Annotated in this window: 56 protein-coding genes and 1 tRNA gene (2 of these 57 only partly in view); 17 read left to right on the top strand and 40 right to left on the bottom strand. The window is 63.5% G+C overall.

Features of this window, described 5'->3' with window-relative positions:
- The 4 genes from EH199_RS10985 to EH199_RS10970 form a co-directional block, all read left to right on the top strand.
- Positions 1 to 1,933, top strand: the 3' portion of a protein-coding gene (locus EH199_RS10985; protein ID WP_223806615.1) for an FAD-dependent oxidoreductase. 137 nt of this gene lie to the left of the window's left edge; only the last 1,933 of its 2,070 coding nucleotides appear in the window; its start codon lies beyond the left edge, outside the window; it ends in the stop codon at positions 1,931 to 1,933.
- A 22-nt stretch (positions 1,934 to 1,955) separates the two neighbouring features.
- Complete coding sequence (gene pcaF / locus EH199_RS10980; protein ID WP_029995533.1) at positions 1,956 to 3,161, top strand: 3-oxoadipyl-CoA thiolase; 1,206 nt, start codon at positions 1,956 to 1,958, stop codon at positions 3,159 to 3,161.
- Between the two features lie 168 nt (positions 3,162 to 3,329).
- A complete protein-coding gene (locus EH199_RS10975) occupies positions 3,330 to 4,232 on the top strand; it encodes an alpha/beta hydrolase (RefSeq protein WP_029995534.1) in 903 nt (300 codons plus the stop codon).
- A gap of 61 nt (positions 4,233 to 4,293) precedes the next feature.
- Entirely contained in the window at positions 4,294 to 5,937 is a 1,644-nt protein-coding gene (locus EH199_RS10970; protein ID WP_029995535.1) for an NAD(P)/FAD-dependent oxidoreductase, read from the top strand.
- Between the two features lie 330 nt (positions 5,938 to 6,267).
- On the opposite strand, the gene EH199_RS10965 is transcribed toward EH199_RS10970, so the two are convergent.
- Positions 6,268 to 7,638: an IS1380 family transposase gene (locus tag EH199_RS10965; RefSeq protein WP_124809292.1), complete on the bottom strand. Its 1,371-nt coding sequence runs from the start codon at positions 7,636 to 7,638 to the stop codon at positions 6,268 to 6,270.
- Positions 7,639 to 8,067: 429 nt separating this feature from the next.
- Between EH199_RS10965 and EH199_RS10960 the strand changes: the two genes are divergently transcribed.
- The 7 genes from EH199_RS10960 (at position 8,068) to EH199_RS10930 (ending at position 15,854) form a co-directional block, all read left to right on the top strand.
- Complete coding sequence (locus EH199_RS10960; RefSeq protein WP_124809291.1) at positions 8,068 to 10,629, top strand: TonB-dependent receptor; 2,562 nt, start codon at positions 8,068 to 8,070, stop codon at positions 10,627 to 10,629.
- Positions 10,630 to 10,901: 272 nt separating this feature from the next.
- Entirely contained in the window at positions 10,902 to 11,654 is a 753-nt protein-coding gene (locus EH199_RS10955) for an electron transfer flavoprotein subunit beta/FixA family protein (protein WP_124809290.1), read from the top strand.
- Positions 11,655 to 11,754: 100 nt separating this feature from the next.
- Positions 11,755 to 12,687, top strand: coding sequence for an electron transfer flavoprotein subunit alpha/FixB family protein (locus tag EH199_RS10950; protein ID WP_124809289.1), 933 nt, complete (start codon positions 11,755 to 11,757; stop codon positions 12,685 to 12,687).
- Positions 12,688 to 13,118: 431 nt separating this feature from the next.
- Positions 13,119 to 13,871, top strand: coding sequence for a DUF4158 domain-containing protein (locus EH199_RS10945; RefSeq protein ID WP_124809288.1), 753 nt, complete (start codon positions 13,119 to 13,121; stop codon positions 13,869 to 13,871).
- Between the two features lie 187 nt (positions 13,872 to 14,058).
- The gene (locus EH199_RS10940) at positions 14,059 to 14,397 is read left to right on the top strand and encodes a hypothetical protein (protein WP_124809287.1); all 339 of its coding nucleotides are present in this window, start codon (positions 14,059 to 14,061) and stop codon (positions 14,395 to 14,397) included.
- Positions 14,394 to 15,038, top strand: coding sequence for a hypothetical protein (locus EH199_RS10935; RefSeq protein ID WP_124809286.1), 645 nt, complete (start codon positions 14,394 to 14,396; stop codon positions 15,036 to 15,038). Before EH199_RS10940 ends, EH199_RS10935 begins: the two co-directional genes overlap by 4 nt.
- A gap of 9 nt (positions 15,039 to 15,047) precedes the next feature.
- Positions 15,048 to 15,854, top strand: coding sequence for a hypothetical protein (locus tag EH199_RS10930; protein ID WP_124809285.1), 807 nt, complete (start codon positions 15,048 to 15,050; stop codon positions 15,852 to 15,854).
- An 844-nt stretch (positions 15,855 to 16,698) separates the two neighbouring features.
- On the opposite strand, the gene EH199_RS10920 is transcribed toward EH199_RS10930, so the two are convergent.
- A complete protein-coding gene (locus EH199_RS10920) occupies positions 16,699 to 16,917 on the bottom strand; it encodes an AlpA family transcriptional regulator (RefSeq protein WP_124809284.1) in 219 nt (72 codons plus the stop codon).
- On the bottom strand, positions 16,910 to 17,398 hold the full coding sequence (locus EH199_RS10915; protein WP_124809283.1) for a hypothetical protein: 489 nt from the start codon (positions 17,396 to 17,398) through the stop codon (positions 16,910 to 16,912). The genes EH199_RS10920 and EH199_RS10915 overlap by 8 nt, the downstream gene beginning before the upstream one ends.
- A gap of 570 nt (positions 17,399 to 17,968) precedes the next feature.
- On the opposite strand from EH199_RS10915, the gene EH199_RS10910 reads away from it, so the two are divergent.
- The gene (locus EH199_RS10910; RefSeq protein ID WP_124809312.1) at positions 17,969 to 18,559 is read left to right on the top strand and encodes a lytic transglycosylase domain-containing protein; all 591 of its coding nucleotides are present in this window, start codon (positions 17,969 to 17,971) and stop codon (positions 18,557 to 18,559) included.
- 60 nt (positions 18,560 to 18,619) lie between these two features.
- Complete coding sequence (locus tag EH199_RS10905) at positions 18,620 to 19,201, top strand: thermonuclease family protein (RefSeq protein ID WP_223806614.1); 582 nt, start codon at positions 18,620 to 18,622, stop codon at positions 19,199 to 19,201.
- 190 nt (positions 19,202 to 19,391) lie between these two features.
- On the opposite strand, the gene EH199_RS10895 is transcribed toward EH199_RS10905, so the two are convergent.
- The 3 genes from EH199_RS10895 to EH199_RS10885 all read right to left on the bottom strand — a co-directional run bounded on the left by EH199_RS10895 (position 19,392) and on the right by EH199_RS10885 (position 22,001).
- The gene (locus EH199_RS10895) at positions 19,392 to 20,402 is read right to left on the bottom strand and encodes a hypothetical protein (RefSeq protein WP_066700013.1); all 1,011 of its coding nucleotides are present in this window, start codon (positions 20,400 to 20,402) and stop codon (positions 19,392 to 19,394) included.
- Between the two features lie 122 nt (positions 20,403 to 20,524).
- Positions 20,525 to 21,748 carry an integrase arm-type DNA-binding domain-containing protein gene (locus EH199_RS10890; protein ID WP_066700011.1) on the bottom strand — a complete coding sequence of 408 codons (1,224 nt, stop codon included), beginning with the start codon at positions 21,746 to 21,748 and terminating at the stop codon, positions 20,525 to 20,527.
- A 166-nt stretch (positions 21,749 to 21,914) separates the two neighbouring features.
- A tRNA-Leu gene (locus tag EH199_RS10885) sits at positions 21,915 to 22,001 on the bottom strand.
- A gap of 204 nt (positions 22,002 to 22,205) precedes the next feature.
- Here EH199_RS10885 and EH199_RS10880 point away from each other — a divergent pair.
- Positions 22,206 to 23,168, top strand: coding sequence for a complex I NDUFA9 subunit family protein (locus EH199_RS10880; RefSeq protein WP_124809281.1), 963 nt, complete (start codon positions 22,206 to 22,208; stop codon positions 23,166 to 23,168).
- A 31-nt stretch (positions 23,169 to 23,199) separates the two neighbouring features.
- On the opposite strand, the gene EH199_RS10875 is transcribed toward EH199_RS10880, so the two are convergent.
- From EH199_RS10875 to EH199_RS10835, 9 genes are all read right to left on the bottom strand, one after another.
- Entirely contained in the window at positions 23,200 to 23,871 is a 672-nt protein-coding gene (locus EH199_RS10875; protein WP_124809280.1) for a glutathione S-transferase family protein, read from the bottom strand.
- A 158-nt stretch (positions 23,872 to 24,029) separates the two neighbouring features.
- Entirely contained in the window at positions 24,030 to 24,284 is a 255-nt protein-coding gene (locus EH199_RS10870; protein WP_124809279.1) for a hypothetical protein, read from the bottom strand.
- Between the two features lie 16 nt (positions 24,285 to 24,300).
- Positions 24,301 to 24,744, bottom strand: coding sequence for a chemotaxis protein CheW (locus EH199_RS10865; protein WP_124809310.1), 444 nt, complete (start codon positions 24,742 to 24,744; stop codon positions 24,301 to 24,303).
- A gap of 22 nt (positions 24,745 to 24,766) precedes the next feature.
- Positions 24,767 to 25,138, bottom strand: a complete 372-nt coding sequence (locus tag EH199_RS10860; RefSeq protein ID WP_124809278.1) for a response regulator — start codon at positions 25,136 to 25,138, stop codon at positions 24,767 to 24,769.
- 35 nt (positions 25,139 to 25,173) lie between these two features.
- Positions 25,174 to 25,725, bottom strand: coding sequence for a chemotaxis protein CheD (locus EH199_RS10855; RefSeq protein ID WP_124809277.1), 552 nt, complete (start codon positions 25,723 to 25,725; stop codon positions 25,174 to 25,176).
- Between the two features lies 1 nt (position 25,726).
- On the bottom strand, positions 25,727 to 26,773 hold the full coding sequence (cheB, locus tag EH199_RS10850; RefSeq protein WP_124809276.1) for a chemotaxis-specific protein-glutamate methyltransferase CheB: 1,047 nt from the start codon (positions 26,771 to 26,773) through the stop codon (positions 25,727 to 25,729).
- The gene (locus EH199_RS10845) at positions 26,770 to 27,642 is read right to left on the bottom strand and encodes a protein-glutamate O-methyltransferase CheR (protein ID WP_124809275.1); all 873 of its coding nucleotides are present in this window, start codon (positions 27,640 to 27,642) and stop codon (positions 26,770 to 26,772) included. The genes cheB and EH199_RS10845 overlap by 4 nt, the downstream gene beginning before the upstream one ends.
- The gene (locus EH199_RS10840) at positions 27,639 to 29,846 is read right to left on the bottom strand and encodes a chemotaxis protein CheA (RefSeq protein WP_124809274.1); all 2,208 of its coding nucleotides are present in this window, start codon (positions 29,844 to 29,846) and stop codon (positions 27,639 to 27,641) included. The genes EH199_RS10845 and EH199_RS10840 overlap by 4 nt, the downstream gene beginning before the upstream one ends.
- Positions 29,843 to 30,103, bottom strand: a complete 261-nt coding sequence (locus tag EH199_RS10835) for an STAS domain-containing protein (RefSeq protein WP_124809273.1) — start codon at positions 30,101 to 30,103, stop codon at positions 29,843 to 29,845. The genes EH199_RS10840 and EH199_RS10835 overlap by 4 nt, the downstream gene beginning before the upstream one ends.
- Before the next feature lie 227 nt (positions 30,104 to 30,330).
- Between EH199_RS10835 and EH199_RS10830 the strand changes: the two genes are divergently transcribed.
- Positions 30,331 to 31,359 carry a chemotaxis protein CheB gene (locus tag EH199_RS10830; protein WP_124809272.1) on the top strand — a complete coding sequence of 343 codons (1,029 nt, stop codon included), beginning with the start codon at positions 30,331 to 30,333 and terminating at the stop codon, positions 31,357 to 31,359.
- A gap of 205 nt (positions 31,360 to 31,564) precedes the next feature.
- Here the strand turns inward: EH199_RS10830 and fliS are convergent, their stop codons facing one another.
- From fliS to EH199_RS10740, 18 genes are read right to left on the bottom strand one after another with little or no spacing between them, the layout of a single operon-like run.
- Positions 31,565 to 31,945, bottom strand: a complete 381-nt coding sequence (gene fliS, locus EH199_RS10825; RefSeq protein ID WP_124809271.1) for a flagellar export chaperone FliS — start codon at positions 31,943 to 31,945, stop codon at positions 31,565 to 31,567.
- Positions 31,945 to 33,411 (bottom strand): flagellar filament capping protein FliD, encoded by a 1,467-nt coding sequence (fliD, locus tag EH199_RS10820; protein WP_124809270.1) that lies wholly within the window; start codon positions 33,409 to 33,411, stop codon positions 31,945 to 31,947. Before fliD ends, fliS begins: the two co-directional genes overlap by 1 nt.
- Positions 33,412 to 33,456: 45 nt before the next feature.
- A complete protein-coding gene (locus EH199_RS10815) occupies positions 33,457 to 34,596 on the bottom strand; it encodes a flagellar biosynthesis protein FlhB (protein WP_124809269.1) in 1,140 nt (379 codons plus the stop codon).
- Between the two features lie 10 nt (positions 34,597 to 34,606).
- Entirely contained in the window at positions 34,607 to 35,389 is a 783-nt protein-coding gene (gene fliR / locus EH199_RS10810; protein ID WP_124809268.1) for a flagellar biosynthetic protein FliR, read from the bottom strand.
- A 10-nt stretch (positions 35,390 to 35,399) separates the two neighbouring features.
- Positions 35,400 to 35,672, bottom strand: coding sequence for a flagellar biosynthetic protein FliQ (locus EH199_RS10805; RefSeq protein WP_124809267.1), 273 nt, complete (start codon positions 35,670 to 35,672; stop codon positions 35,400 to 35,402).
- 13 nt (positions 35,673 to 35,685) lie between these two features.
- The gene (gene fliP / locus EH199_RS10800; RefSeq protein WP_124809266.1) at positions 35,686 to 36,558 is read right to left on the bottom strand and encodes a flagellar type III secretion system pore protein FliP; all 873 of its coding nucleotides are present in this window, start codon (positions 36,556 to 36,558) and stop codon (positions 35,686 to 35,688) included.
- A gap of 28 nt (positions 36,559 to 36,586) precedes the next feature.
- Positions 36,587 to 36,877 (bottom strand): flagellar biosynthetic protein FliO, encoded by a 291-nt coding sequence (locus EH199_RS10795; RefSeq protein ID WP_124809265.1) that lies wholly within the window; start codon positions 36,875 to 36,877, stop codon positions 36,587 to 36,589.
- Positions 36,877 to 37,164 (bottom strand): flagellar motor switch protein FliN, encoded by a 288-nt coding sequence (fliN, locus tag EH199_RS10790; RefSeq protein WP_124809264.1) that lies wholly within the window; start codon positions 37,162 to 37,164, stop codon positions 36,877 to 36,879. Before fliN ends, EH199_RS10795 begins: the two co-directional genes overlap by 1 nt.
- A gap of 36 nt (positions 37,165 to 37,200) precedes the next feature.
- Complete coding sequence (locus EH199_RS10785; RefSeq protein WP_124809263.1) at positions 37,201 to 38,097, bottom strand: FliM/FliN family flagellar motor switch protein; 897 nt, start codon at positions 38,095 to 38,097, stop codon at positions 37,201 to 37,203.
- A 7-nt stretch (positions 38,098 to 38,104) separates the two neighbouring features.
- On the bottom strand, positions 38,105 to 38,698 hold the full coding sequence (locus EH199_RS10780) for a flagellar basal body-associated FliL family protein (RefSeq protein WP_124809262.1): 594 nt from the start codon (positions 38,696 to 38,698) through the stop codon (positions 38,105 to 38,107).
- A 41-nt stretch (positions 38,699 to 38,739) separates the two neighbouring features.
- On the bottom strand, positions 38,740 to 39,966 hold the full coding sequence (locus EH199_RS10775) for a hypothetical protein (protein ID WP_124809261.1): 1,227 nt from the start codon (positions 39,964 to 39,966) through the stop codon (positions 38,740 to 38,742).
- A gap of 29 nt (positions 39,967 to 39,995) precedes the next feature.
- Entirely contained in the window at positions 39,996 to 40,427 is a 432-nt protein-coding gene (locus EH199_RS10770; protein ID WP_124809260.1) for a hypothetical protein, read from the bottom strand.
- Positions 40,417 to 41,724, bottom strand: coding sequence for a FliI/YscN family ATPase (locus EH199_RS10765; protein WP_370449684.1), 1,308 nt, complete (start codon positions 41,722 to 41,724; stop codon positions 40,417 to 40,419). Before EH199_RS10765 ends, EH199_RS10770 begins: the two co-directional genes overlap by 11 nt.
- Positions 41,725 to 41,780: 56 nt before the next feature.
- Entirely contained in the window at positions 41,781 to 42,422 is a 642-nt protein-coding gene (locus EH199_RS10760; protein WP_124809259.1) for a FliH/SctL family protein, read from the bottom strand.
- A complete protein-coding gene (gene fliG / locus EH199_RS10755; RefSeq protein ID WP_124809258.1) occupies positions 42,415 to 43,425 on the bottom strand; it encodes a flagellar motor switch protein FliG in 1,011 nt (336 codons plus the stop codon). The genes EH199_RS10760 and fliG overlap by 8 nt, the downstream gene beginning before the upstream one ends.
- Positions 43,422 to 45,161, bottom strand: coding sequence for a flagellar basal-body MS-ring/collar protein FliF (gene fliF, locus EH199_RS10750; protein WP_124809257.1), 1,740 nt, complete (start codon positions 45,159 to 45,161; stop codon positions 43,422 to 43,424). The genes fliG and fliF overlap by 4 nt, the downstream gene beginning before the upstream one ends.
- A 3-nt stretch (positions 45,162 to 45,164) precedes the next feature.
- Positions 45,165 to 45,542 (bottom strand): flagellar hook-basal body complex protein FliE, encoded by a 378-nt coding sequence (gene fliE / locus EH199_RS10745; RefSeq protein WP_124809256.1) that lies wholly within the window; start codon positions 45,540 to 45,542, stop codon positions 45,165 to 45,167.
- A complete protein-coding gene (locus EH199_RS10740; RefSeq protein WP_223806612.1) occupies positions 45,539 to 46,747 on the bottom strand; it encodes a sigma-54-dependent Fis family transcriptional regulator in 1,209 nt (402 codons plus the stop codon). Before EH199_RS10740 ends, fliE begins: the two co-directional genes overlap by 4 nt.
- A 361-nt stretch (positions 46,748 to 47,108) precedes the next feature.
- On the opposite strand from EH199_RS10740, the gene EH199_RS10735 reads away from it, so the two are divergent.
- Both EH199_RS10735 and EH199_RS10730 read left to right on the top strand, forming a co-directional pair.
- Positions 47,109 to 47,936 carry a flagellin gene (locus tag EH199_RS10735; RefSeq protein ID WP_124809255.1) on the top strand — a complete coding sequence of 276 codons (828 nt, stop codon included), beginning with the start codon at positions 47,109 to 47,111 and terminating at the stop codon, positions 47,934 to 47,936.
- A 136-nt stretch (positions 47,937 to 48,072) separates the two neighbouring features.
- Positions 48,073 to 49,827, top strand: a complete 1,755-nt coding sequence (locus EH199_RS10730) for a chloride channel protein (protein ID WP_124809254.1) — start codon at positions 48,073 to 48,075, stop codon at positions 49,825 to 49,827.
- 10 nt (positions 49,828 to 49,837) lie between these two features.
- Here EH199_RS10730 and EH199_RS10725 read toward each other — a convergent pair whose 3' ends face one another.
- The 7 genes in view from EH199_RS10725 to EH199_RS10695 are tightly spaced (at most 43 nt apart) and all read right to left on the bottom strand, a layout consistent with a single transcriptional unit that may run on beyond the window.
- Positions 49,838 to 50,677, bottom strand: a complete 840-nt coding sequence (locus tag EH199_RS10725; RefSeq protein WP_124809253.1) for a flagellar motor protein MotB — start codon at positions 50,675 to 50,677, stop codon at positions 49,838 to 49,840.
- A 15-nt stretch (positions 50,678 to 50,692) separates the two neighbouring features.
- Positions 50,693 to 51,556, bottom strand: coding sequence for a flagellar motor stator protein MotA (gene motA, locus EH199_RS10720; RefSeq protein WP_124809252.1), 864 nt, complete (start codon positions 51,554 to 51,556; stop codon positions 50,693 to 50,695).
- 43 nt (positions 51,557 to 51,599) lie between these two features.
- Positions 51,600 to 52,520, bottom strand: coding sequence for a flagellar biosynthesis protein FlgL (locus tag EH199_RS10715; RefSeq protein ID WP_124809251.1), 921 nt, complete (start codon positions 52,518 to 52,520; stop codon positions 51,600 to 51,602).
- A 4-nt stretch (positions 52,521 to 52,524) separates the two neighbouring features.
- Entirely contained in the window at positions 52,525 to 53,865 is a 1,341-nt protein-coding gene (gene flgK / locus EH199_RS10710) for a flagellar hook-associated protein FlgK (RefSeq protein WP_124809250.1), read from the bottom strand.
- Positions 53,866 to 53,871: 6 nt separating this feature from the next.
- A complete protein-coding gene (locus EH199_RS10705) occupies positions 53,872 to 54,189 on the bottom strand; it encodes a rod-binding protein (protein WP_124809249.1) in 318 nt (105 codons plus the stop codon).
- A complete protein-coding gene (locus tag EH199_RS10700; RefSeq protein ID WP_124809248.1) occupies positions 54,186 to 55,295 on the bottom strand; it encodes a flagellar basal body P-ring protein FlgI in 1,110 nt (369 codons plus the stop codon). The genes EH199_RS10705 and EH199_RS10700 overlap by 4 nt, the downstream gene beginning before the upstream one ends.
- Before the next feature lie 20 nt (positions 55,296 to 55,315).
- On the bottom strand, positions 55,316 to 55,915 hold the 3' portion of the coding sequence (locus EH199_RS10695; RefSeq protein WP_190287228.1) for a flagellar basal body L-ring protein FlgH. It continues 90 nt past the right edge of the window; only the last 600 of its 690 coding nucleotides appear in the window; its start codon lies off the right edge, out of view — the gene reads right to left on this strand; the stop codon is at positions 55,316 to 55,318.

Here is a 55,915-nt window from a genome sequence, read left to right as displayed (position 1 = left end):
CGATCCCGAGCGAATTGTCATAACCGGGGCAGGCAAGGCGTTCGTGGCCGGGGCCGATGCCCGGGAATTTGGCGATGCTCCGATAGAGCCGCATTTGAACGACGTGCTGCGGGAGATCGCGCAACTCTCCGTGCCGACCATCGCTGCGATCAATGGGAGCGCGCTTGGCGGAGGCCTCGAGATTGCGCTGGCCTGCCGGTGCAGGGTTGCCGCACCTTCGGCCCGGCTGGGCCTGCCCGAAGTGACGCTCGGGGTAGTGCCGGGCGCTGGTGGAACGCAGCGTCTGCCCCGTATTGTGGGCATCCCCCACGCGCTCGACATGATTGTGCACGGAAGGCTGCTGTCGGCACGGGAGGCGCATGATATCGGACTTGTCGATAGTGTTGCATCCGATCCCGTCGCCGCCGCTCTCGGCATGGACCGGAATCAACTCGATACCATGCTGGTCGCCGACCGGCGTCCCGCGCCAGCGGCACATCCAGATGCGGTGTCGGCCATTGCCAGGGATGCTGCCCGCCGCGCCCGAGGGCAGAAGGCCCCCGAGCGCGCGCTGGAACTGGTGGCCGGGAGTACCGACTGGGACCTTGATGTCGGGATGAATCGCGAGCGGGAGGCCTTCCTCGAACTTCGCGGATCCGATCAGGCCAAGGCATTGCGCCACATCTTCTTCGCCGAGCGCGCCGCTTCAACCCGGTCATGTTACCCAAGACCAGACCGTCCGATCGAACGGGCGATTGTCGTAGGCGGGGGGAATATGGGCGCGAGCATAGCCTACGCCCTTGCCCGAGCCTCAATCACGGTGACCTTGGTCGAGATGGATGCCCAGCGGGCAGCAGATGCCCGGCGGCGATTCTCGGGGCTGGTCGAACAAGGCACAAAGAAGGGGGTCCTGACCGAGAAAGAGGCTAACAGTATCAGCAGTTTGACGAACGTGGTGGTGGGGCTCGAAAATCTCGGGGCGGCTGACATCGCCATCGAAGCCGTGTTCGAGAATTTCGCTGTCAAAAAGGCTATCTTTGCAGCCCTTGGTGACAATCTGCCGCCTTCGACAATTCTCGCAACGAATACCTCGTACCTGGATGTCGATCTTCTGGCGGAAAGTGTTCCCGAGCCCGCGCGCTTCCTGGGATTGCACTTCTTCAGTCCTGCGCACGTGATGAAACTGCTCGAGATCGTGCGTGGTGGCAGAACGGCTCCGGAAACTCTTGGCGTGGGCATCGCGCTCGCCAGGATGCTAGGCAAAGTGCCGGTCGTGGCCGGTGTGTGCGATGGCTTCATCGGAAACCGGATACTGACCCGATATCGCCAAACGGCGGACATCCTTCTTGCCGAGGGCGCAACACCGTCGAGCATCGATGCGGCAATGCGGGGATTCGGCATGGCCATGGGCCCCTATGAAGCCCAGGACATGTCGGGTCTCGATATTGCATATGCCAATCGCCAGCGACAACGCCTGGACGGCCGCGCCGACGCAAGAATGCTTCCCATACTCGAGTGCCTGGTCGAAGAGCATGGTAGACTTGGCCGTAAATCGATGGCTGGCTGGTATGATTACGATGACGCGGGTCGGCTCCGGCCGTCCGCCTTGGTCGAAGACCTCATCGTGGCGATCTCGGCGAAAGAAGGCTTTGCCCGTCGGACTTTGAGTGAGGCGCAGATTGTCGATCGAATTATCACGTCCATGATCGTCGAAGCCTGCCTTATTCTTGAAGAAGGAATCGCCGCCTCGACACAGGACATCGATCTGGTCTTGGTTCATGGCTACGGATTCCCTCGCTGGCGAGGGGGACTGATGTATCACGCGGACACATTGACTCCGGCTTGCGTGGTTGCAAGGATCACCGAGTTTTCGTCCGCCGACCCTCTGGGCTGGAGAGTCCCTTCACTGATCACGAACCTGGTTCGCGACGCCAGGTCGTTCGCGGATGCCTGAACTTGAAGATAGGTCTGAAGACATGGCTGATGTGTTCATCTGCGATTTCATCCGCACGCCGATCGGCCGCCACGGCGGGGCCCTTGCCAGGGTACGCGCCGACGATCTGGCCGCTGTTCCGATCAGATCCCTGATCGAGCGAAATCGGTCGATCGACCTGGTCGAGATCGATGAGGTCCTGCTTGGCTGCGCAAATCAGGCAGGCGAGGACAACCGAAACGTGGCCCGCATGGCTGCCCTGCTCGCGGGCCTACCCGAGGAAGTTCCCGGCCTGACCCTGAATCGCCTTTGCGCCTCAGGTCTTGAGGCGGTTATCACTGGTGCCCGGTCGATACGGTGCGGTGAACTCCAGCTTGTGATCGCTGGCGGCGTGGAGAGCATGAGTCGAGCCCCGTTTGTTCAGCTAAAAGCCGAAACCGCGTTCTCACGCGCTGTCGCCATGGAGGATACGACCATTGGATGGCGATTCGTCAATCCGGCGATGCAGACGAGCTATGGCGTCGACTCGATGCCCGAGACCGCCGAAAACGTCGCGATGGAGTATTCGATCGGGCGGACCGATCAGGATGCCTTTGCCCTGCGGTCGCAGGCCAAGGCTGCCAGAGCAGGCAGCAACGGACGATTGGCGCGGGAAATCGTGGCGGTCAGCGCCCCAGTGAAGCGGGGGCAAGCCGCGATAATTGACGCTGACGAGCATCCGAAACCGAACACGACCATAGATGACCTCGCTCGACTACGACCAATCGTGCGTACCGACGGGACCGTCACGGCAGGAAACGCATCCGGGGTGAACGATGGTGCCGCAGCATTGCTGCTGGCGTCGAAGGAAGCTGTTCGTCGATATGGGCTGACACCCCTTGCCCGAGTGGTGACCGCTGCGGCAGCTGGGGTTCCTCCCCGGATCATGGGTATCGGTCCGGTTCCGGCGATCAGAAAGATACTCGCTCGGCAATCGCTGACGATGGGCGACATCGGCGTGATCGAACTGAACGAAGCCTTTGCCAGCCAGGCGCTGGCCTGCACGCGGTCGTTGGGTCTGGATGATGAAGATCATCGCGTAAATCCCAACGGCGGAGCGATCGCGCTCGGTCATCCGCTGGGCATGTCCGGGGCACGGATTACGGGCAGCGCAGCGATTGAACTTGCTCAAGGGACCGGGCGCTACGCCATTGTGTCTATGTGCGTGGGCGTCGGACAAGGAAGCGCGCTGCTGCTGGAGCGGGTCTAGGAGACCTGCCTCTGGGTGGCCGCAAAAAACGACAACGGAACGCGCAGTAAAATTCAAGACCTGAAGCCAAGCACGACATAGCTTCTCCACTGGATCAGCTCTCGGCCGCCCGAAGTTTCGGACAACGATCGATTGGGGCGTTCAAAAAAAGATGGATGGAGAGGCCAAATGGCGGACAATCGGGAAGCAGATTTCCTGCGCGAATTGTACGAGGATTGGAGCAGCCGGATGGCCGCCAATCCCGCAATGTCGATTGCCGATTTGCGCAGTATGTTCGACGAGTGGGGCAAACCAGCACGTGAACCCGAGGGCGTAAGCTACAAATCAGATGAAGTCGGCGGAGTCCCGGGAATATGGGCATTTCCGCAAGACGCCGATTCCGCGCGCGTCATTCTCTACACCCACGGCGGAGGTTTCGCCGTGGGATCGGCAGATAGTCATCGCAAGCTCGCAGGGCATCTTGCCAGCGCTCTGGGCGTAACTGCGTTCATTCCCGATTACCGGCGGTCCCCCGAATTTCCGTTCCCTGCCCAGATCGAAGACGGGATCGCCGCATATCTCGGTTTGATCGAAAGAGGTTTCCACCCTGGATTCATAACGACTGCGGGGGACAGTGCGGGCGGCAATCTCGCCATTGCCATTGCGTTTCGGCTCCGTGAGCTGGGCCGGCAACTTCCGGGCAGCATCATAGCTTTTTCTCCCTGGCTGGACATGGCGCTGCGTGGCGCGACACTCGAAGCCAACGCGGCGACGGACGCTCTTGTCGGGCGCCAGATACTCGAGGGCATGATCTCGATGTTTCTTGGCGGCACTGCGGACCCGCTGGATCCGCTGGCCAATCCACTCGAGAATGACTTTCAGGGCTTCCCGCCGCTTTATATCAATGCCGGTGGAGCCGAGGCATTGCTGAGCGATGCCGAGTCGTTGAGCGAAAAAGCTCGCAACGCAGGCGTTTCCGTCACCCTCTCGGTCGTCCCCGGAATGCAGCATGTCTTTCCGGCCCTTGCCGGGCGCGCGCATGAGGCGGACGACGAATTGCTCAGGATCTCAGCGTGGTATCGCGCACTTTGACCGCCGGAAAAACGCATCTTGCAACAATGGTTTGCGCGGAAATCCCGCGCTGGAGGTAAATATGATCAGAAATGTGACCGCGACAAAGACCCCTGGCGCGGACTTTGACGCAATTGTGATCGGCGGAGGCTTCGGAGGGCTCTATGCGGTCCACAAGCTGCGTAATGACCAGGGTCTCCACGTAAAGGCCTATGACAATGCGAGCGATGTCGGAGGGACCTGGTACTGGAATCGTTACCCGGGAGCGCTCTCGGATACCGAGAGCTTCTGCTATCGCTTCTCATTCGACAAGGAACTCCTTGATCAAGGCAGCTGGCAGACCCGCTATCTCACTCAGCCCGAGATTTTGGAATATCTCAACAATGTCGCTGACCGCTTCGACTTGCGCAGCAGCTATCAGTTCAACACCAAGATAGTATCGACCCGTTTCGACGAAGCGACTGGGCTATGGCATGTAGTAACGGACAAGGGTGAGACGGCATCGGCCAAGTATCTCATTACCGGCCTGGGACTTCTTTCGGCGATCAACAAGCCGACGTTCTGTGGCATCGACGACTATGCCGGTGACATTTACCATACAGGCGCGTGGCCTGAAGGGGTCGATCTCAGCGGAAAGCGTGTCGGCATAATCGGGACGGGCTCAACCGGAATTCAGGTGATCATTGCCCTGGCGCCCCAGGTAAAGCACCTGACCGTATTCCAACGATCTGCCCAATACGTCGTTCCGATCGGAAACTGGCCCGAAGACACTGAGACGATCGATACCTACAAGGCCAACTATGACGAAATCTGGAAGCAGATAAAGAGTTCGAATGTCGCCTTCGGTTTTGTCGAGAGCACCGTTGCGGGAATCGACGTCCCCGAGGCCGAGCGGGAGTGCGTATTCGAGGAAGCGTGGCAGCGCGGTGGTGGATTCCGCTTCATGTTCGAGACCTTCAACGATGTCGCGATCAGCGATGAGGTTAACACCTCGGCGGCAAACTTCATCAAGCGGAAAATTGCCAAGATCGTGAAGGATCCAGAAATCGCCCGGAAACTGACGCCCGGCGATATCTATGCCAAGCGCCCGCTGTGCGCGACGGATTATTACGGTGTTTACAACCGGAAAAACGTATCGCTGGCAGACGTCAAGGACGATCCGATCGCAGAATTCACGACAAGAGGCATCCGCTTGGCCAGTGGGATCGAACACGAACTTGACGCGGTGATTTTCGCTACAGGTTTCGATGCGGTCGATGGAAACTATACGAAGATCGATATTCGGGGACGCGGTGGCGTCACCATCCGGGACAAGTGGGCCGATGGCCCTCTGGGTTACCTCGGGATGATGGAAGCCGACTTTCCGAACATGTTCATGATCCTGGGCCCCAACGGTCCATTCACAAACCTTCCTCCCAGTCTCGAAAGCCAGGTGGAATGGATTTCCGACACGATTGCAACCATGGAAGCTGACGGCCGCTCCACTATCGAGCCGACGCAGGAAGCCGAAGATGCCTGGGTGGAAACCTGCCGGACAATTGCCAACATGACACTGTTCCCTAAGGCGGAATCGTGGATTTTCGGGGCGAACATTCCTGGCAAGAAAAACGCAGTGATGTTTTATCTCGGTGGTCTCGGCAATTACCGTTCAGAACTTCAATCGGTACGGAATTCGGGCTACGAATCGATGATATTCGATCGTCAGACTGCAACCACCGCGCTTTGATGACCATCGAAATTCGTTCGCGTCTGAACGACCGGACTGTTGCATTCCCCATCCCCCGCAAGGCCGTGACAGGTTCGGTCGTGCGGGGGACACGCTGCTTGTGGCCCGTCGATCGAGGGGTTGTCAGCAATCAAGGCTCGATTTCGCGGCATCGCCTCTAGCCCGGCTTATTCATGAGCCCGCTGCACTGGGGTGTTTAGGGTTTGGTGGGTCGGTTGCCGCGTGATCTGGGCGAGCGCCGGCGCCGGCGTTTTTCCCCGCAGCAGGAGCGATGGGCTTTTCGAGGTTGATGGACGAGGGCTCGGGCTTTCATCGGCACTGCCGCACTGGCTATGTCGGTGCTGGCCGGAGAATGGTGGCGATGGCTTTGAACACGCCGGCGTCCGGGCAGGCTGACGCGAAGGCGAGATGGATACGCGAGGAGGTTTCGATGACGCGGGCAGCGACCTTGAGCAGCCGCAGGCGTAGCGTTGCGAACTCGGCTGTGGCGAGCGCGGCTGTCTTGGGGATTTCCTGTTGGATGCGCCACATCAGCCAGTAGACAGCGGTGTGGAGGATGAGGCGCATCTGGTTGGCGTTGGCGGATCGGCACGAGGTGCGATCGCTAGCGAGTTGAGCCTTGTGGCGCTTGATCAGCCTTTCGGTCTGGCCGCGCGCGCAGTAGAGCGTGTCATAGATATGCTCGGCTGAGCCTTCGGTCAGTGAGGTGACGACATAGCGGATGTCCATGCCCAGCGTGCTGGCCTCGATCCGGGCGACGACGCGGCGCTGGCACTTCCAACTCTTCGCGCCGTAGTGCGTTTCGGCATAGTTGCGCAGGACCGGATACTGGGCCGTGGCCCGCTTGACCGCGCAGGCATCGACGATGGCAACGATGACCGTATCAGCACGCAGCGCGGCATTGGTCGGCAAGCCGAACACGTAATCGACGCGGTGGGCCTCGCAGAAGGCCTTGACTTCGGGGCGGCCATAATGCCCGTCGCCGCAGAAGGTGATGTGCGTTTCCGGCCAGTACCGGCGGATATGACGCACCAGGCGCCGGATGTGGCCGGCAACTTCGGCGCCCGACGGCGTCTTGCCGGTGCGCAGCAGAATCGCGACCGGACGACCGGTCGCGGTGTCGTACACATGGATCGGCAGGAAGCAGCGCTCACCGTGATGCCCGTTCCAGAAGGACAACTGCTGATAGCCGTGCACGACATCGCAGGTATCATCGAGGTCCAGCGTCACCGCCGCCGGTGGAGCCGGATAGCTGGCGCAGTAGACGCCGATCATCTCAGCCATCATCCTGGCCAGCTCACGTGTGGTCGGAGCATTCTCCCAGCGGCTCATCGTCGGTTGGCTGGCAAGCCCCGCGCCCGATCCCGGCAACTTGCCCAGCGCCAGGCGGAAGCCCGGATCGTCGCGCAGGGCGTCGAGATCATCGGCATCTTCATAGCCGCACGCGATCGCGAACACCCGGGCACGTAGGATGTCATCGAGGCGATGGATCACCCGCGTCGGGTCACGCGGGTCGGCGATGCAACTCGCAAGCCGCCGGCAGAGCCCCATCGCGCGCTCGGCCTGCGCAAGCAGCAGAACGCCGCCGTCCGAGGTTAGTCGGCCACCATCAAACGCGGCTGTGATCTTCTTCCCGCCGACCGCTGGGAATCGGAATGAGGTTGAGATAACGTCTTTCATGGCGGGTGTGGCCTGTGGCATTTTCTGCCCTGCAGCAGGGTCGGCGTAGACACCCAGTTCCTAATTCAGATCAGAGGCTTATGCCACTCCCGCCAACCCTTCAGGCCCCCGCCGGTGAATAAGACGGGCTAGCCACCCATCGGGCGCAACCGGAAGGGTGTCCCCCCATTGGGCTTGTTCCCCGTCGGATCGTGGCCCCTTCCGGCTCGACAAGAAGCGTGCCTTCTGCGCCGGCAGCCTTGATGCTTCTTGAGCGGAATGCAGGGTGATTGGGGCAAGCCTTCTTGGTGCACCCTCGCAGGATTGTTCAATCCTTGTTCGCAAGGATCTCCAAGACTCATGCGCCTCTTCGGCTTTACCCCCAACGGGAAACCAAGTCTGCATCTGGACACCTATGCGCAACTGTAACGGCGCGCACAGCCGAGCTTGGTAAGCAAGGGAGAGGGCAAAATGAATTTGAAAACAATATCGCGTCTCATGTGTGGCTGTACGTGGGCCTTGGCGCTGATCCCTGGGAATGTGAGCGCACAGGCTGTTGCGAGCAGTAATGATGCCCAGGCTGAACAGACTTCATCCGGAAGCGAAGTCGAGGAAATCATTGTTACCGCACGGCAGCAGAACGAATCCTTGAAGAATGTCCCGGCGTCGGTGGCCGTGCTGTCCGCAGACACGATCGAAAACACCAAGGCACGCGTCGCGGTCGATTTCGTGAACCTGACATCGGGTGTCACCATTCAAACCGCGACGACCGATCCATCCGACGTGTCGATCAACATCAGAGGCCTGAACAGCCCCCGCGATGCGGAGAACAACATTGCCTTGGTGGTCGATGGCGTGCTCAAGACGAGTATCGCCTCGACCAACGAGCCCCAGGGTGCGCTTGCACAGGTGGAAATCCTCAAGGGTCCGCAAGGCGCGATCTACGGGCGCAATGCGTCGGCCGGTGCAATCGTGATCACCACCAAAAAGCCTACGCCGGAATTGTCCGGGCAGATCAAGGGGCGTGTCGCGAACGACAATACGTACCTCATGTCCGGACTGTTGAGCGGCCCCATCACCGACAGTGTCGGGTTCGTACTTAACGGTGAGTGGACCAAGTCGGACGGCTATTATCGCAACACGTTTGTCGGATCGGATTTGCATCAGAGCGTCTATGGTTATCGCGGCAATCCGGCATCGGTAGACAGCTACAACAAGCTGAACCTCTTCGGGCGAATCCTGCTGGCACCTTCGGACGATACCGAAATCGACCTGAAGGCCAACTATGGCAGGAGCCACGGCGGCGCACTGAGCTTCAATGCGGTTTTCCAGATTCCTACGCTCGCCCAGGCGTTCAACGATCCGATATTCAACGCAAAGGTCAGCGATCACAAGTTCATCTTTACCGATGACACCGAGGCCAAGCACTGGCAGCGGACTTATGGCGCATCGATGAGGCTGCGACAGAATTTCGACTTCGGTTCGCTGATCGGTGTTGTCGCATATAACAACAACAAGAACGAATACATTGCCGGTGGGACCAGCGGCGCGTTCGGCTTCTTCAACAATGAACCGACCTGCCTCCGCAGCCGTGCGGCCACCGCAGGGGTTGTCAACCAGGCACCGTTCACGAAATACAATGCGGCATTCGGCTTTGCGATGCCCTATTCGCCTTCCACTTGCGACGGCATCCAGGGCAATCGCCGTACGCAGACAGACGTAATTTCCGAAATCCGGCTCATGGGTGGGGAAGGCTCTTCCTTCAACTGGCAGCTGGGTGGAAGCTACATCTTCATCGACAGGCGGGTTTGTGTGAACCTGACGCTTGACACGGGACTTGGCGGGACGCGTCAGTGCTTTACGATGGACCCCCGCTTCCCGACCGAAAACCTGACAGATGACAACTATCGGACCAATGTTTATGCCGCATTTGCGGCCGGAGACTGGGACGCTACCGACAAGCTGCGCCTCGGTGTCGCGCTACGCTATGATATCGAAGCGCGTGACCGTATCAACAATGTTCCGGTAAATGCTCGCACGCGCTGGGTTGGCAATCCGCGTACCGGGTATCCGATTGGAACCGCGACGACTCCCTCGAACTATTTCCTCAACCCCGGCCTTGATCCGGCATACAACCCATCTGGGGTGATCGCGCCGATTTCTTCAACCTTCAAGCAACTCCAGCCGAAGATAACGATCACCTACAAGCCGAACAATGATCTCACGATCTTCGGGAACTGGGGCATCGGCTTCAAGGCTGGCGGCTTCAATCCGGCAGGCACCGAGGCGATCATCAACGGCTACTTCAATCCACCACCGCCCGTGGGCATCAGCGCGGGAATCTCGGTTCCGGACCTGATCAAGAAGGAAACCAACAGCGCGTTTGAGATTGGGGTGAAGGGACGTCCGTTCAACGGCCTCAACTTCGAGGTGGCAAGCTTCCTGACCAACGTCAAGAATATGCAGTTCTTTGAATTCTTCGTGGGTGATTTCGGCTTGCTGCGCAGCACCTCGAACATCGACAAGGTGAAAATCTACGGAATAGAAGGATCGATTGACTACAGGATCTCCCCAATTTTCAAGATGTTTGTCAACGGGAATTATACAAAGAGCGAAATCAAGAAGAATTCCGGCCGCCCTTATACGGTAGGAAACAAATCTCCTGCGACGCCTGACTTTTCGATCAACGGGGGCGTTCAGATGAACGCCCCCGTCACGGATCTTGTCAATCTTGTCGGCCGTGTCGACTTCAGGGTTGTCGGTCCGACGCCATTTCACACGGTTCAGCGAAATACCACACCCACGATCTTCGGCTTACCGGCTACTTACGACAATTCCACACGCGATACTTTCGCGACGGTCAACGCAAGGCTGGGCGTCGATGTCGGCAGTTTTTCGATTTCGGCATTTTCTACCAACCTTTTCAACAAGCACTACGTTGAAGACGTTGTGATCGCGCCGGAATTCGGGGGCGACTTTATCGCAGGCGGCGCGCTGCGCCGGTTCGGCGTGGATCTCTCCTATAAGTTCTGAGGCGTGGTTCAGGCATTTTTTCGTAAGTAAAGTTCCACCCTTACCGAGGTAGCTACGGCGTCTTCATCAACCTACGGCTTCTTTGAACTGCGATTTTCTGAACCAGATAATTGCCAGTATCATTTGCCAACAATGTCGATGCCGATAGCTCCTCGGTCTTTTTATTACTATTGAGGAAATTCATCGGCGAACTTGGGTTCCGCTGTCTCCCATTCCTTTGAACGAACCCATCCGTGGTCGATAGACATCCTTGCCGTCGGAGATGTTTGCCCATGCAAGCCCTGGTCTGCGTGAAGCGCGTGATCGACTACAACGTGAAGCCTCGGGTGAAGGCGGATGGCACGGGGGTTGATCTTGCGAACGTGAAGATGAGCATGAACCCGTTTGACGAGATCGCGGTCGAGGAAGCGATACGCCTGAAGGAGAAGGGCGTGGTGACCGAGATCGTGGCGGTGTCGGTGGGCGTTGCGAAATCGCAGGAGACGCTGCGCACGGCGCTGGCGATGGGCGCGGACCGGGCGATCCTGGTGCAGGTCGATGACGGCGTCGAGGTCGAGCCGCTGGCGGTGGCCAAGATCATCAAGGGGATTGCCGACGAGGAAGCCCCCGGCCTGATCATCACGGGCAAGCAGGCGATCGACGATGACAGCAACCAGGTCGGCCAGATGGTCGCCGCGCTGCTCGGCCGCCCGCAGGGGACCTTCGCCAACGAGGTCTCGGTCGAGGGCGATGCCGTGGTGGTCAAGCGCGAGATCGACGGCGGTCTGCAGACGGTGAAGCTGGCTCTGCCCGCCGTGGTCACCACCGACCTGCGTTTGAACGAGCCGCGCTATGCCTCGCTGCCCAACATCATGAAGGCCAAGTCCAAGCCGCTCGCGAACAAGACGCCTGCCGACTACGGCGTCGACATCGCACCGCGCCTCAGGACGCTCAAGGTCACCGAACCGCCGGTGCGCAGCGCCGGGATCAAGGTGCCCGACGTCGATGCGCTGGTTGCCAAGCTCAAGGAATTGGGCGTAGCCTGAACACTCACCACCTCCTTTCGGCTCGAGCGAAGTCGAGCCACGCTCGCAGTGTCTCGACTTCGCTCGACACGAACGGGGTTGGGTTGAAAGGAATGATACGATGACCAAGGTTCTCGTTCTGGTCGAACACGACAACGCCAGCGTCAAGGACGCCACGCTCGCCGCCGTCACCGCTGCGGGCCAGCTTGGCGAAGTGACCGCGCTGGTCGCCGGCGCCAACTGCGATGGTGCCGCACAGGCCGCCGCGCAGATCGCGGGCGTGGCCAAGGTGCTCAAGGCCGACGACGCCAGCCTCGACAATGCGCTGGCGGAGAACGTCGCCCCGCTCGTCGCAGGCCTGATGGCGGATTACGACGCCTTCGTTGCGCCTGCCACCACCACGGGCAAGAACGTCGCGCCGCGCGTCGCAGCATTGCTCGATGTCATGCAGATCTCGGACATCCTCTCGGTCGAGGGGCCCAGGACCTTCACCCGCCCGATCTACGCCGGCAACGCCATCGCCACGGTCGAGTCCAGCGACGCCAAGCTCGTCATCACCGTGCGCGGCACCGCCTTTGCCAAGGCCGCCACCAGCGGGGGCAATGCCAGCGTCGAGACCGTCAGCGCCACCGCCGACAGCGGCCTCAGCAGCTTCGTCAGCGCCGAGATCGCCAAGAGCGAGCGCCCCGAACTGACCAGCGCCAAGATCATCGTCTCGGGCGGCCGCGCGCTGAAGGATGCGGCCACCTTCGAACAGATCATCACCCCGCTCGCCGACAAGCTCGGCGCTGGCATCGGCGCGAGCCGCGCGGCGGTCGATGCAGGCTACGTGCCCAACGACTACCAGGTCGGCCAGACCGGCAAGATCGTGGCCCCCGAAGTCTACATCGCCGTCGGCATCTCGGGCGCGATCCAGCACTTGGCCGGCATGAAGGACTCCAAGACCATCATCGCCATCAACAAGGACGAGGACGCCCCGATCTTCCAAGTCGCCGACATCGGCCTCGTGGGCGACCTGTTCACCCTGGTCCCGGAACTGACGGGCAAGCTTTGACGCTCCTGCAGAACCGGAAAAGCTGTGAGCAACCTGTCGAGGCAGTCGGTGGCGTCAGCGAACTGGTCGAAGCGACCGATCGGTTCCGGACCGGATTGAGGCAGGCACAGACTCATTCTTAGTAATTGCCAGCGATTACCGCGCGTTCACCGCCGGCTGACCTGCACCCGGAATCTTGGACCGTTCGGAGCTGGAAAATTCCAGTTATGAACGGAGGTCCAGGATACGGAGTGTGTGATGAAGAGATCAAATTTTTCGGAGGCGCAAATATGGGTTCTCGTAGCCATTGTGCAAAAAGTGCCACTAAGCAAGTTGCGGAAATATAAGATTTAACATCGATAGAAATCAGTAAGCCATTGATATTTATTGGCCGCCAGATTTTACGACCTTTTGCCTGCGGTGTGTAGGCTCATCCTAAGGAGGATCGAGTCGTGGGCGCACCACTTCGACAATATCTTGGTGGGGACCGGTTTCCAGACGACTTGACCGATTCTGAAATTGCGCATTTCTTCTCGTTCGCCGAGGATGAGCGGCGAACTGTCAACCGCCGACGTCGTCCATTGTACAGGTTGGGCGTGGCGCTGCAGATCGGTTTCCTGCGGCTCGCCGGAACGCCGCTCAATTCCGTTGAGATGATTCCAACGCGTGTGCTGGCTCATTTGGGCGCTGAACTCGAAATTGCGCCGCCGCACCTGGCTTCGATCCGTGCGCTGTATCGTCGACGGCGCACCCTTTTTGAGCACCAGGAGGTGGCCAAGCGGGCTCTGGGTTTGCGCGACCTCACCGAACATGGCGAACGCGCGCTAAACGGCCATCTGCGACGCGAGGCCGGCGACAAATTCCTGGCGGACGACTTAGAACGAGCTGCGCGTGCATGGATCGCTGACCATCGCTATATCCAACTTCCCTCGCGGCGACTGAGGAGTTCGGCAATAGCCGCCCGGCGCCACCATGATGCGGGGCTGTTGGCCGGCGTCATGACCGCAGTCGGAGCGGAGCAGACGAAGGCCTGGCTGCCGGGACTGTCGGAGACGATAACAACCGGCAAAACGCGGCTCGAATGGCTTCGAGACGGCCCATCCTCTCGTAAGACCAAAGGCCTCGCCGACCATATCGCGAAGATCGATTTCTTGAAAAGCTTGGTGCCGACAAGCTGGACCTCGGCTTGTCGACCGGAATGCTGAAAGCTCAGGCGCGATCGATGTTGTACCGCAAGCCCGCGACGCTCAGGCGGATGCGCGGTGAGCGCAAAATTCTCGAACTGGCGTGCTTCCTGCGACTGCAACTTTTGCGTCTCACCGACGATGGTTTGGGGATGATTGATTACCGGATCGCCGATCTTTGGCGACAAGCCCGGAGGCTCCAGGGTCGGTGTCAGACCGCCTCCTTGCCGGTGAGGCGCTGGACATTCTCGGCGAGGTGGCCGGGAAGAAAGATGCCATCCGGCCGGACGCATTCATCCAAAAGTTCCTCGACTTGATGGACCGTGCGCTGGCTGGGTCGCCTATCGCACGCACCGGCGTTGAATTATCTCCATATCGTCTGCGTGTCAGTTTTGCCGATGCTTCACGACGCGGGGATATCGACTTTTCGTTCAACAGCAAGTCGACCTGGACGGCCGCGCAGGAAGTTGGCGGTCCGGGCCGCACCAAAGGGCTTTACGAGGATGTGCAGAGGCTGATGTCAGCGGATGCAGCGACCAACCCATGACATCCGACACAATCTTTAAACTGCGAAAGCAGGGGCGTTCATCCGAGGCATTGGATGTGGCCAGACAAAATTACGAAGCGAATGCTCGCGATGTCTGGTTTCTGCGCGCATACGCCTGGGTGCTCTATGACCAGATGAAGGATGTGGTGGGGCGCTACGAGACAGGTCATTTGTCCGCCACTGAATTGAACAACCAATTCACGCCATCCATGCGGGAATTTGTCAAGTTCGCAGACCTTCTGCGACGCGATACCGCCTTTTCCCAGATGCTGCGTCTGGCGGGCAAGGTTTCGAAGGACTGGCGCGAGTTTCTCGGATTTGCGCGTTGGGCCGGGACAGATGATTTTTCCGATGATGATCGGCAGCCGTTCGTCAATGACAAAGGCAAAACAATCGACAGCCTGGAACAGCGCTTCCGACGTGCGATCTGCAGAGAAGCTGCAGCACGTCTTGCCGATGGTCAATCGTCTTCCGAGTTGATTGACTGGGGATTGGGCATTCTCGACAAATCATTAGTCGAAAATCCCAGCGATCAGTGGCTAAATTACTACCAGAGCAAAGCTCACCTGGCTCGCGGAGAAGATGAACTTGCGATCAAGCGCTTGGCACCGGTCTTACGGCGCCAGTCCCGCGCCGCTTAGACCTGGGCCTTGCTCGGCGAGATACTCGAGAAGTCACGGCCCGACGATGCGTTGATCTGTTTTGTGTACGCCACTCAACTCGCAAGAGAAGAGCAAGAGGTGGCGAAAATTCGCATCCATCTCGCCCATCGACTTGCGTTGGCAAAGCGCTACGCCGAAGCTGCCCGCCAAACATCGCTTGCGCTTAAATACCGCGAACAGTCAGGGTACAAGATCCCCCAGGAACTGCAGCAGTCAGCAAGCAGCGAGTGGTTTTCGCGCATCAATGGCGATGGCAGCATGCAAGATTTGCCCGATGCGAGTTCGGCGGCAACGGCACTTCTTCGCAGTTTGGATCGCAAGAGCCTTACCTATGTCCAAGGGGTCGTTGATCACGTTAACAAGGACAAGGCGCTCAGCTATATTGCCACGGGCGTAAATTCGGGAATTGCGCTGAAACACGCCAGGTTCCCCCAGATTGCCGACCTCGTAGCAGGGACAACTTTGGAAGTGGGGCGCGCAGAACCCGACGGTCCACCGTTGGACTGGCGGTCCTCACAAGCTGTCGAATTGCCGGGCTTGTGCGAAACAATGTCGGGGCGATTGGAGCGTCACGAAGGCAAGTCCTTCGCCTTCATCCGCACTCCCCGGGATGACATTTTCGTACCGCCTGATTTGGCAGTGATTTTCGCTACAGGGCAAAAATACGACGTTTCTTGCCTTGCGGTTAGACGCGCGGAAAAGACCGGCAAGACCGGCAAGACCGGCAAGACCGGCAAGATCGGTTGGCGTGCCGTGCGGGTCTCATCCGGCCCGAATGAAGCGTCAGTATTATAACGTTTTTTGTGAGCGATCGCACTGATGGCATGCTCAGGCATTGGTGAAAGCGCGAACTCGAGCCTGCAGGTCAACCTTGGCCTGCGAAATCGTGGCGGTGTTGGTCTTGGCTGAGCAGCGCTCTGCTGCTTTGTCGCCCAAGAAGTAGGCAATTCTCTCGGCATTGGCCCCGCTGGGATGCGGCGACCGACCAAGATGCGCCGTTCGTCGAGTAGGCCTTGAGCCGCCAAGGCCTGCATCGCCGTAGCAACTTTTGGACCAAGGGGCACGAGGATAGCGTCAGGCAAGGCGCGCAGTTCCTGACCAGTGTAAGCTTCCAACCAATGACGCAGAGTTGGTGTCTTCACCATATCGGGCGTGCCAGACCAATTCTGTCCGTCGACGAAAACCGGATAGCGAAGAGCCGAGGTAAAGTGGACCAGGTCATTCCGTTCGGACCATAGCGCGGCCGCGGAGGGCAGTCCCAGCCATTTCGCAAGGCCGATGGCGTCGAGCATGCGGATGAGGTTGGTCCGCATGGGTTCGCCCGAGAAGCTGGCAAAAGTCTTGGCGGCAGCCGCCGCCTCTTCGATTGGTCGACCTTGCACCAATGCAGTTCGCGCAGCGCGCAGTGCATTGGTGGCCTGAAACCGGCCCGGTATCATACCAATGATAACGACGCGGGCCGACGGGTTGATGTGATCGAAAGGAGCGTAAATCATCTCTACATGGCGCGCGCCGATGCGTTCGCCAGCCATCTGCAATTTTGGATCAGATTGCGGATGGTTGATTTCGGCATCGCTGAGCTGGGCGAGCACCGGAGCGAATTCCTTGAATATCGTCAGTGACATGGGGGCCTTCAGAATCAGATTTCGCGTTTATTGCAGATCCAATCGTCGATGTCCTCTTGCGCCCACGCGACGGCATATCCACCCAGCTGAACCGGTTTCGGGAACTTCCCTTCAGCCATCCACCGGTAGATCGTGGATCGGCCGAGACCGACGCGATGTTGGACCTCCTTTAGCCGGATGAGACGGGTGATTCGGCGTTGCTCAGTTGAAGCCAATGGTTCTGTTTCAGCCATGACGCCCTCCGAAGCCCGTACCGCCTTCACCCAGCAGTGCATCCTTGCGTTCGAGCTCGTCGATGTGGTCGGAAAGAAGCCTCGCCACCCGGTGGGCTGTTCCCTTGGCCCAACGGGGCTTCACGTCATGGACCTGGTTGCCAAGGACGCGCTCGAGCGCGGAGGGAAGTTCGCCGACCAGTTCCTCGAAGAATTGGGCGATGTCGGTCTGAAGCCACCGGGTTGCCTGGTCGCCGCCGGCCCCCAAGAACAGCAGCAGGTGAGCGTGCGGCGCCATGCCGGATGAGGCGAGGATGCGCAGCGCTTCGCCAAGGCTCGGGCTTCGTTCGCCGCACAGCGTCCGGCGTAGCGCGTCTTTATGAAGGTCTGCCTCACGCGCGATTTCGCAGCGGTTGCGACCGCTCCGTTCGACCGCCGTGTGCAGAAGGTGCGCGAGGTCGCGCCGGGTCTGGCTTTCACCAAGTACGCCCATGTCGATCATTGCTGTTTCTCCTCTGGCTTGAATGATCGACTCACCGGCTATCGGAAGAGGAAGGCTGTAGGAAAACGAAAAGAACATAAAAGGAACATTGAGGAAGGCGCGAATCAGTCGCGCTCAGCGATTCGCGCAGAGACCGACCGCTTCGGCGCAGACTCCGGCCCGGTTCGCGCGATCTTCGGCCAGATCGGCGCTCAAAGAGATCAAGGCAGCGCGATTCCCGGCTCACACACCGGTGGATGTCGCTTTTTGCTTAGTCGGCAGGCCCCAGACGACGGTCGCGATTTCCTACAGGGGCATCGAGGGACCACGAAGAACAGACAGCGAACGGGCCGACCGCTTGCTGCTCCTTCAATCCTCGAAAGGCCTTGCCTCATGAATACCCCTCTCCAGCTTCCCCGGCGCACCCAGCTCAAGGACTACATCCTGCCCGCGCTGGTGGCGCTTGCCGGTGCCGGCGCGGCCTATGCCGGCGCCGACACCACCTTCGATCCCGCGCTCGTCAAGTTCACCTACACCCCCTTGTTCACCATACGTTCCATTTCGATTCGAGGCAATGCGATGAGATGGAAGATGAGCAGATTTGGAATGATCGGGATGCTCCTGGCGGCCGTTCCAGCGGTGCAAGTCTCGGCCCAGCTGGACGCGCCATCCTTTGCGATTTTCGAGCATCGACCAACAGCTGCAATGCCTGAGGCTGTCGAGCCGGCCCTTCCGACTCCGGGCCAGATGAATGTGGGGCCGAGCAAGGCGGCCTTTGAGCCCACCTTTCGCGAGATGATCTATTCGGCAAACGTCCGAGAGGCAGAGCTTCGCTACGCCATTCCCCCGGGCCTATTACAGGCGCTGATCTGGACCGAATCACGGTTCAATCCGATGGCGATCAGCCCTGCCGGCGCGGCGGGGCTGGCACAGTTGATGCCGGGTACGGCTCGCTACCTCGGCGTCACGAACCGGCATGATCCTGTCTCGAGCATTGATGGAGGGGCACGCTACCTACGCGAGATGCTGGACAAGTTCGGGCAGATCCATCTCGCCCTCGCCGCCTACAATGCAGGGCCTGGAGCGGTTTTGCGTGCTGGCGGTATTCCCCGAAACAGCGAGACGCCTGGCTATGTCCGCAGCGTGCTTGAACGATGGCAAGCAATTGGCTCGCGCATATGAAAGGTGTTCGTCTAGGGTTAAAAGAAGAAGCGATTGCTTGAGTGGGGAAGGCCGAGTTTGATGGCTCGAAAGGAAGATCGAGGCACGAAGGATGATAATGTCGTTCGCTTCGATTTCCGGGACAAGCTGAAGAAGCAGCGCGACAAGCGTCGGCGCAAGGAGTGGATGTTGGGATTAGGCGCGTTTTCGATCGTATTTGTTGGCGGGATGCTGGCATTGAATTGGCCGATGTCCGTTCTGACCTCGATCGCATCCTCAGAACTTGCACCTAAGCTTTCGCTGATGGCCGGAAGCACCTCTCCGCGCTTCGATTTGTGCGGAATCACGCGCCACACTTGCGTCGTTGATGGCGACACCTTCTGGCTCGAGGGTGAAAAGATCAGGATTGCAGACATCGATACCCCCGAGATCAGCGAACCCAAGTGTGACGCTGAATACCAGCTTGGGATGAAAGCGACTTACCGGCTTCGCGACCTACTGAACGAAGGCGCTTTCCAGGTCCGGCCGATCGGAAATCGCGATGAAGACCGATTTGGGCGCAAGCTGCGGGTTGTCGTTCGGGGCGGCCGATCACTTGGAGATCAGCTCGTTAGCGAAGGCCTTGCTCGCACCTGGACGGGACAACGCGAACCTTGGTGTTGAACCGTGACCAGGAACTCTGGGCCGTGGCTTTGTGGGTCGAGAAGAACCACGGTGATCAAGGCGCGACCTACATTTCGGGTCAGGTCGAGCGCCTTACGTCTGTAAACGATGACGGTGGTGTCGCCATGTGGCGCGAAGTGGCTGATCGCTTCGAGCGGTTGAGGAGCACCCCGGACGCAGGCCAGGCAAGCTAATCAGAGGGCGCGACGTCCGCTGCCATTCCTACGCTAAGCTTTTCGACGAGCTGCAGCGCCTTTCGTACAACTGACTCCCGGATGACCAAGCGCTGTCCTTCACGGTAGGTCGGGTCTCCGCTCCGTGAAATATAGTCTACATCCACAATGCCTTCGCGGTGCGCCAAGAGATGCCGCTGCTGAAAGATGCGTGTCAGTTCGGTGAGTTCCGAGGTGCTCAGGTGATCGTCAAAGCCCTTTCCGAAGGCCGTTCGCCATAACTGGCTTCCTTCAGGGAGATTCTGGAACGCGTTTCGTCGGACTCTGATTGGATCTGGCTGATGCTGGTAAAGTGCTTCTGCAAAACGCTGGAAAGCCATGACGACGTTTTGAAGGCCTGCTTCGGTGAGCAGGCGAATGGTATTCTCTGACGCATCGGCATCAGAGATCCCGCTCCGGATTGCCGGGATCGCGTCAAGCGAAGCGCGGATTGTTTCGAGCGACTGCCGAAATACTCGTTCGGCGCTGTTGTGTCCGCACGAGGGGCAAAAGAACGCAGAACCGATCACTGCGAAGCGGCAAGAGCATTCCTCGCAAGTCAGCTTGAGTCGCATCGGCTCCGCTGCAGACGCGGGTAGGACAACTTCACGAAAGCCACGATCGACCTTCATTTTCATGGTGATGAAGCTGCCTTTGCGCTGGCGCCGATTGAAGGCGTCAGCATCACGGCGCATCGCCTGGTTGATTTTGCCTTTTACCTGCGCGAGGGCCTGCTCCTGAATTTTCTCGATTTGCTCGGTTGTCCACCATTTCTGAGCATCGGCCGCGTGTCCGCAAAAAGGGCAGAACACCACTTCATCGCGCACGATTTCACGCCAATCTTGATCATGGACCTTGAATTCGAACATGCAGTCGTCGTGAGGACACTCGCGGTCGATGTATCCGTCTTCGTCGACTGCGATATCCGGCGTGACGGTAATCTTCTGCCCGTCCAACTGACGAATGATACGGGATAGCTCATCGAACATGCGGCCCTCCGCGGAATGCAGGGGAAGACTATCGTGTTTTTGTTTTGTTCGCCAGCGTGAGGAATTCGAAACCCACCACAATATCGCTTGCCAGTTTGGAACCGAGCTCCGTCAAACTGAGCTTATCCCTTGGCGAACGCCACATTTATGACCTTACCGCCCTCCCGGATCGTATCGAGGTAGTCGCTCCACCACTGTGCCATGCGGACACGTTCATCCCAGTGCTTGCCACGGTGATAGACGCCGCGAACGGCGTTGCTGTCACCATGAGCCAATCCTCGTTCGATCGCGTCCGGATTCCAGAGGCCGCTCTCGTTCAGCATGGTAGAAGCGGTTGCCCGCAGACCATGAGCGGTGACCTCGTCCTTTGTGAAGCCCATTCGGCGAAAGGCGGCATTCAAGGTGTTCTCACTCATCGGGCGAACAGAAGCACGGGCGGAGGGGAACACATAGCCCTCGGTACCGACCATCTCGGCAAGTTCCTTGAGATACCCGACCACCTGCGTGGACAACGGCACGGCATGAGGACGGCGCGCCTTCATCTTGCCCTCCGGGATGCGCCAGACGCCTTCTTCCAGGTCGATCTCCTTCCAATCGGCATGCCGCAGCTCGCCAGGGCGTACAAAGACATGAGGTGCGATGAGCAGGGCATACCGGGTGATGAAGTTGCCAGTGTAGTCCTGGATCGCACGCAGCAGCCCGCCAAGGTCCTTCGGCTCAAGGATCGCGGCATAGTGCTTTGCCTTGGGCGTGATCAGCGCCCCGCGGAGCATGGTCGTAGGGTCGCCTTTGCAGCGCGTCGTGGCAACCCCATAGCGAAATACACGGCTCGCAAAGGATCGGGTCTTCTTGGCGGTTTCGTGCTTGCCCTTCGCTTCGAGGCGCTTGAGGGGAGCCAGCACCTCGAATGGCTCGATCTCGTCAATCGGACGACTGCCGATGGCATCTGTCAGCTGGTCGAGGAAGAAGTTCGCCTTGATGATCGTCGCATCCGCCCGGCCGTTCTGCACCATCATCTCATCGATGTACTCGCGTGCCACCGCCTCGAATGTCTGGGCGGAAAGGAATTCCGAACGGATCTTCTGCTTGCGCTTCTCCATCGCCGGGTCACCGCCCGACGCGACTTTGACGCGAGCCTCGTAGGCGGCTTGGCGCGCGTCCTTGAGATTGATTTCGGGATAGGAGCCGATCGAGAGCTTCTTCTCCACGGTGCCGATTCGATAGCGAAATCGCCAGAGTCTGCCGCCCGATGGAGAGACCTCGATGTACAATCCGCGATCATCGGCGACCTTGTACGGTTTGTCCTTTGGCTTGAGCGCGCGAAGCCGAGTTTCGGTCAGAGGCATGTGCGGGCCTTTTCCCAATGTGGTTTTTGCAAAAGCCCGCAAAAGGCCCGCAAAAATGTGCGGAACCCCCGAGAAAAGGCGGGACGATCCGGCACGATCCAAGGGCCAATTCCCTTGGATTTCTGCGGGTTTAATACACTTTTTGGGATGTTCCGAGAAGAACAAATGGTGCCCAGAAGAGGACTCGAACCTCCACGCCCTTTCGAGCGCCGCCACCTGAAGACGGTGCGTCTACCAATTCCGCCATCTGGGCACGGAGGTGATGGGCCAGAACGCTCATCGCCGGGTAGGAGCGCGCCGATACGGGATGGATTCGCGGGTGTCAACCGCGACGTGTCGAATGGTGCCGACTCTTTTTCTAGGCCATTGAATTTGGCCATTGCAGCGTGCAAAGGCTTTCGCACGCGCGGCGGGCAATCCGGTCCGCGCACGGCTATTTTCTGGCGGGTTGACGGATATGGGCAAGGGCAGGACGCGCGATCTTGAAGGCAGGCTGGTCACGTTGATCGGCGGCAGCGGCTTTTTCGGCACGCATCTGGCGCAGGAACTGCTGGCACGCGGCGCGCGCCTGCGGATCTGCAGCCGGCATCCGGAAAAGGCGTTTCATCTCAAGCCGCTGGGCAATCTTGGCCAGGTGCAGTTCCTGCGCGTGGATGTGAACAAGCCTGATGCGGTCGCCGCCGCCGTCTTTGGTGCGGACGCGGTCGTGAACCTGGTCGGGGCCTTCAAGGGCGATCTCGACGCGATTCAAGGCGAGGGCGCCGGGCGCATCGCCGCCGCGGCGGCGCAGGCCGGGGCGGGCGCGTTCGTGCATATCTCGGCGCTGGGCGCCGACGCCGGGTCGCCCGTGGCCTACGCGCGGACCAAGGCCGAAGGCGAGGCGGCGGTGCGCGCCGCGTTCCCCGGCGCAACGATCCTGCGCCCGTCGGTGCTGTTTGGCGACGATGACCAGTTCGTCACCATGTTCGGGCGGATCATCGCGGCGTTCCCGGTGGTGCCGGTATTCGGTCCGGATGCGCGGTTGCAGCCGCTGAGCGTGGACGACGCGGCCGAAGCGGTCGGCAACGCGTTGGCGCATCCTGAAGCCCATGCGGGCAAGGTCTATGAACTGGCGGGGCCCGAAGTGATCACGATGGGCGATCTCAACCGCCGGATCGCCCGGGCAGAAGCGCGCGAGCGCACGTTCATCGATCTGCCCGATGGCGTGTCCGGCCTGATCGCGGCTTTCGGCTGGCTGCCCGGCGCACCGCTGACGCGGGATCAGTGGTTGCTGCTCAAGGCGGGTAGTGCCGCGACGGGAACGTTGCCGGGCATCCGCGACTTGGGCGTGCATCCGCGACCGCTGGCGCTGTTCCTGGAGCGGTGGATGGTTCGCTTCCGCAAGCAGGGCCGTTTCGGTTCCAAGCCCCGCGCGGCCTGATTCCGGCCAAGGCAGCGCGTGAACGCCGGGGTCAGGCGTTCACGTCGCCATAGTGCGAGGGCGGCTGGATCACGTCCATGCGTTCGGACAGGAGCGGACGGAAGCTGGGCCGGCTCTTGAACACCGAATACCAGCCGCGCGCCTGTTCGTGCTGTGACCAGTCGATGCCGCCGAGGTAGTCCGCCACCGAAATCTGCGCGGCGGCGGCAAGGTCGGCGAGGCTCATCGTTGCGCCGGCCAGCCAGGGACGGTTGTCGATCAGGTAGTCGATATAGTCGAGATGGGCGTTGGCCAGCCGCATCGCTTCACGCAGCAGGCGGCTGTCCGGCGGCTGGCGGTAGATCAGCCGCTTGCGCATCCGTTCTTCCATCAGCGGGTGCGTTACGTCGGCGAAGAAATTTTCGTCGAATAGCGCCACCAGCCGGCGTATTTCGGCGCGGTTGGCGGCGGTGCCGTTGATCATCGGCGTCTTGTCGACCGTTTCCTCGAAGTATTCGCAGATCGCCCGGCTGTCGACCAGCGTGATCTCGCGCTCCGGATTGTGCAGCACCGGCGTGCGGCCGGCCGGGTTCATGCGCGTGAATTCGTCGCGCTGTTCCCACGGATTTTCGCGCCACAGTTCATAGCCGACACCCTTTTCGCTAAGCAGCAGGCGAACCTTGCGGCTGAACGGGCAAAGGGGAAACTGATAGAGTTGCCACATGGGGACATTCCATGGCGCAGGGCCACGGGCGAAGTCCAGCCGCCATCGGCGGGGTTCCCCACAATTTCGCATCCGCCTGGGGAAGGCAGACGGGCGGCAGACGGTCGGAGCGGGCGGACGCGTCGGCGCGCGCTGCCCGCTCCGGGCAGGTCGAGATGCTATCCGAACAGGCGCAATCTTTCCCGCAGCGCGTCGATGGCGATCTTCTCGATACTGGCGGCCGGGCAATCGGCCGTCAGCAGCGAGGCGAGCGAACGCTGTTTCTGGCCGATCATGTCGATCGCCTGCAGGGTGGTCATGTGGCGGACGACGATATCGGGATCGAGGCAGAGCGACGCGCCGAGCGCTTCGACTTCCTGCGACAGTTCCTCAAGGACGATGGCGATCTGCCGGTGGGTTGCCTCCTGGTTCATCGATATCCTCCATGCGTCAGGCGGCTTCGGCGAGCTGGGCTTCGTTGCTCAGCGCGGCGAGGTTGAGAACCATGACCATGCGTTCGTCGATGGCGGCAAGCCCTTCGAGGAACGGAATGACCGTGTCGTGGCCGGTGCTGGGCGGGGGCGGCTGCAACGCCTCTTCCGGCACGGTGACGATGTCGCTGACGGCATCCACGATCCATCCGCCGATCTGGGCATCCATCTGGGTGACGATGATCGCGTGGCGGGGGGTGGGTTCGGTCGGGTTCCAGCCGAGGCGGGCGGCAAGATCGACCACGGGCAGCACGGTGCCGCGCAGGTTGACCACGCCCGCGACATAGGAAGGCACGCGGGGCAGGCGCGTGGTGGGTGACCAGGCGCGGATCTCGCGGATGGACATGATGTCCAGCCCGAAAACCTGGCCTTCGACTTCGAAAGTGATCAGTTCGCGGATCATCGGCTTGTCTCCCGTCCAGCCATCAGTGGGTGACACGGCGCACCGCCGCGACGAGCTTGGCCGGATCGAACGGCTTCACGATCCACCCGGTCGCGCCGGCGGCGCGGGCGCGCGCCTTCTTCTCGTCCGAACTTTCGGTGGTGAGCACCAGGATCGGGCGATCGCGGTGCCGTTCGCCTTCGCGCAGGCGTTCGATCAGGCCGAAGCCGTCGAGGCGGGGCATGTTGATGTCGGTGATGACGACATCGACTTCGTTGCTTTCCGGCCAATCGAGCGCGGCCATGCCGTCTTCGGCCTGCGCCACGTCGAAGCCGTTCGAGGCAAGGGCGTGGTTGAGCAGGGCACGCATGCTCGGGCTGTCGTCGACGGTCAGGATTCGGGTGGATTTGGTCATGTCGTGGTTCGCTTTCGAGTAAGAGGGGTTTCCTGTCAGAACAGTTCGACGTCGCCCGACGCCTTTTGCGGGCGGGTGGTGGGTTGAACGGGCGGGGCAAGGCGTTCCTCCACCAAGCGGCAGCGGACCTGCCCCGATGCCGGCCGGAAATCGACGCGGCGCGCCTGCGTGCCGCCCAGGTCCTCGCGCATCAGCACGATGCCTTCGCGGGTCAGGAAACCACGGGCGAACTCCGCATTGATCGAACCGATCTTCATCATCGTCCGGTTCACGTTCGCGCCGCCGTAAAGATGCGCCTTCAGCCGGTGCTTCCGCGCGCCCCGGGCCAGCATCTCGTTGACCAGCACTTCCATCAGATAGACGCCGTAGTGAACGTCGATCGCCGCGGACGGGTTCGCACTGGGCGGCTCGGCCAGCAGGAAGTGGTTCATGCCGCCCACGCGCACCTCCGGATCATAGAGGCAGGTGGACACGCAACTGCCCAGGACGGTGGTGAATTCCTCGTCCACGCTGTCGCTGGCGAAGGCCTGACCCTGCATGACCGTTCGCCGCTGCGGATGGGAAACAACAAGAGGTCGATGGTACATGTCAGGCAACCTTGCTGAAAGTATGCCGGGCGATCTGGTCGATCGGCGCGACGATGCTGGCGGCGCCCAGCGCGATGGCGGCCCGGGGCATCCCGAAGACCGCGCAGGTTGCTTCATCCTGCGCGATCGTCAGCGCGCCGGCGCGGGCCATGGAGAGCAGGCCCTTGGCGCCGTCGGCCCCCATGCCGGTCAGCAGGATGCCGATCGCGTCCTTGCCCACCACGTCCGCCGCCGACTGAAACAGGGCGTCCACGCTGGGCCGGTGGCCGGAGATGCGATCGCCCCCGCGCAGTTTGGTGCGCAGGATTTGCGGGCCGCCGATCAGAAGGTGGCGGTCGTTGTCCGGCGGGAAATAGATGTGGCCCGGCCGGAGTGGAAGATCGGGCTGCGCCAGCACCACGTTCGCGGCGCAGGTTTCGTCCAGCGTGCGCGCCACCGCGGCGGTGAACCGCTCGTTGATGTGCTGGACCACCAGCGTGGGCGGGCAATCGGCCGGAAACTCCGAAAGCAACGTGTGCAGGGCTTCCACGCCCCCGGTGGACGAGCCGATGACAATGACCTTGGGCGGCCCCTTTCGGTCCGCCGGAGGCGGGGGAGGGGGCGCGGCGGTGATCGGCGCGGCCGGCGCGGCGTCGTTCGCGAAGCGCACTTTCGCGGCATCGCGCACCAGGCGCGCCAGCTTTCCGCCATCGTCGAGCGGCAGCGTGCCCGAAATCTGGCTCTTGGCGTAACACTCCACCGCGCCCAGCGTGAGCGCGCGGGCGGTGGTTTCGTTGCCCTGCTGGGTCGCACCCGAGACGATGATGACGGGCGTGGGGCGCAGCTTCATGATCTTCTCGAGGAAATCCAGGCCGTTCATGCCGGGCATTTCCACGTCGAGCGTGACCACGTCGGGGTCCAGCTCGCGGATCATCTGGCGGCCTTCGGCGGCGTTCGCGGCAGACGCGACCACCTCGATGTCGCCCTCCCTGGACAGGCGGGTGTGGAGGATAGCGCGCATGGTCGGAGAATCCTCGACGACGACCACGCGGATCGGGCGTTGGCTCATCGTCTGTCTCCCTTGCGATAGATCGTGGGCCCAACGCTGGTAAGGTGTTCCAGCGCCGGCCCGGTCACGCGCTCGCTGTGGCCGATGTAGAGATGCCCGCCCGGCGCCAGCTGCTGTGCGAAGCGGGCCACCAGCCGTTCCTTGGTGGGCGTGTCGAAATAGATCATGACGTTCCGGCAGAAGATGACGTCAAACTCCCCGCGCATGGGCCAGGGGCCTTGCAGGTTGAGCGAGCGGAAACGGACGAGGGCCTGCATTTCCGGCGCGATCGTGGCATCTGTGCCGTCGATCCGGCACCAGGCTTCGCGCAGGCGTTCGGGCACCGGCTTCAGGTCCTCCGCGCGGTAGCGGGCGGCACTGGCCTTGTGCAGCGCGTGGACCGCGATGTCGCTGGACAGCATCCGCACGTCGCGCTGGGCGATCGCCAGCCCGGCGTTCCGTTCGGGGCCGAGCAGGGTCATCAGCAGCGACCACGTTTCCTCGCCGCTGGAGCAGCCGGCGGACCAGATGCGCAGCTTGCCGCCGCGTTCCAGCCGCTTCACGAAGTCCGGCCGCAATTCCTGCGCAAAATGCTCGAAATGATGCGCTTCGCGATAGAAGAACGTGTGGTTCGTGGTGAGGGCGCAGATCGCGCGCGACCGTTCCTCGTTGTCCTCGCGGATGCGCATGACATAGGAGCCGAACGTGGCGCAGCCGGAATCCCGCACCAGGGGGGCCAGGCGCGAATAGACGAGCATGGCCTTGCCCGGCGGCAGGACGAGCCCGGCCTCGCGGTGTGCGATCTCGCTGATGGCGGTGAAATCGTCGTTGTCGTAGATGCCCGGGCTGATCCCGGGCATCGATGGCTCGAACGCGGCGGCGATGTTCATGCGGCCTCCTGCGCCTGCGTCGGCGTCTGCGCGGCGGAGGCGGACAGGCTGCGCGCGACCAGGCCGTCCACGTCGATGATCAGCGCCACGCGCCCGTCGCCGAGGATCGTCGCCCCGGCCACGCCTTCGACGGACCGGTAATGCGTGTCGAGGCTCTTGATCACGACCTGCCGCTGATCGCGGATGGCATCGACCAGCAGCGCCGCGCGGCCCGCGCCTTCGGTTTCCACCACGATCAGCACGCCGTGGTCGGGCGCTTCGGTGGCGCCCACCGCGCCCACGGACGCGTGCAGCGAAATGATCGGGATGAACCGTCCGCGCACGTTGATCATCGCGCGCTGCGTGCCCAAGCCCTTCACCTGCTCGATGTCGGGACGCAGGCTTTCGACCACGTTGGCCAGCGGAATGACCAGCGTCTGGTCGCCCACGTTGACGACCATGCCATCGGAAATGGCCAGTGTCAGCGGCATCGTCAGGATGAACGCCGTGCCCTTGCCGGGTTCGGATTCGATGGTGATGCGGCCGCCCAGATCCTTCACGTTCTGGCGCACCACGTCCATGCCCACGCCGCGGCCGGAGATGTTGGAAACGGTCTGCGCCGTCGAAAAGCCCGGCGCGAAGATCAGCTGGTCGATTTCTTCCTTCGACAGCTGGACATCGGCGGGCACGAGGCCCTTCTCGATCGCCTTGGCCAGCACGCGTTCCCGATCGATGCCGCGTCCGTCGTCCGCAATGCGGATCACGATGCGGCTGGAACGGTGTTCGGCGGAAAGCGTCAGCGTGCCTTCCGGGGATTTCCCGGCGGCCACGCGCTGGTCGGCTTCCTCGATGCCATGGTCCACCGCGTTGCGGATCAGGTGCGTGAGCGGTTCGCCCTGCCGCTCGATCACGGTCTTGTCCAGTTCCGTGCTTTCGCTCGACACGTCCAGCCGCACATGCTTGCCGGTGGACTGGGTCAGTTCGCGCAGGATGCGCGGGACACGGCTGAACACCGAACCGATCGGCTGCGCGCGGATGGACATCGCGCTTTCCTGAATGTCGCGCGTCAGGCTCTCGAGGATGGTCAGCTCCTCGGTCGCGGCCACGCCTTCGCTGACCAGGCGTTGCGCCATCATCGCCTGCGCGATCACCAGTTCCCCGACCGCGTCGATCAGGCGGTCCAGCTTGCCCAGTTCGATGCGGATCGTCTGGTTGGCCGCCGCAGCAGCAGCCGGCGCTGCCGGCGGCGCGGCGGAAGGCGTCTGGCGCGGTGGTTCCCGTACCGCCGCCGAAGCCGGGGCAGGGGCAGGGGTAGGGGCAGGGGGCGCGACGTTGCCGGGCTTCGGCTCGGGCAACTGCACCGGCGGCATGGCAAGGCCCCGCCCGATCACGAGATCGCATTCGTCACCGATGAAATCGAAGATGTCGCGAACGGCGGTTTCGATAACGTCGGCGGGAAAGCTGAAATGCCAGCCGAGATAGCCGGTTTCCGGATCGATCTTGTCGAGCGGCGGGACTGCCGAGATATCGCACAGCTCGCAGCGACCACCCAGTTCGATGGCTTCGCGCAGCATCAGCACCGGTTCGCTGCCGTTGCGCATCGCGCCGGCATGAGGCCGGACGCGCATTTCCCAGCGCTCCTCGGCATCATCGTTCTCGCTGTCAGCTTCGGGCGACGATCCGCCCATTGCCCCGGCGAGATCGTCGAGCATAGCGTCGAGATCGGTGTCGAGATCCGCATCGGGGGCGTCCTGCGCCTCCGGAGCGGGTTCGGGTGCCGGCTTCGCCTTGGCGCTCTTGGCCGGTTTGGTCTTCGGTTGGGGAGCCGGAGCGGCCGTGCCGCCGGCGTTGGCGGCTTGCGCCGCCGTCAGCTCGGCCAGCAAGGCGGTATCTTCCGGCGTCTCGCCGGCGCCCTGCGCGGCGGCCACATGATCGCTCAGCGTATCGAGCGCGCGCAGCAGCAGCTCGATCAGCGGTTCGGTCAGCGGCACGGTGCCATCGCGCACATCCGAAAGCAGCGTCTCGAACGTGTGCGTGAACGCCTGGAGCGCGATGAAGCCGAACGCGCCCGCGCCACCCTTGATCGAATGGACGCCACGGAACACCGCGTTGACGGTATCGTCATCCTGCGTGCCCGCGTGGCAGGCGGCCAGCCCGGTTTCGGCCGCGGCCAGCGATTCCTCGCATTCCGCGAAGAAGATCGCCTGGATTTCCTCGCTGGTCATGCCGCGTCTCCATCGAACAGGTCGGCTTGCAGGCCCGCCAGGCGGGCGATGTCCTGCAGGACGGGCGAGGGGAGAATGGTTGCTCCGCCTTGCGAACGGCGCGCGCTGACCAGCAATTGCAACATGGCCTGCCCGATCTGCGTGCATTCGCGCGCGTCTATGTGCAGCGGGCCTGAACCAAGCGATGCGATCATCGAGGGCAGCACCGCTTCGGCGGCGGCCCGATCGCAGCGCGATGGCAGGGTGATGGTCGGCATCGTGACGGTTCCTTCGCGTGGCGTGCATCCGATCCCGGCGGGCTGGCGGCCCGGCCGTTTTCGCTGGGATGCTTCTTAACCATCGAGGCGCAAAGGCTGCCTTGAGGGGAACCTAGGTTGAGATACCTATCCCCGCGGATGCAATTTGCTTGGTGATAAAGCGTTAAGCCTGTTTGCCGTGAAGGGGTGCCGCCTGGGCACGCCTGCAGGCGAAGGTTTGCAAGCAGATGCACGAAGCGAGAGTTCTTGTCGTTGACGATTCAGCCGCGATGCGCGCGCTGTTTTCGGATATTCTGGACCAGGCGAAGAACGTCCGGGTCGTGGGCGCGGCGGCCAATGCTGCTGAGGCGCGCGACCAGATCGACGCGCTGCGCCCGAACGTGATCACGCTCGACGTCGAAATGCCGGGCATGAGCGGAATCGAGTTCCTTGAAGAAATCATGGAGCACAATCCGCTGCCGGTGGTCATGCTGTCGAGCCTGACGCAGGCGGGCACCGAAACCTCGCTCAAGGCGTTCGAGCTGGGCGCGGTGGAGTGCTTTCCCAAGCCGCTGCGCGCCACGCCGGAACAGTTCAACAAGTCGGTCGGCAAGCTGGGCAAGATTGTGCTGGCGGCCGCCAACAGCAACGTGCGCGATCGCAAGACCGTGCGGGACCAGAAGCAGGTCGATGCCCAGTTCGAATGGAACGGCCGCATCGTGGCGTGCAGTGCCTCGATGGGCGGGATCGACGCGCTCACGACGCTCCTTTCCGATTTCCCGTCCAATTGCCCGCCGACCATCGTCGCCCTCCAGGCGGAGCCGGCCCTCGTCGAAACGTTCATCAAACGGCTGAACACCGACCTGAAGTGCGCGGTGAAGGCGGCGAAGGACGGCGCGGCGCTCAGCCAGGGCACGATCCACATCGCCGCCGATCCCGAATGCCATGTCGTGGTGGAACCGGGTACGCCGCCGCGCATCCGCCTGATCGCGCGCGAACCGATCGAGGGCGCGCGACCTTCCGCCAATCTGCTCTACGGCTCGATCGCGCGTGGCGCGGTTCCCGCAGTGGGCGCGGTGCTGACCGGCATGGGCAGCGATGGCGCGAAGGGACTGAAGCTGTTGCGCGAAGCCGGCTGCGATACCTTCGCGCAGGACCGCAAGACCGCGCTGGTCGCCGAAGCGCCGACGGTCGCCATCGAACTCGATGCCGCCTCGCGCGAGGTGGCGCTGGATGAACTCGCGGCCGCCATGATCGGCTGTTGCAATATTGGTTGAGGCCGGCAGCGGGCGGTGTTGACCCGATGCCGGCACGGCGATCGATCCGGACCGTGCGTCCCATAGCCTTCGGGGACAAGGGGCGGGGCCGGTGCGGGGGATCGTGACCGGCGGACAGATGTGTCCGCGACCGGTCCGGATCGATCAATCCGTCCGCAATCCATGATGAGAGCCTGATCGCAAGCGCGACGAACGGCGGCGGCGTTCAGCCGCGCGCCGCTTGCAGCATGGCCTGACGGATCTCGAGGAAATCCGCGCGGATTGTGGTCAGCCGTTCCGCGTCGAAGTTCACGGCGGAATCAAGCACCGAGCGGCGCGCGGCCTGGTAGAGCTGGATGAGCGCGGGGCCGGTAGGGTTGGCGGTATCCACCCCCATTTCCAGCGCCAGAAGCGAGGACACGGCGCGCGTGAGCGCCGCGCTTTTCGCGGCATTGTCGCCGCGCCCCGCCGCATAGATCGCGCGCGATAGCGAGCCGGTGAACTGTTCCAGGCACAGGTCCACCAGTTGTCGCGGATCGGCGCCGAACACGCGGGCGTCGAAATCGACCCGGCGATAGGCTTCGCTGGGATCCCGGAGATACCGCATCAGCCACTGGAGCTCTTGGAGTTCCAGGCCGAGATCTGCGCCTGCAGGAAGGACAGCGTCGATTTCGACGCGCTAAGCCGCGTGTCGAGCGAGGCGAAGCGGCTGACCATCTGCTGGCGCAGCGTTTCCTGTTGGGCGGCAAGATCGCTCTTGTCGCTCGCGGCCTTGGTCTGCGCCGCCGTCAGGCGGTTGACGGTCCCGGTCAGCGAACTGGGGTCCACTGCCGAGGTGAGGTTGCGCGAAATCTTGTCGAACGAGGCGTAGACGCCATACAGGCCGTTGGTGAACATGGCCGCGGATTCGGAAGGGTAGTTCGCCAGCGTGGCGGACAGGCGGTTCGAATCCAGCGTGAACGTGCCGTCGCGCTGGATCACCAGCCCGAGATCGGACAGCGTCTTGGGTGCGCCGGCGGCGGCGTTGGGCATGATCACCGTGCTGCCAAGCGTCGTCAGCGTGTTCTGCAGCGATCGCGCGCCGGGATCGTTGTTCAACGCACCCGAGTTGGGATCCGTGTCGTTCTTCAGTTCGCCCGCGACCGAGTTCAGCGCGTCGACGAGATCGGACATCGCCGTCGAAATGGCGCTGGTGGGGTCGGAAAAGCCGATGGTCGTGGGCGAGCCGGCATTGGTGCCGGTCAGCTTGAGCGTCAGGCCCGGCGCGGCGTCGGTGATGGTGTTGGACGTGCTCGTGCGCTGCACGCCGTCCAGCTTGAACACCGCGTCGGTCGCGGTGGTGGTCAAGCGCGAAAGATCGCCGGAAGGGGACCAGGCCAAGTTCGACAGGCCCGGATCGGAGGCGTTTTCAGATGCTTCGAGGACGAAGCCGTTGGCCGCGCCATCCTTGCCCTTGAGCACGAGCTGCGCGCCGTTGGAGCCGTTTGCGACATAGGCGGTGACGCCTGCGCTCGAAGCGTTGATCGCCTTTGCCACATCGCTGAGGGTGGCGCCCGCCGGAACGGTGATGTCAACCGCGCTGTGGCTCGTATCCTCGGTGAAGGAGGAGCCGGACACGGTGCCGAACTTCAGCGTCAGCGTGCCCGAACCTACAGTCGAGGTCGACGCGGCATAGACCGGCGAGCTGAGCGTCTGGCTCTTGGCGACCGAAGTCACTTCCAGCGAATAGGTGCCGCTGCCCGAAAGGGTTCCCTTCGTGACGGAGGCCACGCTCGCATTGGTGATGGTCGGCGTCACGGCAAGGTCGCCCGTGCGCACGCGCGTGCCGAGCGACGTGGCCAGCGAGGAGATCATGCTTTTCAGCGTGGACGCGGCCGAGATCTGCGTCGTCAGCTTGTCGTACTTGGTGCTGAGCTGGTCGATCCGGCTCGCGTACTGGGCCGACGAAAGCTGCTCCGCCAGCGACGCCATGTTGATGCCGCTGCCACCGCCGAGGGCCGACAGCAATGTCGACGTGACCGACGAGGATGATGTCGACGAGGTCGTGCTCGAAGTGGATGAGGTCGTAGCCATGACGAAAAGAACGGTCCCTGGGCCGGTGAGTTAAGGGGTGGCGGATCAATGCATTGTCTGGCGTTCCGGTCGGCCGTCCGCATCGAAGCGCACCTCGATCGGCACTTCCACTTGCGGGGTGGGCGGTGTCTCTCCACGCTTCAGGGAGAGGACGAACGCCAGAACCGAAGCGACCGCGACGTACAGCTCCTCGCGGATCACCTGGTTTTCGCGCGTGGTGAAGTACACGGCACGGGCGAGCGCGGGGTATTCCAGCGTCGGCACGTTCAGTTCCGCGGCCAGTTCGCGCATCGCCAGCGCCTTTTCGCCACGGCCCTTGGCCAGCACGATCGGCGCGGAGGCCTTGTCCGGATCGTAGGCCAGCGCGACCGAGAAGTGGGTCGGGTTGGTGATCACGAACTGGGCCTCGCGCATCGCCTTCTGCACGCCGCCCATGGCAAGCTGGCGCTGCTTGTTGCGGATCGCGCCCTTCTTTTCGGGCGAACCTTCGGCTTCCTTGCTTTCGTCACGCATGTCCTGGTGGCTCATGCGCAGCCGCATGAAGCGGCGTGCCCACTGGACCGGGAAGTCGATCATCGCGATCACGACCAGCCCGCCGGCGAGCATGAACAGCAGCGAGAGCAGCGAATCCCAGGCATAGGCAAGCTGCATCCGCACTTCGCCTCCGCCCAGGCCAACCAGCCCGGAAATCCGCCCGCGCATCCACAAGTAGGCGATGCTGCCGAGCAGAACGAGCTTGGCCAGGCCCTTGCCCAGTTCGATCCAGCCCTGCAGGCCGAGCATCCGCTTCAGGCCCGAAAGCGGGTTGATCCGCGATGCCTTGGGGGCAAGGTTGCTGCCCACCCAGCGCCCGTCGCTGAGGCCGATCTGCGATCCGAGCGATGCGGCCATGATCAGGCCGCCGAGGACCAGCACCGGCGGCAGCAGCGCGACGATGGCCGGCACGATCATCTGATCGGGCGAGAAATCTTCCAGCGTGCCGCGATCCCAGCTGAAGCCGGCGCGGGCGGTGGCGCCCAGTTCGGTCAGCACCCAGGGGCCGGCGAACTTCAGCCAGGCGGCGCCCACGAGCACGGCGATCGCCGTAGTGACTTCGCGGGAGCGCAATACGTCGCCGCGTTTGGCGGCGTCCCGTTTGCGCTTCTCACTTGGGGCGAATGTCTTTTCGCCATTTTCCTCGGCCACCGTGGCGCTCCTACTTGGCGATCATGGCGCCGGCCTGCGTGACAGCGGCGGCGGAAAGGTCTTCCAGCCGGTCGGTCAGCAGCGGCATCGCGGCGATCAGGGCGACGAGCCCGGCCAGGATGCCGGCGGGCAGGCCCAGCGAGAACAGGTTGAGGCTGGGGGCAGAGCGGCTGATCACGCCGGTCATCACCTGCACCAGCAGCAGCAGCAGCGTGACCGGCAGGGCGATCGAAAGCGCGGTGGCGAACATCACCGAACCGAAGCCCATGATGATTTCGAACCGGCCGGGCGCGAACCAGGCGCTGCCGGGCGGGAATGCACGGTAGCTTTCCACGATCAGCGCGATCCAGTTGAGATGCGCGCCAAGGCCCAGGAACAGCACGGTCAGCACCACAGCGAAATACTGGCCGAGCGCGGGCGAATGCGCACCGCTGGAAGGGTCGGCGGCAGTGGCGATGCTCATGCCCATGCTGGCGCCGATCACTTCGGCGGCGATCGTGGGCGCGGCGAAGGAAAGCTGGAGCACGAAGCCGAGCGACAGGCCGATCATGATCTCGTTGAGCGTGGCCATCAGCCCGGCCAGCGACAGCAGGGCGGGGGGCGGGGCGACGGGCGACCAGGCGCAGATCATGATGGCCAGCGACGCCGAAAGCACGACGCGCAGCTGATAGGGGACGGCCATCGCGCCGAACAGCGGGGCGGCGAGCATGGCTGCGCCGATCCGTGTCATCACGAACAGCATCCGCCAGAACTCGTGTTCCAGTCCGCCGAAGCCGAAGTTGAGCTGGATCATCGCGCGGCGCTCAGTTCCCGGTGGCCGCGATCTGGGCGAAGATGTCCTTCATGAAATCGCCGATCAGGCCCATCATCGCGCCGCCCAGCAGCACGAGAACCAGGGCGATGATCGCCAGCTTGGGCACGAAGGTCAGCGTCTGTTCGTTCACCGAGGTCGCCGCCTGGATGACGCCGACGACAAGACCGACGGCCAGCGAGGCGAGCAGGACCGGGGCGGCAACCAGCGCGGTCACCCACAGCATCCGGTCGGCAAGGGCAAGGAGGGCGGAAGTATCGTCCATGGCGCGTCTCCTCCTAGCCGAAGCTGGCCGCAAGGCTGCCCATCAGCAGTGCCCACCCGTCCACAAGAACGAACAGCAACAGCTTGAATGGCAAAGAGATTACCGTGGGCGACATCATCATCATGCCCAGGCTCATCAGCACCGATGAAACCACCAGGTCGATCACCAGGAAGGGCAGGAACAGCATGAAGCCGATCTGGAAGGCGGTCTTCAACTCGCTGGTCACGAAGGCCGGCAGCAGGATCGAGAAGGGCACGTCGGCGGCGTTGGTGAACTTGGGCGCGTGGGCCATGTCGGCGAACATCGACAGATCGTGCTCGCGCGTCTGCCGGATCATGAAGGCGTGGAATTCCTTGCCGCTCGCGCTGATCGCCTGCTCGGCGTTGATCGTGCCGGCGGCATAGGGCTGGATCGCATTGGCGTTCACCTTGTCCAGCGTCGGCGCCATGACGAACAGCGACAGGAACAGCGAAAGGCCGATCAGCACTTGGTTCGGCGGCGACTGCTGAAGCCCCAGCGCCTGCCGCAGGATCGCCAGCACCACGAGAATGCGGGTGAAGCTGGTCATCATCAGGACCAGCGAAGGCAGGATCGTGAGCAGCCCCATGATGAGCAGGAGCTGCAGCGATAGCGAAAGACTGCCACCCTGCTGGTTGCCGGCCATCTGGCCGAAGGCGCGGTCGAGCGCGCCCGAAACGGCCGAAGGCGACGGGGTCGCGGCAGCCGGGGCCGAAGCGGGCGCGGCCTGCGCGGCGATGGTGGAAGCGGGGGCGGCGGATGCGGGCGCCACGGCTTGCGCATGGGCGGCCGGCACGCTGCCGAAAATCAGGGAAATGGCCAGGAACGCGCTGAACAGGGCGGATGCCATGGGGCCGAAGATACGCATGCGAAGAAGATCCTGCGGGTAGGCGGTGTCAGGCCGTGGTGTCGATCAGCGGCTCGTGCGAGGCGCTGCGCGCCGGCGCTTCCGCCAGGGCAACAAGCCCGTTCTTCGAGGCCGAGACGAGGATTTCGCGACCGTGGAATTCCAGCACGGCAAGCCGCAGGGTGGGCGAGAGCATCTGCGTTTCGATGATCTTCACCGAACGCGTGCCCTGTCCCTGCCCGAACTTGCCTTCCATCCGCTTGGCGAACTTCAGGCTGGCCCAGGCCAGGCCGCCGATCAGCGGCAGCAGGATCAGCAGCTTGAGAATATACCAGAACATCAGGCGGCCTCGCCCTTTCCGGTGAAGGCGACAGGCGTTGCGTCGCCTGCCAGCTCGACGATGCGAAGGCCGAAGCGATCGCCCTGCGCCACGACTTCGCCGCGCGCGATGAGCTTGCCGTTGACCATGACGTCGAGCAGTTCGTCGGTCTGGCGGTCAAGCATGATGACGCTTTCCTCGCTCAGGCCGAGAACGTCCTTCAACTTCATTTCGGTGCGACCGAGTTCCACGGTCAGGCGGACGTCCACGTCCTTCAGAAGATCAAAGCTGCGGGGAATAAAGCTCATGGGGTGCCTCGTTCGAATGCGTGTGGTCTGGCAAAATCAGGAAGGATTGGTGATCTGGATGGCGACCCGGTCATCGACCGAGCCAAGCGTTCCGTGCGCGATCGTTCGTTTGCCGACACGGACCGGAATGTTGCGGGCGATCGGCAAGGACAGGATTTGTCCCACTTCCAGCGATGATATCGTGGAAAGCGGCAGTGCCACATCGACCAGCAGCGCGCTGACCGGCAGCGGCATGTCCGCGAACGGTTGCGACAACGGATCGGCCGGGCCAACGCGGGTGCGCGCGATCGGCGGCTTCTCGCCATGCCCGAACAGGTGCGCCAGCGTGGTCAGCGGGAAAGCGATCCGCATGGTCCACGGTGCAAGGCCTTCCTCCGTCACGGACACGGTCAGCACGGCCAGTTGCGTCGCCGCCGGGAAGGGGTGGAGCTGACGCAGGCTGCTGTCGCGGCGGATCGGCTGGACGGCGTCCGCCGAATTCGATCCCAGCGCGGCGGCCAGCCCGATGCCGATCTGGCGTTCCAGCCGGTCGATCATCAGTTCCGCCGAGAGGGGGAATTCGCGGGGAAGCACCTCCGGCACCTGGCCGCGGCCGCCAAACGCGCGGTCCACCAGGCTGAGCACCGCTTCCGCCTCGATCGTGCAGAGCAGCGGAGCAGCCTGGGAACCGGCTGCCATCAGGCTGTTCGCCGCCAGCGATTCAACCGTCGTGACGAATTCCTTGAAGTTGCAGCTCGTCGGTTCGGCAACCGCCACCTGCGGTCCCTCGTTGCCCAGCAGCGGTGCAAGCGCGACGCGGAGCGAGCGGGCGAACCGTTCCGTGGCGCGGGAAAGCGCCGGGATCAGTTCCGCCGGTCCGGGACCGGGGCGCAGCAACGCTTCGCTGTGCTGGGCCAGCGGGCGTTCGGCAATAAAGGCGCGTTCTGGCTTCATGGTTGCCTTACTGGACGATGAAAGTCTTGAAATAGACCGCGTCGACTCCGCCGAAACCTTCGGCCGAAGTCAGCACCTTGTTGATCGTGGCGGTCAGCCGCTTCTGCAGGCGATCCTTGCCTTCGGCAGTGTGGATGTCTGCTTCGGGCGTGTCGGCCAGATCGGCGAGGATCGCGGATCGGAGCGCCAGTTCATGCTTCTTGAGCCACAGCATCACGCGATAGTCGCGGCGCGTGGAAGCAGCGATGCTGGTCTGCACAAGCGCGTCGGAATCCCTGAGGTTCGACGTGAAATCCTCGGCGAAGCTGAAGTAAAGCGTGCGGTATTCGCTGCCGCCGTCACCCTCGGCGCCTTCGGCCGCCGCGCCCTCACCTTCGCCTTCCTTGGCCACGGGCGCGAAGGGATCCTTGGCGCCCTTGCGGATCAGCTTGGGCGTGTTGTCTTCCTTCTTGGCTTCGTGCGAGCCGCCGATGATCCCGGCCGCGACAAGACCGTAAGCCCCGCCACCGCCGACGGCGATCAGGCCAACGGCCATGCCGATCTTCATCATCATGCCACCGCCCTTCTTCGGCTTGGCTTCCTTGTCCTTCTTATCGCTCATGCGAGGTCCTTCGATCGGTATTCGTGGAATGGTGGGGCGCGTCAGGCGTAGATGCCGTCAGCGTTGGGATCGGTTGTGGTTTCCTGACCGCCGACGCGCGGCGCGGCGGTCCGGGGAAGCGTATCGGCGATCGGCGCGCGACCCTGGCGGCCCTGCGCGTTCGCGCCGTCGGCCGAGGTCTGCGTCTGGCCGCCGGCGTGGCGCTGCTGCGCTTCCGATCGCGGCGCGTTGGCGTCGGCGTTGGTGGAGCCGGCGTCTGCGCGGCTGGCGGCGGCCACGGCAGGGGCAAAGGCCGGGTCGGCGCTGCTCATCGCAACGGAGAGGCCATTGTGTTCCTGGCGGAACTGCAGCGAAACCTTGCCGAATTCGGCGTGGGCGAGCGAGACGCCGACCGTGCCAATGCCGGCTTCTTCCTTCGCGCGGGCGATCGTTTCCACCAGCGTGGCGAAGTTGACGGGCTGTGCCGCCGAAGCGCCGTTGGCTGGCGCGGCGCCCTGGGGCTGCGCGGCGTTGACCGGCGCGCTCTGAACGGCGGCAAGCGAGTAGCCGTCGGTCGGCAGGGCATCGCTCTCTACCTTGGTGGCGGAGACGGCGGCGGCAAGCGTGGCGGACTGTGCCTTGTGGGAGGTTTCGGAAGGCGCCATCGCCTGCGCCAGCATGTCCGCCGTCTGCGGCGCTGCGGCGTGGGCGGCGGCCTGAGCCTTGTCGCCGGTGGTCGCCGCCGGTGCCGCGCCTTGCGGTTCGAGCGTGAGCTTGGCGGTCGCGACGTCTTCGGGAATGCCCAGGGCACCGGCGATCTGCGCGCCAGCGGCCTTGGCCGTTTGCGCGATGGCGACGGGCAGGGCGGGAGCGGTTGCGGCCGCGCTTCCGTCAGCGGTGGCTTCGGAAGCGCCAGCGGCGTTTCCGTTCGGCTGCGTTTGCCGCAGAAGGCTGGCGATCAGCGAGGGATCGATGCTTGCCGCTGCCTTGGCCTCGGCATCCTTGCGGTCCTCGTCCTTTTCGGATGCGTCATCGTCATCGTTGCCGGATGCCTTGCCGGCAACCGGCAAGGTTTTGCCGCTTGCCGGCAAATCGTCTGCCGGCTTTGCAGTATCGCGTGCGGTGGACGCGGTACGATCATCGTTCGCATTGCGAGCGGCGGACGCCCGGCGTTGATCCAGAACGGCCTGAAATGCCGGACTGCCTGCATTCTCGTCGCTCGCGGACAGTGCGGCATCGCTGCCTGCATGCGCGGCCGTCGCAGAATTGAAGGCGGCAATTTCGAACATCGCGGACTCCCTGGTGGTTCCGCGATCTTCTATTCAAGGTTCGTGCCAAATGCCTTTTTTGCCGTCAATGCCACGGTGTTTGCCGCCGTTTTGCGGGCAATGAGCTGGGATTGGGCCTCGACCCTGTCCTCCACCGCGGCCCGCCTGCGTTCGGCTTCAGCGGCTTCGCGCGCCTTGGCATCGGCGATGGCGCGCGCCCGTTCCATGTCGGCGCGGGTTCCATTGGTAACCTCGTCCAGCCCGCGCACGAACTGGTGCAGGTGCTGGAGCGCGGCCGCGTCCTGGGCATCGCTGCGCGCGGCATAGTCGAGCGACATGCGCGCGGTGCGTTCGGCCAGCCCCTGCAACTGGGCAAGGGTGCCCTCCGCGAGCCCGGCTTCGACCAGCGCATTCCGTCGCGCGATGTCGCGGATGCGTTCCAGGCGTTGCAGGCGCGCAAGTTTGGCGCGTTCAGCCTTCATGGTCCAGCAGCTTGGTCAACGCGGCGACGCTCGCATCGAGCGGGACGATTTCGGGCGCGGGCTGGCACAGGAACTGCGTCAGCTCGTCATGCATGGCGATGGCGCGATCCAGTTGCGGGTCCGCGCCCGATCGATAGGCTCCCATCAGCACAAGATCGCGATTGGCTTCGTAACTGGCGATCAGCGCACGGAAATCGCGCGCCAGCTTCTGGTGCTGCGGCGCGGTGATGTCGTTCATCACGCGGCTGAGCGAGGCGGCGATGTCGATCGCCGGATATTGCCCGCGCTGCGCGAGATCGCGCGAGAGCACGACGTGACCATCGAGAATCGAGCGGGCGGTATCGACCACCGGATCGTCCTGGTTGTCGCCGTCCGCCAGCACCGTGTAGAGTCCGGTGATCGAACCGCCACTGGCGGCAGAGTTGCCGGCGCGTTCGACCAGCTTGGTGATCGTCGCCAGCGCGGACGGCGGATAGCCGCGCGCCGCGCCGGGTTCACCCAGCAGCAGCGCGATCTCGCGCCCGGCATGGGCCACGCGAGTCAGGCTGTCCATGATGAGCAGGACGCGCTTGCCCTGCGCGCGGAAGTATTCGGCCAGGCTGGTGGCGAGCAACGCCCCGCGAATGCGCAGGTTCGGCGCGTGATCCGCCGGAACGGCCACCACGACACTGCGCGACCGCTTTTCGCCATTCATGTGGCGTTCGACGAAATCGGATACTTCGCGCGCGCGCTCGCCGATCAGGCCGACGATGACGATTTCCGCTTCGGCCCCGTGCGCGACCATGTCGAGCAGGACCGATTTGCCGACGCCGGAACCGGCCATGATGCCGATGCGCTGGCCGACGCCGAACGTGGTGATGGCATTGAGCGCCCGAACGCCGGTATCGAAGGTCTGGCGGACCGGGCTGCGATCCAGCGCGCCGGCGCGGACGCCGCCCGAAGGCCATTCCTTCTGCGCAACGATCGGGGCGCCGCCATCGATCGGCTTGCCTTCGCCATCGACCGCGCGTCCCAGGAAGGCTTCACCCACCGGCAACATGCCGGGGCGGCCTTCGGGCCGCACGCGCGCGCCGGGGCGCAGCAGCACGGGATCGCCGAGCAGCATCATCAGGGTATTGCCGTTGCGAAAGCCGATGACCTCGGCCGCCAGCGAACCGCGTCCGTGCATGATCCGGCACTGCGTGCCGATCGGCACGGATAGTCCGGTCACTTCCAGCATGCCGCCATCACAGGCGGTCAGCAGGCCATAGCGCGCAGGCGCCAGGTCCGGATCCGCCGCGGCGAAGCGGTGGAGCATCGCCAGGGCGGGGTTCATGCGGGAAGGAGGGATGGCGTCCGGCGCGAGCGCGGGATTCAACATGCGCGAAGCGCCTCCTGCAATGCGATGCGCCACTGTTCCGGCCCATCCTCGACGCCGCCTTGCGCGCCTTCCACGCGGATGGAGCCGCGTTCGAGGGCGGGATCGGGTTCGAAGTGCCAGTCTTCGGGCAGGTTATGGGCAACCAGCGCGAGATCCTCGGGATGCAGCCTGATCACGCGCGCGTCCTGCGCGCGCGCGAGCATTCCGGCGGCGATCCGGACCCGTTCGGTCAGCCGATCGGGCGCGATGGCGGCTTCGTCCAGCACGGACTGGCACAAGGCCAGAACCGTTTCGCGCAGCCGTTCATGCAGCAACGCAAGCTGATCGCCATCCATCCGCGTCATCGCCATTTCGATCCGGTGGCGCGTTGCGTCGGCGATCGCGGCTTCTGCTTCGGCGGCGCTGCGTCCCTCGGCGTGGCCCTTGGCATAGCCATCCGCGAAAGCGCGGGTGACCGGATTTTCCGGTTCCGGTTCGGGGACGTGTTCGACAACGGGGGCAGGCGGCGTGTGGGCGCGACGCGCCAGCGGCGATACTTCCATGCGGCCGCCACCAACGAAGCGCTTGTCCGGAGCAAAGCCTACGCGCCGTTCCGTCAATGCGGAAAGCGCAACCGCGCGGGTCGGCTCAGACATAATCGTCGTCGCTCGCGCCGAACACGATCACGCCTTCGGCAGCCAGCCGGCGCGCGGCCGTGACCATGGCCTTCTGCGCCTCGATCACTTCGGCCATCTTCATGCGGCCCCGCTCGTTGATCTCGTCGCGCACGCCATCGGCGGCGCGCGAGGACATGGCGTCGAAGAACACCTCGCGTTGCGTGTCCGGAATGCCCTTCAGCGCGGCGATCAGCGTGTCGCTGTCCACTTCGCGCAGCAGGGAACCCATCGACTTGCTGTCGAGCACGAATAGGTGCTCGAACTTGAACATCTCGTTCTCGATCTGCTTGGCGAGCTGTTTGTCGATCTTGTTGATCTCGGGCATCACCCGCTTTTCGACCGCGCGTGCGGCGGCGTTGATGATGTCGGCCGCTTCGCGCGGCCCGCCCATCGTCATCACCGACTGGCCATGGCATTCGCCGATGCGGCGATTCAGCATCTGTTCGAGCATCGCGATGGCATCCGGCGAAACCGGTCCCAGCGTGGCGATGCGATGCACGACCTGCGGCTGGATGTTGTCCGGTAGCGCGTGCAGCACGGCGGCGGCCACTTCCGGGTCAAGCTGCACCAGCAGCACCGCGATCGCCTGCGGATGTTCGTCGCGGATCAGCGGGGTCAGCACCTGGGGCGTCAGCCAGCGCGCAAGTTCCAGCGGCGAGGTGCGCGGCAGGTCGGCCGGCGTGATGCGCTGCATCAGGCTTTCCGCCTTGATCTCGCCCACGGCGCGGGTCATCAGCGAACGGACCTGGCCGATGCGGTCGTGCGCGGTCAGGCCAAGGCGTTCGGTGCGTTCGACGAAACCGGTGATCGCCTGCGCGATCGCCATCGGGCCGATCTCGCCCAGCGCGCACATCTTCTCGCCCAGCGTCCGCAGCTCTTCGGGTTCCAGCTGGCCAAGGATTTCCGCGGCCTGCTCGTCCTCAAGCAGCATGACCATCACCGCGGCGCGTTCGGCGCCGCTGATGGGAGACAGGTCGCTCATACCGCTTCCTCCGTATTTTCCTTCAACATCTGGCGCAGGGCGGCAACGGCGCTGTCAGGCTTTTCCTTCACCAGCCGCTGGGCGATGCCAACCTGGCGGCTCAGCAGTTCGGTATCGACGACGCCCGTGGAGGCGTCCTGCGCCGGGCGCAGATCGGCCTTGGCGACCAGCGGCTTGGGGGCGGAAACGGCGCCTTCGCCGTCCTCCGCTGCCTCTTCATCGTCGTTTTCAGCCTTGCTGCGCTTCGATGCGGCCGGATCGCGCTTCAGCGCCTTGATCAGCGGGCGCACGCCCAGCAGCAGCACCAGCAGCACCGCGAGCAGGGCAACGGCATTGCGCAGGATCGTGGCGAACCACGGCGTCTCGTAGAACTTGGGCGCTTCGACAACCGCCGGCTTGAAGCTGCGGATGGCAACGGCGACCTGGTCGCCCCGCGTCGGGTCCGCGCCCACAGCGGCGCTGACGAGCTGCTTGATCTGTTCGATATCGGCGGGCTTGGCCTTGGCCATCGCCTCCTGGCTCACGGCCACAGCAACCGACAGGCGCTTGATCTTGCCCGGCGCCACGTTGGACACGGCCACTTCGCGGCCCAGTTCGTAGGTGCGCGTGGACGAGCTTTCGCCATTGGATGGCGGTGCGGCGGGCGTTCCGGGCGTGCCCGGAGTTCCCGGCGCCTGGCCGTTGGCGGCCTGCGCCCCCTGCGCCGGCGTGCCTTGCGGCGCACCCGGCTGGGCGGTGGTCGCGGGTGGCGGCGTGTTCGACAGTACGCCCGGTACCCCGATCGCGCCGGCCGCTCCGGCCGACTGGGAAGCGGACTGCGATTCCGTGCGGACCGCGCCCTGCTTGTCATAGCTTTCGCGGGCCGAGGTCACCTGGTCCATATCGAGATCGACCTGGATCTCGCTCGAAAAGTTGCCGTCGCCCAGCATCGGGGTCAGCAACTGGGAAACCTGCTGGCGGAGCTTGTCCTCCATCCGGCCCTGGATTTCGATGCGGTCGCTATCACCCGCCTTGGCGGCGGACAGCAGGCGGCCGTGCTGGTCGATCACTTTCACGGAATCGACCGACAGGCCCGGCACCGATCCCGCCATGAGGTTGACGATCGCGGAAACCTGGCTGTCGGAAAGCTGGCGGCCACGGGCCAGTTTGACCATGACCGATGCCGAAGGCGCCACGTTGTCGCGCACGAACACCGACTTTTCCGGTTCGGCAAGGTGGACCCGCACGGCTTCCACGCCGTCGATTTCCATCATCGTCAGTTCCAGCTCGCGCTCGCGCGCGGCCTGAAGGCGCTGGCCTTCCAGCGTCCGGCTGGCGCCCATCGGCAGCTTGTCGATCATCTGCTGCCCGGTTTCGGGCGCGGCGATCGCCCCGTCCGAGGCAGCGACCATGCGGGCCTTGTAAAGATCGCTTTCCGGCACGGTGATCGCGCCGGTCGAATTGTCGATCGTGTAGGGGATCGACGCCTTGTCGAGCGCGGCGACCACTTGCGCGCGTTCGTTGTCGGAAAGCTGCGAATAGAGCATCCGCTGCGGGGCAGGGGCCATGGTCATCCACAGCACGCCGGCAAGCCCGGCTGCCGACATGCCGGCAAACCAGGGCAGGGCGCGGCGAACCGACGTCTGGCCCATGAAGGCGCGCAGCCGTGCCGAAGCGCCGCCGAGCGCGGGATCGGTCAGCGGCGTCAGCACCGAAGGAGTACTGCCGCCAGCGACAGCGGGAACAAGGTCACTCATTTATCAGACCCCCATCCGCATGATGTCCTGGTACGCGGACAGCAGGCGGTTGCGAACTTGGAGCGTGGCTTCGAAGGCGACGCCGGCTTCTTGCCGGGCGAGCATGACCTTCGCGACATCGGTCACTTCGCCACGTTCGTAGGCTTCGCTGACCGCTTCCGCCTTGTTCTGCGTGGCGCTGACGCTGTCGAGCGCGGACTTGAGTGCTTCGGTGAAACCGCCGGCCGGACCACTGCTCTGGGTCTCGGCCGCGCCCGACGCGGCTGCATCGGGCTTGTGGATTTGCTGAAGCAGGTTGGAACGATCAATGATCTGCTGACGCAGCGCGATGATCTGCTGCACCCCGGCGGCACTTCCGCCGATTCCGTTGATACCACTCATCGACGACCTCCAGCGACTGCGATGCCGGCTTCACGGAAGCTGGCAAGGCGATAGCGTAGCGTGCGTTCCGAAATGCCGAGCTGGCGTGCCGCGGCCACGCGGCTGCCGCCGCAGGCCTCGAGCGTGGCCAGGATTGCCCGCGCTTCGGAAATCTGAACGATGTTGGAAAGCTTGGCTCCGGACGCGCCCATGTCGTCCGCGACGATTTCGGCGGGCGCGGCCGGTACTGCCGGGTTGATCGGCGTCACCGTGCCCGGCATCGGTGCGGCCTGCGCGCCGTTGCGATCAGTGACCAGGCGGGCAGGGCGATCGAACACGATGTGCTGCGGCAGGATTTCCGGCGCATCGCCTGCAAGAAGCAGCGCACGGCGCACCACGTTTTCCAGTTCGCGGACGTTGCCCGGCCAGGTGTGCTGGGCCAGCAGCGTGATCGCGGCATCGGAAATCCACGGCGTGTTCATGCCGCGCGGAACGTGGCGCAGCATCATCGCGAAGGCGAGCGGCGCGATATCTTCCGGGCGCTCGCACAGCGCGCCCAGCGAGAGCGGGAAAACGTTGAGGCGGTAGTAAAGGTCCGCGCGGAAGCGGCCTTCCTCGACCTCCAGCGGCAGATCCCGGTTGGCGCAGGCGATCACGCGCACGTCAACCTTGACCGGCTGCGTCGCACCCAGCGGCAGCACTTCGCCTTCCTGCAGCGCGCGCAGCAGCTTTGCCTGGAGCGAAATCGGCATCTCCGCGATTTCGTCGAGCAGCAGCGTGCCACCGTCGGCGGCGCGGAAGAAACCTTCGCTGGCCGCGTTGGCACCGGTGAAGGCGCCCTTCTGGTGACCGAACAGCAGCGCTTCCAGCATCGTTTCCGGCATCGCGGCGCAGTTGATGGCGATGAACGGCTTGTCGGCGCGGCGCGAACGATCGTGGATGAAGCGGCTCAACACTTCCTTGCCGGTTCCGGTCGGGCCGTTGATGAGCACGGGAATGTCGCTCGCGGCGATGCGTTCGGCCAGGGCGAGGACGGAGAGGCTTTCTGGATCGGCGGCTACGGGCGTGCCGGCGGGGGCGGCACAGGCAAGCAGCGCGGCGAGCGCGCCTTCCGAAGCTCCATCGACATAGCGCAGCGTGAACTGGCGGCCTCCCGGCGCGCGGATCAGTTCGTTGTGCGGTGCGCGTTCAAGGGCGATCGCGATCTTTCTGGGATCATGCTGCACGCATTCTTCCGATGCGTACACATACGTACCAGCGCTGCTGCCGAAGCTCCCGACAATAGCATCCGCCCGCTGAACCAGTGGCGCGTTAACGCTTCCGGCTTGTTCAGAGACGTTCAATCCGTCCGTATGTTGATCCATGTTAATGGCCCCCGTCTTAACCATATCTGGTGACGGTTTGCCTCTAAATCCTAAATGAACCATTAACCTCAGTGTTCGTACTTAGGCGTTGAGCGTAGTTTTTTGCACGCCGCGCATTTTTTCCCCTTAAAAACCCGATCCCCATGCCGGTCTTTGCCTCGACAGCCGCGTTATCCCCGTGACTCGGCGGTCCTCTCGGGAACGATCCTCACTGGAGACTGACATGACCGTTATCAACACCAACATCAGCGCACTGCGCGCGGCGAACGCTTCGAACTCGGCCAGCCAGATGCTGGGCACTGCCATGCAGCGCCTGTCCACCGGCACCCGCATCAACAGCGCGAAGGACGACGCCGCCGGCCTCGCCATCGCCACCTCGATGACCTCGCAGATCACTGGCATGAACCAGGGCATCCGCAACGCCAACGACGGCATCTCGCTGGCGCAGACGGCTGAAGGCGCGCTGGGCGAAGTCACCAACATGCTGCAGCGTATCCGCGAACTGGCCACCCAGTCGGCTTCGGGCACCTATCAGGACACCACCGACCGCGCTTACATGCAGACGGAAGTCGACCAGCTGACCTCGCAGATCGATCAGGTCGTCACCAACACCAAGTTCAACGGTGTTGCTCTGTTCGACGGTTCGACCGCGACGGTGAAGATCCAGGCCGGCGCCAACGCCAGCGACACGGTTGACCTTTCGATGGCCGACCTGACCACGCTGGCTGCGAGCGGCGGTGCGGCCGGTTCCTATGACGTTTCGACGGCGACGTCGGCCAATGGCCTTCTGTCGACGCTCGACACCGAACTCGAATCGATCTCCAGCGCCCGTTCGACGCTGGGTGCCGGCCAGAACCGCCTCCAGTCGGCGGTCAACAACCTGACCAGCAACGTCACGAACCTGTCGGATGCCCGCTCGCGCATTCAGGACACCGACTACTCGGCGGAAACGACGGCGCTCGCCAAGGCCCAGATCCTGAGCCAGGCTTCGACGGCGATGATCGCCCAGGCCAACCAGAGCCAGCAGAACGTTCTCTCGCTGCTCCGCTAAGCCTGACGCAACCTGACACCTGCCTCCACCAGGTGGCGGCCCGGCGATCGCGAGATCGCCGGGCCTTTGGCGTTTTCAGCGCGGGCATGCGTCATGTCTTCTTGACTCCGCGCGCGCGAGGCGATTGGCCGGAGCCGTGGCTTCGTCTGGCAAATATCTCGTGCGGTCCGCCGCCATCCGGTTCCGCCGCCGCCTGCGCGAAAGCGAGGCGGCCTTTATCGTGCTCGCGCTGCTGGCCGGGCTTGCGGCCGGTATCCTCACCAATGCGCAGCAGTTCCTGGCGCACGGCATCCAGCACTTCTTCTATGGCGTCACGATCAACCGGCTGAGCGCGCTGGGATCGATCCATCACCCCTGGCGCCTGCTGGCGCTGCCGATCGGCGGGTTGTTGCTGGTGTTCATGGCGCGATGGCTCCATCGCCGCCGCCGGACGCTGATCGACGTGGTCGAGGCGAATGCGCTGCACGGCGGGCGGTTGCCACTGTCCGACAGCCTGATCATCGCCGGGCAGACCATCGTATCGAATGGTGCGGGCGCTTCGGTCGGGCTCGAAGCCGCCTATGCCCAGATGGGCGGCGGCATCGCCTCCGCGCTGGGGCAATGGTTCAAGCTGCGCCGCGCGGATCTGCGCACGCTGACCGGGGCAGGGGCCGGCGCGGCCGTCGGCGCGGCTTTCGGCGCGCCATTGGCCGGCGCGTTCTATGCCTTCGAGATCGTGATCGGAACCTACACCCCGGCCGCGATCGCACCGGTGGTCACGGCCGCGTTGTCGGCCGTCTTCGTCACGCGCCTGCTTGGCGTGGAGCCTTATCTGATCGCGACGACGGCGGACCGGGTGCTGCACACGCCCGATTACCTTGTCTATGCGGCGCTCGGACTGGTCTGCGCTTCCATGGGCATCGTGGTCATGCGCCTGGTCACGGCGATGGAGCTGGTGGTGCAAGCCTGGACGCGCATCGGCGTGTGGCGGCCGGTGATCGGCGGCTTCCTGCTCATGCCGATCGCCTGGCTCTCGCCGCAGGCGCTGTCGGCCGGACATGGCGCGCTGCACCTCAACCTTCTGCTGCATCCGCCGATCATGTTTCTGCTGACCGTGCTGGCCCTGAAGATCGCGGCGTCCGTGATCTCGCTCAGCTTCGGTTTCCGCGGGGGGCTTTTCTTCGCCTCGCTGTTCCTCGGTTCACTGGTCGGGCAGATTTTTGCCGGTGTGGGCAACATGCTGTTTCCCGGCTTGGCGATCGATTCCAACGATGCGGCGCTGGTGGGCATGGCCGCATTCAGCGTGTCCGTGGTGGGTGGTCCGATGACGCTGGCCATGCTGATGCTGGAAACCACGCACGATTTCGCGCTGATGGGCGTGGTGCTGACCGCATCGCTTATTTCCAGCGCCGTCACGCGCGAAGCCTTCGGCTATTCCTTTTCCACCTGGCGTCTCCACGTGCGCGGATCGATCGTGCGCAGTCCGCGCGACATCAGCTGGGTCGTGGACCTTCACGCCGGCCGCATCATGCGCAAGGACTGGGTCAGCATCGCGGACGACAGCACCATTGCCGCGTTTCGCGCGGCGATTCCATTGGGATCGGCCAGCAAGGCCGTGCTTGTCGATCGCGAAGGGCGTTATCGCGGGATCGTTCCCACGGCGCTGGCCTATCGGTCCGATCTCGCCCTGGATGGCCTGATCAGTTCGGTAGCCACGCTGGTCGATACCACGCTGCATCCCGAGACGGGCATTCAGGAGATGCTGGCCCTGTTCGATCGGCTGGCAGTGGACGAAATGGTGGTGGTCGATGCCGCCCAGCACGTCGTCGGCGTGGTTACCGAACGCCATGCCCGCCGGCGCTATTTCGAGAAACTCGAAAGCGCGCAGCGGGACATTTTCGGCGAAACCTGAAGGGCAGGCGTCAGTTCACCAGCAGGATGGAAATCCGGCGGTTGCGCGGATCGGACGGGTTGTCCTTCACCAGCAGTTCGCGGTCGGCGACGCCTTCGATCCGGCGGAAGCGGCTTTCGGCCACGCCCTGGTGCATCAGTGCCTGTCGCGTGGCTTCGGCGCGGCCGGCGGAAAGCGACCAGTTGTTGGCGGCCTGGCCGGGCTTCCACTGCACCGAATCGGTGTGGCCGCGCACGGTGATGCCGGATGGATCGGGGCCGATCGCCTGGCCGATTGCCTGCAACAGTTCGGTCGCGTCGGGCGTCAGCAGCGTGGTGCCGAGGCGGAACATCGAGAAGTTGGCGTCGTCGACCAGGTCGATGCGCGTCCCTTCGGTGGTGTCCACCATGCGGACCTGCCGGGCAAGCTGGCGCAGCTTGGCGTTGGCGGCCAGCTTTTCCTGCAACTTCTTCTCGACGGCCGTGCGTTTGGCCTTCGAGCCGCCGTCCTTGGCGCCGCCGGTGGCGTCGCGCGGCACGGTCAGAGTCTTGGTGCCGGTCTGCGCGGCCTTGTGCGGATAGTTGTCCGCGTCGGTGATCGAGGAGCCGCCGAGCAGGCCATAGGAGCCGGCTTCGCCTTCCTTCATCTTGACCAGGGTGGGCGTGAAATAGTCGGCAAGGCCCTTGCGCTGCTTCTCCGTGGTTGCGCCCAGCAGCCACAGCAGCAGGAAGAAGGCCATCATCGCGGTCACGAAGTCGGCGTAGGCGACTTTCCACGCGCCGCCATGGTGCCCGCCGGCTACCACCGTCACCTTCTTGACGATGATTGGCGCCGGAGGCGGCTCGTTCTTGCCTCTGGGAGGTTTGGCCATGGGTTCAGCCTTCCCTTAGCGGCCGCGCAGCGCGTCGAGCAGTTCGGACAGGCCGGGGCGGAAGGCGTGGCCAAGACCCGACCGCGCGCTTTCCACCACCAGCGGCTGCGGCCACCCGTGAAGCGAAGCGATGATGACCTGCTTGACCGCCTGGAAGATCATCTCGTCCTGATCGAGCACCTGCTTGAGGCGGCTCGCCAGCGGGGCGACGATGCCATAGGCCAGAAGCACGCCCATGAAGGTACCGACCAGCGCCGAACCGATCATGCCGCCCAGGATGGCCGGCGGCTTGTCGATCGAGCCCATGGTCTTCACGACGCCCAGAACCGCCGCGACGATACCCAGCGCGGGGAGGGCGTCGGCCAGGCCCTGCAGCGCGTGCTGCGGTTCGGCTTCTTCATGGAAGTGCGTCTTCATCGCGTGATCCATCACGTCCTCGACGGCGTGCACTTCCAGCGTGCCGGAGGAGACGACGATCAGGGTCAGCGTATCGCAGATCAGCGAAATCAAAGGTTTGTTGGCGAGAAGTCGCGGGAATTCCGCGAAAATCGGCGAGCTGGCGGGATCGGTGACATGGCTTTCCAGCGCCACCGGCCCGTCCGACCGCAGGATCTTCATCAGCTTGGTGCACAGGATGATCGCGTCGATGTGATCCTGCTTGGTGTGCTTCGGCCCCTTGAACACTTTGGCGAAACCGCCGCCGATCGCCTTCAGCTCGTGCATCGAGTTGCCCGTGACCAGCGCGCCGACAGCCGCGCCGCCGATGATGAGCATTTCGTGCGGGATCGCCTCCATGACCGGCCCCAGCGCGCCGCCAGTGATGGCAAAGCCGCCGAAGACCATGACCAGCAGGATAATGATGCCGATACCAGCGTACATGGAAGTTCAACCCTTCAGAATTCGAAAGCGGTGTGGTTCGGGATCAGCTCAACATGCTGAACAGCGAGAGGCCCGAAAGCTTGGTGAAGCTTGCCTGGCTGGCTTCGAGCACGGTCGAAAGTTCCTGCAGCCGCGTGAAGGCTTCGGTGATGTCGGTGCCACCGATGTCCTTCTGTTCGGTCGCGCGCGATGTGGCCATCGCGGTCTGCCGCTGGACGTTGATGTCGATCCAGGACAGTCGCGAACCGACCACCGTTTGCGCGGTGGTGACCGAATCCAACCCCGCCTGGAGCGACGTCAGCGCATTGTTGGCGGCGGTGGTGGCCCCGGCGCCCCCCGCGTCGAGCGCGTCGGACAGGGTCTTCACTACCGACATGATGTCGGTCTGCGTCCCGTTCACGTTGAACGACAGAAATTCCGGACCGGTCACGCCGCGCGTGACGGTCTGCCCGTCGCCGAGCGCAAGCTGCCCGGCCGAACCGGTACCGATATAGGAGGCGTTGCCCGAAGCATCGACAGTGTAGGCATCGCCGCCCGTCTGGCCACCGAACAGCGCGTGCCCGGCGGAATCGCGCGTATTGGCAAGCGCCACCAGGTTGCCTTGCAACTGCTTCAGCTCGGTGCTGATGCTAGAACGCTGCGTGTCGGACATCGTGCCGCTCGCGGCCTGCGTCGCCAGCTGCTGCACGCGGATGATCGTGTTGGAAAACTCGGTCATTGCCGAATCCGCCAGATTGAGATCCGATGTCGCGCGGTTGGCGGCGTCGGTATCGATCTTGGACAGCGTGTCGGTGCGCGACAGCGCGCGTAGCCGTGATGCCGCGACCGGATCGTCCGACGAGGTCGTCAGCCGATTGCCCGAACTGATCTGCGTCTGCAGCTTTTCCGCCTGGGCGCGAAGCGACGTGAGGTCGAGCGTCGAGCGGCTGTAGAACGCGCTGGTGCTGGTAGCGAAAGTGGTCATGATATCACCTGATGCCTATCAGCGTGTCGAAGATGTTGGAGGCTACCTGCATGACGCGCCCAGATGCCTGGAACGCCTGCTGGTAACGGACGAGATTCACCGCCTCGCTATCGAGATCGACGCCGGACTGTGCGGCCAGCGTGGTCTTGGCGGAATCGGAAATGGTCTTCAGTGCGTCGCGCGTCACCGTGCGGCCCGATACGGCCGACGAGACGTCGAACAGGATCGAGTCCATCTTGCCTGCCGGGTCGGCGTTGCCGAGTGCGTTGCGCAGCGCGTCAAGGTTCGTCGTGTCGAGGCTCTTGGCCGCTGAGCCAGCCGGAGCCGTGGCGATTTGCGAGCCGTTTGTCAGCGCCAGCGAGAAACTGGCCGCATCGGTGCCGGAGAACATGGCCACGCCGGGGTTGCCGTCCACGTCCACGCCGCCGGTCTGGACGCCGTTCACCGTGGTGACGATGTTCGCCGCGAGCGCATCGAGATCGCCATGAAGCTGCGACAGCTTGCCGAGCGCGAGGTTCTGGCCGGCCAGCGAACCGCCGGAAAGGGCAACGCTGGCGCCCGACGCTGTCGAGAACGTGATCGTGCCGTCCGCGGCAGTCGCGGCGGCCAGCGCGTCGGTGGACCCGCCGTTGACGATCGCGGGGCCGGCGGCGCCGCCGATCTGCACTTTCACGGTGCCGTCCGGCGAGAACGTGGTCGCGATGTCGCCGTACTGGCTCATCTGCTGCAACAGATTGTCGCGCTGGTCGAGCAGCGAGGTCTGGTCGCTGGTCGCGTCCGATGCCCGCGCGAGGCGGACGTTGGTGCGGGCCAGTTCCTGCGCCAGGCGGTTCACCTCGGTCACGCCCGCGTTGGCTTCGAAGTGCAGGCCGTTGCCCACCGCGTCGAGCTGCTGCGAGGCGATCTGGAAGGTGTTGGTCATCGTCCGCGCGCTTTCCACGACGGATGCGCGCAGAGAACTGTCGGTCGGATCTTCCTTCAGCTTCTGAAGGGTGGATTCGAACGACGTGATCGAATCATAGACGTTGGACTGTTCCAGCGCCGTTTCGACGTTGCTGAGGCCGGTTACTTCCGCATCGGCGCGCGCCGTGTCGGAGCCGGTCCGGCGCACTTCCGATTGCCGGAAGGCATCGGCGTTGCGCACCACCTGGCTGACGCGGACGCCCGACAGCGAAACGTCGGACGTCTGTCCGAAATAGCCCGTGGTCGAAACCTCGGACATCTTGGCCGTGCGGCGGACATAGCCTTCCGTCGACGCGTTCGCGATGTTCTGGGCGGTGACGTCCAGCGCGATCCGCGCAGCTTTCGCGCCGCTGCGGGCAATCGAGAGAAGGTCTGACGACATCGCCGGTTACTCCTTTTTCGCCGAAGCCTGCGGGAAGCGGGCGGCAATTTGCGCCTCGATCTGCTTGGCGAAACCAAGCGTGCCCGTCTTGGAAGCGATGTCGGCGAACTGTTCATCGCGCATCGTGGTAAATGTTTCGTTGCCACGGCCCGCGAAAGGATCGTCCTCGCCGGCAAAATTCGTCTTGTGGGCCGCCGACAGCATCTGCCGCAGGAAAATCGCCTCGAAACCCTGCGCCGCCTGGCGCAATTTCCCGCGCTCGGTCGAGAGGGCGTCGGTGGCGGCGGATACCACGCCGCCGACGTTGATAGGGAGAATGCTCATATCACCACCATTTCCGCCTTGAGCGATCCGGCCTGCTTCAGCGCTTCCAGGATCGCGACGAGGTCCGAGGGCGTGACGCCCAGCTTGTTGAGGGCATCGACGATCGACGACAGCGAGGCGCCCGGCTTGAACAAGGCGACGTGCGCCTGCTGTTCCTGCACGTCGATCTGGCTGTTCGGCGTTACCGTGGTGCGGCCGTTGCTGAAGGGCGCGGGCTGCGAAACCTGGGGCTTTTCGTCGATCTTCACCACCAGCTTGCCGTGGCTGATCGCGGCCGGCGCAAGGCGCACGGCGCTGTTGATCACCACGGTGCCGGTGCGGCTGTTGACGATCACGCGCGCGGGGGTTTCGGCCGGGTTGACCTCGATCATCTCGACCGCGGCCATCGTGCTCGCACGCGCGTCGGCGCCTTCGGGCAGGTGCAGCGCCAGGGTCACGCCGTCTTCCACCGAAGCCATGCCGGGATAACGCGCGTTGATCGCGTCGCGCACGCGCGATGCGGTCAGGAAATCGGCGTTGAACAGGTTCCAGCGCAGGATCGGGTTGTCGTCGAAGCCGGTGGCGACCGCGCGTTCCACGCTGGCGCCCTCGGCGATCCGGCCGACGGTGGGAATGTTCACGGTGACTTGCGAACCGTCCTTGGCGGCGACGCCCAGGCCGCCGACAGCCAGGTTGCCCTGCGCCATCGCATAGATCTGCCCATCCGCGCCGTAGAGCGGCGTCATGATGAGCGCGCCACCGCGCAGCGACTTGGCCTTGCCCAGCGTGGAGACGGTAACGTCGATGCGCTGGCCCGGCTTGGCGAAGGCGGGCAGGTCGGCGGTGATGAGCACGGCGGCTGCGTTCTTGAGGCCCGGCGACACGCCCGGCGGCAATTGCACGCCAAGCCGGCCAGCGGTGCCTTTCATCGCCTGCGTCAGGTACTCAAGATTGTCATCGCCCGTTCCGGCCAACCCGACGACGATGCCGTACCCGGTCAGCTGGTTGGTGCGGACGCCCTGGAACGCGCCCAGATCGCGCACACGCTCGGCATGGGCCGCCACGGGGGCGACAGTAGCGAGCGCGGCGGCGAAGGCGGCGGTCAGGGAAAGAAGCAGGCGGCGCATGACGGACCTCGAGGAAAGCCTCAGAAGGGGCTGAGAATGTTGAAGAACTTGCTGAGCCAACCTTCACGGCTGGCCCGCTGGATCGCGCCGTTTCCGGCATATTCGATCCGCGCGTCGGCGACTTGCGTCGAAACGAGGCTGTTGTTCTGGTCGATGTCGCCAAGGCGCACGATCCCGGAAAACTGAACCCATTCCTGACCCTGGCTCAACAGCAAGCGCTTTTCCCCTCTGACGAGGGCGGTGCCGTTCGGTCGCACTTCCGCGATCGTGACGGACAGCGAACCCCCGAGAGAGTTCGTCTGCGCGGCATTGCCCTTGCCATTGAACGACGATCCGGCCGACGCTTTAAGGGCGTTGGGGTCAAGAAACGACAAAGGGCCTGCACTCGGCGGTACGATATTGGCGCTGCCGGCACGGTCGGTCTTGGAACTGGCCGACTTCGAGGTGGTCATCTGTTCGACCAGCACGATTGTCAGCGGATCGCCGACCGCGTGGGCGCGGCGTCCTTCGACCAGACCCGCATACCCAGCCGACGCATTGAAGATGGCGCCATCCGCGGGGCGCGGGGCGGGCTGCTGCGGCAAGGTGGCGCCGAAGCCGACCGGCGGCTTGCGACCGGC

The organism is Novosphingobium sp. LASN5T, from assembly GCF_003856955.1.
Lineage (GTDB): Bacteria > Pseudomonadota > Alphaproteobacteria > Sphingomonadales > Sphingomonadaceae > Novosphingobium.
The sequence above is the reverse complement of the archived record's forward strand: the minus strand, read 5'-3'. Positions and strand labels throughout refer to the sequence as shown.

Excerpts from the sequence above, each read along its gene's own strand:
- pcaF (WP_029995533.1), top strand. The coding sequence starts at position 1,956 with ATGGCTGATGTGTTCATCTGCGATTTCATCCGCACGCCGATCGGCCGC.
- EH199_RS10975 (WP_029995534.1), top strand. The coding sequence starts at position 3,330 with ATGGCGGACAATCGGGAAGCAGATTTCCTGCGCGAATTGTACGAGGAT.
- EH199_RS10970 (WP_029995535.1), top strand. The coding sequence starts at position 4,294 with ATGATCAGAAATGTGACCGCGACAAAGACCCCTGGCGCGGACTTTGAC.
- EH199_RS10965 (WP_124809292.1), bottom strand. The coding sequence starts at position 7,638 with ATGCCACAGGCCACACCCGCCATGAAAGACGTTATCTCAACCTCATTC.
- EH199_RS10960 (WP_124809291.1), top strand. The coding sequence starts at position 8,068 with ATGAATTTGAAAACAATATCGCGTCTCATGTGTGGCTGTACGTGGGCC.
- EH199_RS10955 (WP_124809290.1), top strand. The coding sequence starts at position 10,902 with ATGCAAGCCCTGGTCTGCGTGAAGCGCGTGATCGACTACAACGTGAAG.
- EH199_RS10950 (WP_124809289.1), top strand. The coding sequence starts at position 11,755 with ATGACCAAGGTTCTCGTTCTGGTCGAACACGACAACGCCAGCGTCAAG.
- EH199_RS10935 (WP_124809286.1), top strand. The coding sequence starts at position 14,394 with ATGACATCCGACACAATCTTTAAACTGCGAAAGCAGGGGCGTTCATCC.
- EH199_RS10920 (WP_124809284.1), bottom strand. The coding sequence starts at position 16,917 with ATGGCTGAAACAGAACCATTGGCTTCAACTGAGCAACGCCGAATCACC.
- EH199_RS10915 (WP_124809283.1), bottom strand. The coding sequence starts at position 17,398 with ATGATCGACATGGGCGTACTTGGTGAAAGCCAGACCCGGCGCGACCTC.
- EH199_RS10910 (WP_124809312.1), top strand. The coding sequence starts at position 17,969 with ATGAGCAGATTTGGAATGATCGGGATGCTCCTGGCGGCCGTTCCAGCG.
- EH199_RS10905 (WP_223806614.1), top strand. The coding sequence starts at position 18,620 with ATGGCTCGAAAGGAAGATCGAGGCACGAAGGATGATAATGTCGTTCGC.
- EH199_RS10895 (WP_066700013.1), bottom strand. The coding sequence starts at position 20,402 with ATGTTCGATGAGCTATCCCGTATCATTCGTCAGTTGGACGGGCAGAAG.
- EH199_RS10890 (WP_066700011.1), bottom strand. The coding sequence starts at position 21,748 with ATGCCTCTGACCGAAACTCGGCTTCGCGCGCTCAAGCCAAAGGACAAA.
- EH199_RS10880 (WP_124809281.1), top strand. The coding sequence starts at position 22,206 with ATGGGCAAGGGCAGGACGCGCGATCTTGAAGGCAGGCTGGTCACGTTG.
- EH199_RS10875 (WP_124809280.1), bottom strand. The coding sequence starts at position 23,871 with ATGTGGCAACTCTATCAGTTTCCCCTTTGCCCGTTCAGCCGCAAGGTT.
- EH199_RS10870 (WP_124809279.1), bottom strand. The coding sequence starts at position 24,284 with ATGAACCAGGAGGCAACCCACCGGCAGATCGCCATCGTCCTTGAGGAA.
- EH199_RS10865 (WP_124809310.1), bottom strand. The coding sequence starts at position 24,744 with ATGATCCGCGAACTGATCACTTTCGAAGTCGAAGGCCAGGTTTTCGGG.
- EH199_RS10860 (WP_124809278.1), bottom strand. The coding sequence starts at position 25,138 with ATGACCAAATCCACCCGAATCCTGACCGTCGACGACAGCCCGAGCATG.
- EH199_RS10855 (WP_124809277.1), bottom strand. The coding sequence starts at position 25,725 with ATGTACCATCGACCTCTTGTTGTTTCCCATCCGCAGCGGCGAACGGTC.
- cheB (WP_124809276.1), bottom strand. The coding sequence starts at position 26,773 with ATGAGCCAACGCCCGATCCGCGTGGTCGTCGTCGAGGATTCTCCGACC.
- EH199_RS10845 (WP_124809275.1), bottom strand. The coding sequence starts at position 27,642 with ATGAACATCGCCGCCGCGTTCGAGCCATCGATGCCCGGGATCAGCCCG.
- EH199_RS10840 (WP_124809274.1), bottom strand. The coding sequence starts at position 29,846 with ATGACCAGCGAGGAAATCCAGGCGATCTTCTTCGCGGAATGCGAGGAA.
- EH199_RS10835 (WP_124809273.1), bottom strand. The coding sequence starts at position 30,103 with ATGCCGACCATCACCCTGCCATCGCGCTGCGATCGGGCCGCCGCCGAA.
- EH199_RS10830 (WP_124809272.1), top strand. The coding sequence starts at position 30,331 with ATGCACGAAGCGAGAGTTCTTGTCGTTGACGATTCAGCCGCGATGCGC.
- fliS (WP_124809271.1), bottom strand. The coding sequence starts at position 31,945 with ATGCGGTATCTCCGGGATCCCAGCGAAGCCTATCGCCGGGTCGATTTC.
- fliD (WP_124809270.1), bottom strand. The coding sequence starts at position 33,411 with ATGGCTACGACCTCATCCACTTCGAGCACGACCTCGTCGACATCATCC.
- fliR (WP_124809268.1), bottom strand. The coding sequence starts at position 35,389 with ATGATCCAGCTCAACTTCGGCTTCGGCGGACTGGAACACGAGTTCTGG.
- EH199_RS10805 (WP_124809267.1), bottom strand. The coding sequence starts at position 35,672 with ATGGACGATACTTCCGCCCTCCTTGCCCTTGCCGACCGGATGCTGTGG.
- fliP (WP_124809266.1), bottom strand. The coding sequence starts at position 36,558 with ATGCGTATCTTCGGCCCCATGGCATCCGCCCTGTTCAGCGCGTTCCTG.
- EH199_RS10795 (WP_124809265.1), bottom strand. The coding sequence starts at position 36,877 with ATGTTCTGGTATATTCTCAAGCTGCTGATCCTGCTGCCGCTGATCGGC.
- fliN (WP_124809264.1), bottom strand. The coding sequence starts at position 37,164 with ATGAGCTTTATTCCCCGCAGCTTTGATCTTCTGAAGGACGTGGACGTC.
- EH199_RS10785 (WP_124809263.1), bottom strand. The coding sequence starts at position 38,097 with ATGAAGCCAGAACGCGCCTTTATTGCCGAACGCCCGCTGGCCCAGCAC.
- EH199_RS10780 (WP_124809262.1), bottom strand. The coding sequence starts at position 38,698 with ATGAGCGATAAGAAGGACAAGGAAGCCAAGCCGAAGAAGGGCGGTGGC.
- EH199_RS10775 (WP_124809261.1), bottom strand. The coding sequence starts at position 39,966 with ATGTTCGAAATTGCCGCCTTCAATTCTGCGACGGCCGCGCATGCAGGC.
- EH199_RS10770 (WP_124809260.1), bottom strand. The coding sequence starts at position 40,427 with ATGAAGGCTGAACGCGCCAAACTTGCGCGCCTGCAACGCCTGGAACGC.
- EH199_RS10765 (WP_370449684.1), bottom strand. The coding sequence starts at position 41,724 with ATGCTCCACCGCTTCGCCGCGGCGGATCCGGACCTGGCGCCTGCGCGC.
- EH199_RS10760 (WP_124809259.1), bottom strand. The coding sequence starts at position 42,422 with ATGTCTGAGCCGACCCGCGCGGTTGCGCTTTCCGCATTGACGGAACGG.
- fliG (WP_124809258.1), bottom strand. The coding sequence starts at position 43,425 with ATGAGCGACCTGTCTCCCATCAGCGGCGCCGAACGCGCCGCGGTGATG.
- fliF (WP_124809257.1), bottom strand. The coding sequence starts at position 45,161 with ATGAGTGACCTTGTTCCCGCTGTCGCTGGCGGCAGTACTCCTTCGGTG.
- fliE (WP_124809256.1), bottom strand. The coding sequence starts at position 45,542 with ATGAGTGGTATCAACGGAATCGGCGGAAGTGCCGCCGGGGTGCAGCAG.
- EH199_RS10735 (WP_124809255.1), top strand. The coding sequence starts at position 47,109 with ATGACCGTTATCAACACCAACATCAGCGCACTGCGCGCGGCGAACGCT.
- EH199_RS10725 (WP_124809253.1), bottom strand. The coding sequence starts at position 50,677 with ATGGCCAAACCTCCCAGAGGCAAGAACGAGCCGCCTCCGGCGCCAATC.
- motA (WP_124809252.1), bottom strand. The coding sequence starts at position 51,556 with ATGTACGCTGGTATCGGCATCATTATCCTGCTGGTCATGGTCTTCGGC.
- EH199_RS10715 (WP_124809251.1), bottom strand. The coding sequence starts at position 52,520 with ATGACCACTTTCGCTACCAGCACCAGCGCGTTCTACAGCCGCTCGACG.
- flgK (WP_124809250.1), bottom strand. The coding sequence starts at position 53,865 with ATGTCGTCAGACCTTCTCTCGATTGCCCGCAGCGGCGCGAAAGCTGCG.
- EH199_RS10705 (WP_124809249.1), bottom strand. The coding sequence starts at position 54,189 with ATGAGCATTCTCCCTATCAACGTCGGCGGCGTGGTATCCGCCGCCACC.
- EH199_RS10700 (WP_124809248.1), bottom strand. The coding sequence starts at position 55,295 with ATGCGCCGCCTGCTTCTTTCCCTGACCGCCGCCTTCGCCGCCGCGCTC.